This window comes from Micromonospora sp. MW-13 (assembly GCF_003434305.1).
Taxonomy (GTDB): domain Bacteria; phylum Actinomycetota; class Actinomycetes; order Mycobacteriales; family Micromonosporaceae; genus Micromonospora.
This window is the reverse complement of sequence record NZ_QKKX01000056.1, coordinates 1-57671: the sequence shown is the minus strand read 5'-3', so window position 1 is coordinate 57671 and position 57671 is coordinate 1. Positions and strand designations below refer to the sequence as shown.

Below are 57671 nucleotides of genomic sequence, written 5' to 3'. Positions count from 1 at the left end.
CCTTCTCCGGGTCATCGTCGTTGCCGAGCAACGGGACCACCACCAGCAGCCCGAGCAGCAGCACCGCGACCAACGCGCCGATCAGCAGGCTGCGCCGGTGGTGACCGGGCTTGGCGCCCGCGACGACGGCGGCCCGGCCCGACGAGACCGGCGGAGGGCTCACCGGGGCCGACAGCACCGACGTGGCCCGCTCACGGGGCGGCCTGGGCGGCGAGACCGGTGCGTCGGCAGCCGGCTCGACGCGCGTGTCGTCGACGGCACCGCGCGGGGCGCCACCGCCCCACGCGGTCTCCGGCCCGGCCAGCTTCGCGGTCGGCTCGGACAGCGCGGCCGTCGGGTCGGCGGCCGTCCCCGCCGCGTCGGCGATCTTCGCCGTCGGATCAGCGGTCGCCCCTCCCTCGCCGACAGCCGTCGCCGGCTGGTCGACGACCGGACCCGGTTCGGTGACCCTCGCGGTCGGATCCGCGTCGGTGGACCGCTCCGTCCGGTCGACCCTCGCGGTCGGATCGGCGTCCCCGCCGGCGGGGACCTTCGCGGTCGCGTCGCCGCCGCTCGCGCCGGCCGCCACCGAACCGGCCGCCGCGGCAGCGGCGAGCCCTGGGGTACGCGGCGCGGGCGGGGTGACCGTCCGCTCCGTGCCCTGCTCGGCCGGGCGCGGGGCCGGCACCACGGTCCGGCGCGGCTCGCGCGGGCCGTTCGGCCCCGGCCGGCGTACGCCGTCGAGCAGCGAGATGCCCTTCGCCCGGCGGCCGGCGGCACGGCGCAGCAGCCGCTCCGCCGCCGCCGCGTCGATCCGCTCGGCGGGGTCCTTGCGCAGCAGGCCGGTCAGCACCGCCTTGAGCGGGCCGGCGTTCTTCGGCGGCGGCATCGGCTCCGTGGCGAGCGCGGCCAGGGTCCCTATCGCCGACGGCCGGGCGTATGGCGACTTGCCCTCGACCGCCGCGTAGAGCGTCGCGCCCAGCGACCACAGGTCGGCCTCCGGCCCGGCGGTGCCGTCCCTCGCCCGCTCAGGGGCGATGTACGCCGGGGAGCCGAGCACCATGCCGGTCCGCGTCACGTTCGGATCGCCAGGGATGGTGGCCAGCCCGAAATCGGTGAGCACCACCCGGCCGTCGTCGCCGATCAGCACGTTGCCCGGCTTGACGTCGCGGTGCATGACGCCGGCCTTGTGCGCCGCGTTCAGCGCGCCGAGCACACCGAGGCCGACATCGATCGCCTTGGCCAACGACACCGGCCCGTCCTCGGCCAGAATGTCCTGAAGGGACTTCGACGGGACGTACTCCATGACGATCCACGGATCGCCGTCGGTACGCAGCACGTCGAAGATGCGGACCACGTTGACGTGGTTGAGCCGCGCGATCGCGCGGGCCTCCCGCAGCGAGCGTTCCCGCATCTCGCGGCGCTCGTCCGGGGTGAGGCTGGGCGGCGGCACCAGTTCCTTGATCGCCACGTCCCGGTGCAGCACCTCGTCGCGCGCCTTCCACACCCGACCCATGCCGCCCTGGCCGAGCGGCGAGATGAGCCGGTACCGATCGGCGACGAGTTGGGGAAGCGGGTTCGACATCGGGGGAGACGGTACCCGGCGGCGGCCCGCCGTACACCGCCGGCACGCCACTATGCGGCGAAGGTCAAGTTCGCGACGCGTACGCTGACTCCATGTCTGCCGACGAGCCGCTGTTGCGGGTGACCCGGGGCGCGCCGACCGCCGAGGAACTGGCCGCCCTGGTCGGCGCGATCGTCGCCCGGACCCGCCCCGTCGCCGCCGCCGCACCGGTCGCCGCTTCGGCCTGGGCCCGCAGCGGCCGGCCGGCCGGCGTGACACCCGCCGCCGGCCCCGGCGCCTGGCGCGCCGCCGGCCTGCCCCGCTGAGGCGAGGCGCGTACGGGGCTGCCGGACGTCGCCGACACCGGTTAACCTCACTCAGAGGAACGGTGTCGTAACAGGTAGGGAGGGTCGATGACCCCCGCGGAGGACCGCCCAGCGCCCTGGATGAGCGACTACGGAGGCATCGAGGCCGACATTCGCCAGCTGCGCGACTTCGCCGACAGCCTCCAGGCCGAGGTGGAGCGGAACTATGCGCCGCACCTGTCGTACATCGCGGACGACATGAAGGCGAAGATCCCCAACCCCGCCGACGCCTTCGTGGAACTGGTGCAGTTCCTCCAGGCCCACAACGAGACCCAGCAGGCAACGGCCACGATGGTCTGGTCCGTCGGCGGTGCCACCGGCCGCCTGGCCGCCGCGGCCGGCAGGATCGCCACGAAGTACGCCGACTCCGATGCCTTCTCCGCCGCCCGCGTCTCCGACGTGGAACGCGCCCTCGCCGACCCCGGCACCGCGGCGGCGGCCCGACCCACGCCGACCCTGCCCGACCCGACCAGCCCGGACAACGTGCCGGGGCGGGTGGTGCAGCCGTGATCGAGCGGGGCAGCGGCCAGACGTCCGGCCTCACCGAGTGGCGGCTGATGGACCTGCTCAGCATGTGGGCCTGCATCCAGGACCACGACACGGCCGGGCACTGGAAGCAGGTCGCCGGCTGGCGCAAGGTCTGCGACCTCTCACAGGCCCACCTCGGGCGGCTGAAGGAGTACCGGCGCGGCCTGGCCGAGGCGTGGCCACCGGCGACCAACGCCGCCGCCCAGGCGTACCTGGGCGAACTCGACGACCTCATCAAGAAGGTGCAACGCACCCACGACGCGGCCGCCGCGAACTACGACGCCCTCGCCGCAGCCACCCGCGCCATCAGCAGCGCCCGCGTCGAGCTGAAGCCGCTCCACGACGAGTACGTGACCAAGCTCCAGCAGAAGCGGACGTACGAGGCGACGCTGGCGGACCCGAAGGCGGCGATGGGCAGCCGGGTACCGGACAAGCCGGTGACCGACGCCGACCTGGAGCGACTCAACGCCCAGGCCCGGAGCCTGATGTACGGCCTCAGCGGCGAACTCCAACAGGCCCAGGTAATGCTCCGCCAACCCCCAACCGTCCGGCCACCTAGGGATCCTGGAACCTCAGATACCTATGGCGGTTCAACTACGGCACCAGCAATCCCACCAATCATTCCTGTTCCCTTGCCGTCATCACCATCAGCCTCCTCGGCAAGCCGGCCCTCGACCACAGCACGACCGATACCAGCACCGAAGGCACCAAACGCCGGGCCGGTGCTCGGAGGAACCAATGCCGGACTAATAAATCCCCCCAACAACTCTGACACGCCCACCACCACACCATCGAGACTCACTGCGACACCTCCAAATGTCACAACGCCGCCGACCTTGCCAACAATGTCTGGACCGAATAGCCCTAGCGCGGCCAAGCCTACGGATATGCCATCTTCGGCTACACAGCCGAAGTTCGGAGGTGAGCAACACCCCCAGCGGGTCTCGCCGTCATCTAGGTTCCTACCTCCTGGCGGCTTGATCGGCGGCGCGCCAGCCATGGGATTGGGCCAGCCGGGTGGCGCGACTTCGCCTCGCCGGGTCAATCCTGTGGGAGGTGTTATCGGAGGCGGCGCTGCAGGAACGGCACCAACCGGCGGGGCTGGTTCCCGTCCGGGTGGCGTTCGAGCAGGGCAACTTGGAGAAACAAACGGCATGCGGATATCGGGCGGAGCTCGCGCAATCGGCAGTCCTGGATTGACTGGCGGTGTACCGGGATGGCCCGGACGACGGATAGCTCCCGACAGCGCACCCCTCACCTGGGATCCAGACAATCCGTGGGAGACCAAAGAAGGCGTGGCCCCGGTGGTCCTGCCTCCGGATGACGACGACCCGATAAATCCCGGGCCGACTATCGGCCTCAACCGGTGAGCGCAAAATATCCCCCGCTTAGTGCTGCCATTTCTTTACTAGCTTTCCTCGCCTCGACGCTGCTAGCAACCATTCCTGAACACGCATTAGCCAAATCAGAGGGCGAAGGACGGATACGCAACGACCAGTGGCACCTACGATTCCTGAAGGCCAGCAGGGCACATAGCATCAGTCAGGGCGAAGGAACAATCGTCGCCATACCAGATACCGGCATAGCTCCTCACCCTGACCTGCGCAAAAACTTGCTCTCAGGAGTTGACATCATCCCGGGCGGCAGCGGTGACGGACGCCTCGACAGGGACAGCCATGGCACCGGCATGGCTGGGCTGGTCGCCGCTCACGGCCGTGGCGATGCCATCGGTGCACTCGGTATCGCCCCCCGATCGAAAATCTTGCCGATCTACGATTCACCCCCGGATGGCGACGGTGACCCGGATGCCTTAGCGCAAGGCATCGAGTACGCAATCTCGCGGGGGGCAGATGTCATCAGCATCTCTAGCGTCGGTGGGACCACCCGCCGTCTAGCAAACGCGATCGGAACAGCCGTTGCCTCAGACATCGTGGTCGTTGCAGCTGCGGGGAATCGGCCTGAGGATTCGGGAGTTGGTTACCCAGCATCCGAAAGAGGGGTTATTGCTGTAGGGGGAGTTGACCGTCAAGGCAAACACGCGGCTGTCTCTGTATCTGGCCCGGAAGTGGACGTCGTGGCACCTGCCGTCGATATCTACAGCACCAGTATCGATGGCAAGTACCGCAAGGGCACGGGCACCTCAGACGCCACCGCGATCGTTGCGGGTGCTGCCGCCCTGGTCCGGTCCAAGTACCCCGACCTCCCCGCCGCCGAGGTCGCGCACCGGCTCACCGCCACCGCCGTCGACAAGGGCCCGCCCGGCCGGGACGACGAGTACGGCTACGGCGTCCTCGACCTGGTCGCGGCGTTGACGGCAGACGTGCCCCCGGTGGGTTTCGGGTCAGCGACGGCGGGGGCCCCAGCGGGGTCCCGGCCGGTCACGACGGCGGTCGCGGAGCCGGCAGGCGATGACGGCGACGGTGGGGCGACGGCCCGAGGGTGGGCCACGTTGGGCGTGATCGTGGCCGCCGGGGGTGCCTGGGCGCTGGTCGCCCGACGGCGGCGCCATGGGGACGACCCGCCGCCACGGATCAGCCGGTGAGGTGGCCGGCCTCGGATCGGCCATCCGACGCGTTTGATCCACTCGATGTCAATGACGTGGCGGTATCCGGGGGGCTGGAACACCCGGTGTCATTGATACGGAGTTGATCAGAGGCGGCGCCAGAGCAGGCAGAGGCGACGTCAGAGCAGGCGGAGGCCGCCAGAGCTGGCAGAGGCGGCCCCCGGGTAGAAGAGGCAGGTGCCGTGACGTGTGGGAGCGGGGGTAGCCGGTAGCGTCGGCTCCGTGCCGAACTCGATGCCGCTCCGTCTCGTACTCGCCTCGGCGAGCCCCGCCCGCCGAAAGCTGCTCCACGCCGCCGGGATCGAGCCCGACGTGCTGGTGAGTGGGGTCGACGAGTCCCAGGTGGTCAGTGAGAGCGCCGAGGAGTTGTGCCTGGAGCTGGCCCGGCTCAAGGCGCAGGCGGTCGCCGGCCGGCTGCGGCCGTCCCCCGACGAACGGACCCTGGTCCTGGGCTGCGACTCGGTGCTCGCCTTCGACGGCGAGATCCTCGGGAAGCCGGCCGACGCGGCGGACGCCGTCGGGCGCTGGGAGCGGATGCGGGGGCGCAGCGGGGTGCTGCACACCGGGCACTGCCTGGTCGACGTGGTCCACGAGTCACGCGCCGAGGCGGTCGCCTCGACGACCGTCCGGTTCGCCGACGTCAGCGACGACGAGATCGCCGCGTACGTCGCGACGGGCGAGCCGCTCGCCGTGGCCGGGGCGTTCACCATCGACGGCCTGGGCGGGGCCTTCCTGGACGGGATCGACGGCGACCCGGGGACGGTGGTCGGGCTCTCCCTGCCGCTGCTGCGCGCGCTCCTCGCCGAACTGGACCTCCAGATCGTCGATCTGTGGACGAAGGTCGCGCCCGGCGGCCAGTCGGTCGAGCCGCTCGGCTAGTTTCCAGCCATGAGCAAGTCGCTGCCGCTGACCCCGGAACTGCACGCGTACGTCGTGGCGCACGGCTCGGCCCCGGACGAGGTGATGGGCGATCTGGTCGAGGAGACCCTCGCCGCGCTGCCGGCGCAGGCGAGGATGCAGGTGGCGCCGGAGCAGGCGGCCTTCCTGACCTTCCTGACCCGGCTGCTCGGGGCGCGGCGGGCGGTGGAGGTGGGCACCTTCACCGGGCTGTCGTCCCTGGCGATCGCCCGTGGGCTGGCCGAGGACGGGCGGCTGACCTGCTTCGACATCTCCGAGGAGTACACGGGCATCGCCCGGCGGTACTGGGCGCGGGCCGGTGTGGCCGACCGGATCGAGCTGCGCATCGGCCCGGCCGGGGAGACGCTGCGCGAGCTGCCGCACGACCGGCACCTGGACTTCGCGTTCATCGACGCGGACAAGGCGGGGTATCCGGTCTACTGGGCGGAGCTGGTGCCGCGGATGCGCCCGGGTGGCATCGTCGCGGTGGACAACACGCTGCGCGGGGGCCGGGTGCTCGCCCCGCAGAACGCCGACGACCGGGCGATCGCCGCGTTCAACGACGAGGTCATGGCCGACGTGCGGGTGGAGACGGTGCTGCTGCCGATCGCCGACGGGCTGACGCTCGCCCGGGTGCGCTGACCGGCCTCCGGACCGTCCTTGATCAGATCGAGGTGCGGGATGTCGCGGCCTCGGCCGGCGGGGAAACCGCGGCATGCCGTACGTCGGGTCGGTCAAGATCATGCGGGTGCAGCGCGCGGCCGAGCCGCAGGGTGAGCAGCGCGGCCGTCGCGATGAACCCGGGCAGCAGCAGGAAGGCCAGGTGCGGTCCCGCACCGTCGGCCACCCAGCCGAGCGCCACCGGCGCGATCCCGAAGCCCACCCCCATCGAGTACGACGACCAGCCGGCCGCCTTGTCGGCGGCCGGCCCGGCGACGGCCAGGGCGATCGAGATGGCCAGCGGGTAGTGCAGCGCGTTGCCGAGGCCGAGCACGGCGAGCCCGGTCACCGCCAGCCAGCCGACCGGGGCGACCCAGAACACGGCGAACCCGGTCAGCGAGACGGCCAGCGCGGCCAGCAGCAGCGGCACGGGCCGGTAGCGCAGCGCGGCCCGGCCGCCGGCCAGCCGGCCGAGGAACATCCCGCCGACGATCGCGGCGACGGCCGCCGAGGCCGCCCCGGCGCCCAGCCCCGCGTGCGAGCGGAGCACGTCGGCGGTCCAGAGCGAGAGGCAGACCTCGATCGAGCCGGTCACCGCCATCAGGACCCAGGCGATCCAGTACGACCGGGGCAGCCGGCCACCGTTCGCGCGCCCCGCCCGGGCCGGACTGACCGCCGGTTCGCCGACGTGCGACGCGGCGGCGGGAACCGGGTGAGCCGGCGGCGTGGCGGGCAGACGTACCCGGAAGGCCAGGGCGGCGAGGGCGAGCAGCGCGATCAGGCCGACCTCGACGGCCAGCACCGGCCGCCAGCCGAGCCCCGCGTCGACGGTCGCCCCGATGACCAGCGGGGCCAGGATGCCCATGCCGGCGCAGGCGGCGTTGGCCTCGGTGAGGGCGGCCGGCGCGGCGGGGCCGTGGTGGGCGGTGAGCACGACGTTGACCCCGCTGATCACCATCATGCCGAAGGTGGCGATCACCACGACGGCGGCGAGGGTCGCGGGCAGGGGCCGGAGGGTGCCGAACCCGGCGACGCCGACGGCCACCCCGGCGAGGCCGAGCCAGGCCGCCCGGCCCCGGCCGATCCGGCGGGCGACGGGGGCGAACAGCGCCCCGCCGAGGAGCGCGCCGACTGCGATCGCGGTGCTGTGCAGGCCGGCGACGGCCGCGGTGGTGCCCTGCTCGTCGCGCAGCAGCGGGACGACGGGGCCGAAGCCGTAGAGGAAGAAGCCCCACAACGCCAGTTGTGCGTAGGCCAGCCAGGTGGTTCGGTCATGGGTGAGGCGGGGCACGGCCCTTACGCTACGCGCGCCGGACCGGTGCCCCGCCCGCGGTGAGAGGCAACTCTCGGCGCGGGGCGAGACCCCCGGCCCTGACCCGTGCCGGGGGACGCCCGCGCGCTCACCGCACGCTGCGGGCGAACTGCCGGGCGGCCCAGACGACGCCGGCGGCGGCCAGCACGGCGATGATGGCCAGCCCCTGCCAGACCTTGTCGTTGCCGAGGTCCCCGGCGAACAGCGCGCGGGTGCCGTCGACCGCCCAGGAGAAGGGGTTCCACTCGGCGATGCCCTGCAACCAACCGGGGGCGAAGGTGAGCGGCAGCAGGATGCCGGAGAGCAGCAGCACCGGCTGGGCGACGGTGTTCATCAGCGGGGCGAGCGCGTCCTCGCTCTTGACCTTGAGCGCGACGCCGTACGAGACGGCCGAGGTCATCAGCGCGATCAGGGCGAGCATCAGGTACGCCAGCAGCAGATCACCGATGAACACCCGCAGGTCGAACAGGAGCGCGAGCAGGGTGATGATGACGGCCTGGAGGAGCAGCGACACCACGTCGCGCAGCGAGCGGCCGAGCAGCAGGGCGAGCCGGCTCACCGGGGTGACCCGGGACCGCTCGATGAGCCCGGCGCGCAGCTCGGCGATCAGGCCGAAGCCCTGGAACAGGCCGCCGAAGATGGCCAGCAGCACGAGCACGCCGGGCACGAAGATCTTGTACGCCTCGGCCTGGGTCGGCGCGTTCAGGGCCGGCTTGAGCAGCGGGGCGAAGAGGAGCAGGTACATCACCGGCTGGAAGACGCCGACGACGACCCAGACCGGGTTGCGCAGCAGCAGTTGCATCTGGCGCTGGAAGATCAACCACGTGTCGCGGGCGAGTTTCACGGGGGTTCTCCTGTCGGGGGCGGGTCAGGACTCGCGCAGCGAGCGGCCGGTCTTGGTGAGGAAGACGTCGTCGAGGCTGGGCCGGTGCAGCTCGATGGAGCTCAACGCGAGGCCGGCGTGGTCGATGCGGCGCAGGATCTGCGGGATGGCGGTCGCCCCCTCGTCGACGTGGAGGCGCACGCCGCCGCCGTCGACGGTCTCCAGCTTGCTGACGTACGGCTCGGAGTCGAGCAGTTGGGCGGCGTGCGGGGTGGCCGCGGCGTCCAGCCCGACGACCACCACCTCGCCGGAGATCTCGCGCTTCAGCTCGGCGGGGGTGCCCTCGGCGACCAGCTCGCCGTGGTCCATGATCGCGATCCGGTCGCAGAGCGCGTCGGCTTCGTCGAGGTAGTGCGTGGTGATGAAGACGGTCATCCCCTCGCTGCGCAGCCGGCGGATCTCGTCCCACATGTGGGCCCGGCTCTGCGGGTCGAGGCCGGTGGTCGGCTCGTCCAGGAAGACGATCCGCGGCTCGTGGATGATGCCGAGGGCGATGTCGACCCGCCGGCGCTGGCCGCCGGAGTAGGTCTTGCACATGCGGTCGGCGTAGTCGGTGAGCTGGAAGGCCGCCAGGGCGCGCTCCGCGCGGCGATGCGCGTCGGCCTTGCTGATGCCGTACATCCGGGCGTGCAGGACGAGTTCCTCACGGGCGGTGGAGTCGTCCCAGGTGCTGCCGCCCTGGGCGACGTAGCCGATCCTGCGGCGCACCTCGGCGGGCTGGCGGAGCAGGTCGGCTCCGGCGATGGTGGCCGCGCCGCCGTCGGGTTCGATGAGGGTGGCCAGCATCCGCAGCGTGGTGGTCTTGCCGGCCCCGTTCGGCCCGAGGAAGCCGAAGATCTCCCCCTCGGCGACGTTCAGGTCGACCCCGCGGACGGCGTCCACGGTCTTCTTGTCCCGACCGGCGCGGGAGCGGAACGACTTCCGCAGCCCTCTGGTCTCGATCATTTTCGCTCCTGGTCGTCCGTGGCCGGACGGAACCGGCCGTTCCGCAGGGGTGGCACGGGGCGTCACCCCGGACGTCCCGCCGAGGCTAACGCGATATAGCTTCACTAGTCAAATTTGATTAATACGCGTCCGTCTCCGCCTCCGTCTCCGTGTCCGCGTTCGGGGTTGGGGTTGGCTCGCGCTCCACCTCCGGGGCCGGCTCCACCGCGGTCCAGCCGTCGCGGCCGGCCAGGCTCTCCGGCAGGTACGGCACGCCGGCCTCGATCCGGTCGGCGACGCGGTCGCACCAGTCCGCCTCCGCCTCTCCCCGGGCTATCCACAACTCGTACATCCAGGTGACCCCGACCGGCTTGGAGTCCCGGATCCAGGACGACTCCATCGAGGCGCGCATGCTCTCCACGCCGGCCCGGATCACCTGCCCCCGGCTGCGCAGCGCGGCCACCGCCTCCGGGCGGGGCAGCGCCGGCAGGAACGCGAACGCGGCGACGAACGGGTCGGCGGCCTGCTGGTTTCCCCACCACAGGTCGCGCAGCAGGGTCTCGAACTCGTCGAGCCCCTTCGGGGTGATCTCGTACGTCGTCCGGGCCGGCCGGGCCCCGACCTGTTCGGTCGCCACCTCGCGGAGCTGCCCCTCCTGGGCCAGCTTGCGCAGCGCGTGGTAGATCGAGCCGGGCTGCACGTTGGCCCACTTGTCGGCGCCCCAGCTGAGCAGCTCACGACGGACGTCGTAGCCGTGCACCGGCTGCATCCACTTGACCAGCCCGAGGATCATCATGCGCGTGGCAGACACCGGAGAAGGGTATTAGACAAGTTTGACTATCGGCGTGCGGGCAGTGCCGCATGCCACACTGATCGATCGTTAGGGCGACGGCGACGGCCGATAAACTCCCGCTCAGTAACCTCCGGGGAGGAGCACCAAGGTGCGCAAGGTACTCATCGCCAACCGCGGCGAGATCGCCGTCCGCGTCATCCGCGCCTGCCGCGACGCCGGCCTGGGCAGCGTCGCCGTCTACGCGGACTCCGACCGGGACGCCCTGCACGCCACCCTGGCCGACGAGGCGTACGCCCTGGGCGGCGACACCGCCGCCGAGACCTACCTGCGGATCGACAAGCTGATCGGCGTCGCCGCGAAGGCCGACGCCGACGCGGTACACCCCGGGTACGGCTTCCTCGCCGAGAACGCCGACTTCGCACAGGCCGTCATCGACGCGGGGCTGACCTGGATCGGGCCGTCCCCGCAGGCGATCCGCGACCTCGGCGACAAGGTCACCGCCCGGCACATCGCCCAGCGGGCCGGCGCGCCGCTGGTCCCCGGCACCCCCGACCCGGTCGGCGGCCCGGACGAGGTCGTCGCCTTCGCCGTCGACCACGGACTGCCGGTGGCCATCAAGGCCGCCTTCGGCGGCGGCGGGCGTGGCCTCAAGGTGGCCCGCACGATGGAGGAGATCCCCCACCTGTTCGAGTCGGCCACCCGGGAGGCGGTCGCCGCGTTCGGCCGGGGCGAGTGCTTCGTCGAGCGGTACCTGGACCGGCCCCGGCACGTCGAGGCGCAGGTTCTCGCCGACCAGCACGGCAACGTGATCGTCGTCGGCACCCGCGACTGCTCGCTCCAGCGCCGGCACCAGAAGCTGGTCGAGGAGGCCCCCGCGCCGTTCCTCACCGACGCCCAGCGCGCCCAGATCCACGACAGCGCCAAGGCGATCTGCCGGGAGGCCGGCTACCACGGCGCCGGGACCGTGGAGTACCTGGTCGGCGCGGACGGCACCATCTCCTTCCTGGAGGTCAACACCCGGCTCCAGGTCGAGCACCCGGTCACCGAGGAGACCGCCGGCATCGACCTGGTCCGCGAGCAGTTCCGGATCGCCGACGGCGAGAAGCTGCGGCTGGCCGGGGACCCGACCCCGCGCGGGCACTCCTTCGAGTTCCGGATCAACGGCGAGGACCCGGGCCGCAACTTCCTGCCCGCCCCCGGCACGGTCACCGCGCTGCGGCTGCCGACCGGCCCGGGCGTGCGGGTGGACACCGGCATCTCGGCCGGCGACGTGATCGGCGGCAACTTCGACTCGCTGCTGGCCAAGGTGATCGTCACCGGCGAGACCCGCACCGAGGCCCTGGAGCGGGCCCGGCGGGTGCTGGACGAGATGGTCGTCGAGGGGATGGCCACCGCCCTGCCGTTCCACCGGCTCGTGGTGCGCGACGAGGCGTTCGCCGCCGAGCCCTTCATCGTGCACACCCGCTGGATCGAGACCGAGTTCGACAACACCGTCCCGCCGTTCACCGCCGCCGCCGGCCCCACCGAGGGCCCGGCCGGGCGGGAGACCGTCGTGGTCGAGGTGGGCGGCAAGCGGCTGGAGGTGAGCCTGCCCGCCGGCCTCGGCGCGGGTACGGCCGCCGCGCCCGCCGCACGGAAGCCGGCCCGCCGGGCCGGCGGGGCCGGCGCCAGCGCGGCGGTCAGCGGGGACGCACTCACCTCCCCGATGCAGGGCACCCTCGTGAAGATCGCCGTCGCGGACGGGGACGCCGTCGCCGAGGGGGACCTGGTCGTCGTCCTGGAGGCGATGAAGATGGAGCAGCCGCTGCACGCGCACAAGGCCGGCACGGTCAGCGGCCTCTCCGCCGAGGTCGGCGCGGTCATCACCGCCGGCGCCGCCATCTGCACCATCGCCTGAGGTGTACCGAGGGGTCCGGTCAGCGCGCCCCGGCACCCGCCCGAAGAGCCCCTCCTGACGACCGTGCGGTGGCTCAGCGCAGGGCCTCGGCCGACGCGGCGCGGACCGCGTCGGTCAGCGCGCCCAGCACCGCCGAGTCCAGCCGCCAGTGCTGCCAGTACAACGGCACGTCGACGTGCCGGCCGGGATCCAGGTCGACGTACGCCCCGGCGGCCAGGTCGGCGCGGGCCTGCTGCTCCGGGACCAGCCCCCAGCCCAGGCCGAGCCGGATGGCCTCGCCGAACGCCGGCACGGACGGCACATAGTGCACCGGCGGATCGAGGTCCCGCCCGGTCACCGCCCGCAGGAACCGGTGCTGCACCCGGTCCTTGCGGTCGAAGACGACCATCGGCGCGGCGGCCAGGGCCGACGCGGACAGCCCGTCGGCGAACCAGCGGCCGGCCAGGGCCGGGGTGGCCAGCGCGCGGTAGCGCATGGCGCCGAGCCGACGTACCCGGCAGCCCTGCACCGCCTCGCGCTGGGCGGTCACCGCAGCCGTCACGGTGCCGTCGCGGAGCAGGTCGGCGGTGTGGTCCTGGTCGTCCTGCCGGATGTCGAAGGAGAGCGCCAGCTCCGCCGGCAGCCGGGCCAGCGCGCCGACGAACCAGGTGGCGAGGGAGTCGGCGTTGACCACCACGGCCACCCGGGTCCGGGGACGCGCCCCGGCGAGCGGGCCGCGGGCGTCGGCCAGCGCCTCGCGTTCCAGCAGGACGAGCTGACCGGCGAGGCGGAGCAGCGGCCGGCCCGCCTCGGTCACCCCGCAGGGCCGGGTCCGGCGCACGAGGACCTGGCCGACGCTCTCCTCCAACGCCTTGATCCGCTGGCTCACCGCCGACTGCGTGACGTGCAGCAGCCGGGCCGCCGCCTCGAAGCTGCCCTCCCCGACCACGGCTGCGAGCGTACGGAGCTGGGTGGAGTCGAGCGCGTCCATCAGCGCAGCTTATCGACCGTCAGAAAGTTTAGTTGGACCGGCTGTGGGGCGGGATCGTAGCGTCGTCGCGTGCCAGACATGATCACCTCGGCGATCGCCGGGTTCGCCGTCTCCGTCGCCCTCATCGTCGCCATCGGGGCGCAGAACGCTTTCGTGCTCCGCCAGGGCCTGCGCCGGGAACACGTGGTCCCGGTCGTCGCGGCCTGCGCCGCCTCGGACGCGTTGCTGATCACGGCCGGCGTGGCCGGCGTCGGTTCGCTGGTCACCGGTCGGCCGATGCTGCTGACCGCGATCCGCTGGGGCGGTGCCGCGTTCCTGCTCTGCTACGCGGCGCTGGCGGCCCGCCGCGCGCTACGCCCCGACGTGCTCGTGCCGACCGACCGGCCGCCGGCCACGCTGCGGGCCACCCTGCTGGCCTGCCTCGCCTTCACCTACCTCAACCCGCACGTGTACCTGGACACCGTGCTGCTGCTCGGCGGGGTGGCGCAGCAGCACGAGCACCGGTGGGTCTTCGCGGCGGGCGCGGTCGCCGCCAGCGTCGCCTGGTTCACCGCGCTGGGGGCCGGGGCGCACCGGCTGGCGCCGCTGCTCGCGCGTACCGCGGCCTGGCGGATCCTCGACGGCGCGATCGCGGCCGTGATGGCCGGGGTGGCGGTGGCGTTGCTGGCCGGATCCTGAGCGCGGCGGAGGGTGTTTTCCGCGACCACCGGCGGCGGCGACGCCCGGGGGCGGGAATGATGGCCGGGTGCGCTTCCTTCATGGCGCGGTTCCCGCGCACGACCTGACCTACAACGACGTCTTCATGGCGCCGGCCCGCTCCGAGGTCGGCTCCCGGCTGGATGTCGACCTGGCCACCGCGGACGGCACGGGCAGCACGATCCCGCTGGTGGTGGCGAACATGACGGCGGTGGCCGGCCGGCGGATGGCCGAGACCGTCGCCCGACGTGGCGCCGTCGCGGTGATCCCGCAGGACATCCCCATCGAGGTCGTCGCCACCGTCGTCGCCTGGGTCAAGCGACGGCACCTGGTGCACGACACCGCGATCACGCTCGGCCCGACCGACACCGTCGGCGACGCCATCCACCTGCTGCCCAAGCGCTCGCACGGCGCGGTGGTCGTGGTCGACGAGGCCGGTCGCCCGCTGGGGGTGGTGACCGAGGCGGACACCGTGGGGGTGGACCGGTTCGCCCAGCTCCGGCACGTGATGTCGACCGAGCTGCACACGGTGCCGGCGGACGCGGACCCGCGGACCGGATTCGACCGGCTCTCGGCGGGCCGGCGGCGGCTCGCGCCGGTGGTGGACGGCGAGGGCCGGCTGGTCGGGGTGCTGACCCGCAAGGGCGCGTTGCGCGCCACCCTCTACCGGCCCGCGACGGACGACCGGGGCCGGCTGCGGGTCGCGGCGGCGGTCGGGATCAACGGCGACGTCACCGGCAAGGCCGCCGCGCTGCTGGAGGCGGGGGTGGACACCCTGGTGGTGGACACCGCGCACGGCCACCAGGAACGGATGATCTCCGCGCTGCGGGCGGTGCGCAAGTTGGACCCGGGCGTCCCGGTAGCGGCCGGCAACGTGGTCACCGCCGATGGGGTACGCGACCTGGTCGAGGCCGGCGCGGACATCGTGAAGGTGGGCGTCGGACCGGGCGCGATGTGCACCACCCGGATGATGACCGGGGTGGGTCGGCCGCAGTTCTCCGCCGTGCTCGACTGCGCGGCGGCGGCCCGGGACCTGGGCCGGCACGTCTGGGCCGACGGCGGGGTGCGGCACCCCCGGGACGTGGCGCTCGCGCTGGCGGCCGGCGCGTCGAACGTGATGATCGGGTCCTGGTTCGCCGGCACGTACGAGTCACCGGGCGACCTGTACACCGACGCGGACGGCCGGCGGTACAAGGAGAGCTTCGGGATGGCCTCGTCCCGGGCGGTCAGCGCCCGGACCGCCGACGACAGCCCGTTCGACCGGGCCCGCAAGGCGGTCTTCGAGGAGGGCATCTCCTCGGCCCGGATGTACCTGGATCCGACCCGGCCGGGCGTGGAGGACCTGATCGACGAGATCATCGCCGGGGTGCGCAGCGCGTTCACGTACGCGGGCGCGCGGAACCTGGCCGAGTTCCACGAGCGGGCGCTGGTCGGGGTGCAGAGCACGGCCGGCTACACCGAGGGCATGCCCCTGCCGACGAGCTGGTGACCCCCCTCTCCCCCTCTCCTCCTCTCCCCCGACCGAATCACGGTTGGTGAGGGGTGGGTGGGTGAGCGGTAACCCGGCTCGCCCCACGTGCGTTGCTCCAAGCGGTGTTCCTCGTCACCGCCGCCGCAATCTCGTTTGGGGCCTGACTATCAGGGAGCTAATCTGAGTGGCATGGACCTGACCGGGTTGGGGGACGTGCCGCTGGGCCGTCTGTTGGTCACCGCCGGCCACATCGTCGGCCAGCGGTGGAACCGCTACCTGGCCGAGGAGCACGGCCTCACCCAGGCCGGCATGGGCACCCTGATCACCCTCGCCCGGCACGGCGAACTGCCGCACCGGGTGGTCGCCGAGCGCTGTTTCGTCCGCCCTGCCACCCTCACCGGCATCGTCGACACCCTGGAACGCGACGGCCTGGTCGAGCGGCACCGCGACGACGCCGACCGGCGCAGCGTACGGCTTGCCCTCACCCCCGCCGGCCGGGAGCGGGTCGCCAAGCTCACCACCCTCATGCAGAACAGAGGACCGCTGACCTCCGTCGACGCCGACCCGGCGAAGGCAGCCGTGATCCGGCAGTTCCTGTACGAGGTCATCGGCAGTGGAGAGGAGCCACAGATGACGAGCCCCGACGCGAGACCCGAGGACCGGCCGTGCTGATCCGGCTACTCCGCACCCACCTGCGGCCCTACCACCGACCGCTGGCGGCGGTGGTGGCGTTCCAGTTCGTCGGCACGATGGCCTCGCTCTACCTGCCGAGCCTCAACGCCGACATCATCGACCAGGGCGTGGCCCTCGGCGACACCGGCTACATCATGCGCACCGGCGGCTGGATGCTGCTGGTCAGCCTGGTCCAGATCGCCTGCTCGACCGCCGCGGTCTACCTCGGCGCGCGCACGGCGATGGGCTTCGGCCGGGATGTCCGGGCGAAGGTCTTCGGCCACGTCAACCGCTTCTCCGCCCGCGAGGTCGCCCGGTTCGGCGCGCCCTCGCTGATCACCCGCAGCACCAACGACGTGCAACAGGTGCAGATGCTCGTGCTGATGAGCTGCACCATGCTCGTCGCCGCCCCGATCATGAGCGTGGGCGGGGTGGTGATGGCGCTGCGCGAGGACGTCGGGCTGTCCTGGCTGATGCTGGTCTGCGTCCCGGTGCTGGCGCTCGCGCTCGGGCTGATCATCTGGCGGATGGTGCCCGGGTTCCGGCTCATGCAGGTCCGGATCGACACGGTCAACCGGGTGCTGCGCGAGCAGATCACGGGCATCCGGGTGGTCCGGGCGTTCGTCCGCGAGCCGTACGAGACGGAACGTTTCGGCCGCGCGAACGTCCGCCTGACCGCGACCGCCCTGCGCACCGGCCGGCTGATGGCCCTCATCTTCCCGGTCGTGATGCTGGTGCTCAACGTCTCCAGCGTCGCGGTGCTGTGGTTCGGCGCGCAACGGGTGGACGCCGGCCAGATCCAGGTCGGCGCGCTCACCGCCTTCCTGGCGTACCTGATGCAGATCCTGATGGCCGTCATGATGGCCACCTTCATGCTGATGATGGTGCCGCGCGCCGCGGTCTGTGCCGAGCGGATCGTGGAGGTGCTGGACACCGACTCCTCGGTGGTGCCGCCGGCCGCGCCGGTCACCGAGGTGACCCGCCGGGGCGAGCTGGAGCTGCGCGACGTGCGGTTCCAGTACCCGGGGGCCAGCGAGCCGGTGCTGCACGGCATCTCCTTCCGGGTCGCGGCCGGCGGAACCACGGCGATCATCGGCAGCACCGGATCCGGCAAGAGCACCCTGCTCTCGCTGATCCCCCGGCTGGTCGACACCACTGCGGGCACGGTGCTGGTCGACGGGGTGGACGTCCGCGACCTGGCGCCCGACGAGCTGTGGCGGCGGATCGGGCTGGTGCCGCAGCGGCCGTACCTGTTCAGCGGGACGATCGCCAGCAACCTGCGGTACGGCAACCCGGACGCCACCGACGCGGAGCTGTGGGCGGCCCTGGAGATCGCCCAGGCGCGCGACTTCGTCGCCGAGCTGCCCGAGGGGCTGGACGCCCCGATCGCGCAGGGCGGCACCAACGTCTCCGGCGGGCAGCGGCAGCGCCTGGCCATCGCCCGGGCCCTGGTCCGGCGGCCGGAGATCTACCTGTTCGACGACTCGTTCTCGGCACTCGACCTCGGCACCGACGCCCGGCTCCGGGCGGCGCTGCGGCCGGTCACCGCGGACGCGGCGGTGGTGATCGTGGCCCAGCGGGTCTCCACGATCGTCGACGCCGACCAGATCATCGTGCTTGAGGACGGGGGCATCGTCGGGATGGGCCGACACGCCGAGCTACTGGAGAACTGCCCTACCTACGCGGAGATCGTCGCCTCCCAGCAGACCGCGGGGGTGCCGGCATGACCGCCGTACCGGGTCAGAAGCCCCCGCCGCAGGGACGGCCCGGCGCGGAGGCGCGGACGCCGCCGCGGCTGCCCCCGGGCGGCCACCGCGGCGGCCCGATGCCGGGCGCCGGCATGCCGGCCGAGAAGTCGATGAACTTCGGGCCGTCCGCCCGCCGGCTGCTGGGGCGGCTGCGGCCACACCGGCTCCCGCTCGTCGTCATCGTCGGGCTCGCCCTGATCAGCGTCGGGTTCAGCGTGTACGGACCGAAGGTCCTCGGTCACGCCACCGACCTGATCTTCAGCGGGGTGATCGCCCGGCAGCTCCCGGCCGGGACCACCGCCGAGCAGGCCGTGGCGGCGGCCCGGGCGGCCGGCAACGACAACTTCGCCGACATGCTCGCCCGGATGGACCTGGTGCCCGGGGTGGGCATCGACTTCACCGCGCTGGGCCGGGTGCTGCTGCTGGCGCTCGGCCTCTACCTGGCGGCCAGCCTGCTGATGTGGTGGCAGGGCTGGCTGCTCAACGGCGTGGTGCAGCGCACCGTGCTGCGGCTGCGCGCCGAGGTGGAGGAGAAGCTGAACCGGCTGCCGCTGCCCTACTTCGACCGGCAGCCGCGCGGCGAGCTGCTCAGCCGGGTCACCAACGACATCGACAACATCTCGCAGACCCTCCAGCAGACCCTGAGCCAGCTACTCACCTCGCTGCTCACCCTGGTCGGCGTGCTGGCCATGATGTTCTGGATCTCGCCGCTGCTGGCGCTGGTCGCCCTGGTCGCGGTGCCGCTGTCGGTGGTGGTGACCGGCCAGATCGCCAAGCGCTCGCAGCCGAAGTTCATCGCCCAGTGGAAGCACACCGGCGAGCTGAACGGCCAGATCGAGGAGGCGTTCACCGGCCACGAGCTGGTCAAGGTCTTCGGCCGGCAGCGCGAGGTGGAGGCGGCCTTCACCGCCAAGAACGAGGAGCTGTTCCGGGCCAGCTTCGGCGCCCAGTTCATCTCCGGGATCATCATGCCGGCGATGATGTTCGTCGGGAACCTCAGCTACGTGGCGATCGCCGTGGTCGGCGGCCTGCGGGTGGCCTCGGGCTCGATGAGCCTCGGTGACGTGCAGGCGTTCATCCAGTACTCGCGCCAGTTCACCCAGCCGCTCACCCAGGTCGCCTCGATGGCGAACCTGCTCCAGTCCGGGGTGGCCTCCGCCGAGCGGGTGTTCGCCGTCCTCGACGCCGACGAGCAGAGCCCCGACCCGGCCGCGCCGGCCCGGGTGACCGACCCGCACGGCCGGGTCGAGTTCGAGCACGTCTCCTTCCGGTACGAGCCGGACAAGCCGCTGATCGAGGACCTGTCGCTGGTCGCCGAGCCGGGGCACACGGTGGCGATCGTCGGGCCGACCGGGGCGGGAAAGACCACCCTGGTCAACCTGATCATGCGGTTCTACGAGCTGGACGCCGGCCGGATCACCCTGGACGGGGTGGACGTCAGCACCCTGCGCCGGGACTACCTGCGCGGCCGGATCGGCATGGTGCTCCAGGACACCTGGCTGTTCGGCGGCACCATCCGGGACAACATCGCCTACGGCCGGCCGACCGCCAGCGAGGAGGAGATCGTCGCCGCCGCCCGGGCCACCTTCGTGGACCGGTTCGTCCGCAGCCTCCCCGACGGCTACGACACCGTCATCGACGAGGAGGGCAGCAACGTCAGCGCCGGCGAGAAGCAGCTCATCACCATCGCCCGGGCGTTCCTGGCCGAGCCTTCGCTGCTGATCCTCGACGAGGCGACCAGCTCGGTGGACACCCGCACCGAGGTGCTGCTCCAGCGGGCGATGGCGGCGCTGCGCTCGGACCGGACCAGCTTCGTCATCGCCCACCGCCTCTCCACCATCCGGGACGCCGACCTGATCCTGATGATGGAGAACGGCAGCATCGTCGAGCAGGGCACCCACGAGCGGCTGCTGGCCGCCCGGGGCGCGTACCACCGGCTCTACCAGTCCCAGTTCACCCAGCCCGACCCGGTCGTCCTCCCCGAGCCCGTGACGCGAACCGCCGCCTCGGTCCAGGGCTGATCGTCGTGGCCGGAGATCCAGCGACAGCGACCGACCCCGGGCCGGGGTCAGGGCAGCAACGCCGCCGACCGGGTGGCGACCACCGACGCGACCAGGGCCAGGGCGTCGGCGGCGGGCCGCGGGTCCAGGCGACGACCGTCGCGCAGGCGCAGGGCGACCGCGCCATCGGCCGCCTCCCGGGCGCCGAGCACCGCGACGTACGGCACCCGGCGGCGGGCGGTGTCGCGGATCCGGGAGCCCAGCGACCCGCCCCCGTCGACCTCGGCCCGCAGGCCGAGCGCGATGGCGTCCCGGGCGAGCCGGTCGGCCGCCGCGGCCTGGCCCGGATCGTCGGGGTCGACCGGGAGCACGGTCACCTGCACAGGGGCGTACCAGGGTGGGAAGGCGCCGTCGTGCGCCTCGATCAGGTGGGCGAACAGCCGCTCCATGCTGCCGACCAGGCTGCGGTGCACCATCACCGGACGCCGCCGGACGCCGTCGGAGCCGGTGTACGACAGGTCGAACTTCTCGGGCTTGTCGAAGTCGAGCTGGACGGTGGCGAGGCTGGACTCCCGGCCGGTCGGGTCGGCGACCTGGATGTCGATCTTCGGGCCGTAGAACGCGGCGTCGCCGGGGGCCTCGACGACGTCCACCCCGTTCAATGCCTCCCGGAGCAGGTCCTCGGCCCGGCGCCACTGCTCGTCGGTGCCGACGTACCGCTGGCCCGGACCGCGCAGCGACAGCCGGAACCCCGCCGGGCGGACGCCGAGCGCGGCGTGCGCCTCGCGGATCAGCGCCAGGATCGCCGCGACCTCCTCACCCACCTGGTCCAGGGCGCAGAAGTTGTGCGCGTCGTTGAGCGAGATGGCGCGCACCCGGGACAGCCCGCCGAGCACCCCCGAGCGCTCCGCCCGGTACATCCCGCCCAGCTCGCCGACCCGCAGCGGCAGCTCCCGGTAGGACCGGCCCCGGGCCCGGAAGACCAAGGCGTGGTGCGGGCAGAGCGCCGGGCGGAGCACGAACTCGTCGTCCGGGCTCAGCCGCATCGGCGGGAACATGTCGTCGGCGAAGTAGCCGAGGTGGCCGGAGAGCTCGAACAGCTCCCGCTTGCCCAGCGGCGGCGAGTAGACGTGCTGGTAGCCCGCCCGTCGCTCCAGCTCGTGGACGTACGCCTCGACGGCGTGCCGGGCGGCAGCGCCCGCCGGCAGCCAGATGGGCAGGCCGGCGCCGGCCAGCGGGTCGGAGACGAACAGCTCCAGCTCCCGGCCGAGCCTGCGGTGGTCGGTCATGTCGCTCTCCCTCGGGTACGACCCGGAGGCGACCTGGCCCGGAACGCCGCGAGGCCCCGGGGCGGTTCGCCCCGGGGCCTCGATGACGGTGACGTCAGTGCGGCGCGCCGGGGTTCCCCGGCGTCGTGGTCCGTACCGCGCTGCGCATGCGCAGACGGTAGACCGGCGGCGGGCTGGCACGCATCCGATTTCGGGCCCCGCCGGCTGCGCGGGCCGCATGACGTGGTGCCCAGCCGGGTCAACACCCGCACTCCGGGCGGGCCGGCGGGCGCGCGGCGCAGGAGCGGGCCGCCGGCACGGGACCTGCCGGCGGCCCGCGGCGGCCCGGTCGTCGGAAACGGGGGGCCCGACGCGCCCGGGGCCGCGCGCCGACAACGGTACGCCGCCCGCCGCCGATCCGCCGCCCGGCTCGGCCCGCACGCCGAGGCCGCGCCGGGCCGGCGGCGCCGCCGGGTCGGTGGTCACCACCGGCCGGGGTGGGTGCCGGTGACGCCCGCCACACCGGCAGGCTCGGGGCACCCGATCAGCCGGGCCCGGCGAGGTGGCAGTCGTGCTTGAGCTACTCACCCACGTGACATCACCGCTGTGGGCGTACCTGGCGCTGCTCGGGCTGCTGGCGGTCGACGCGTTCGTGCCGGTCATCCCCACCCAGGCCGTGATGATCACCGGTGGGGCGCTCACCGTGTACGGCGGGCTGAGCCTCCCGCTGACCATCGGGGTCGGCGCGCTCGGCGTCTTCGCCGGCGATCTGGCCTGCTACCTGCTCGGCCGGGGAGCACCGGACCGCCGGCCGGCCCGGAACGCCGAGCCGAGCCGGGCCCGCCGGATGGCCGGCCGGATGACCCGGGGACTGCGCCGGCCCGGCCCGCTGGTGATCCTGCTCTGCCGGTTCGTGCCGGGCGGCCGGATGGCCGCCTGCTTCGCCGCCGGCCGCAGCCGGTACCCGTACCGGCTCTTCCTGGCCTACGAGGCGGTGGCGGCGGCCGGCTGGGCCACGTACGGTGCGCTGGTCGGGCACCTGGGCGGCACGGCGCTGACCGAGTCGGCGTGGCAACTGTTGGTGATCGCCGGCGCGGCGGCGGCCGGCTTCGCCGCCGCCGGCTGGGCGATGACGGCCCTCACCGCCCGCCACGAGACACCGACGGACTGACCCCCTACTCCAGCTCGTGCAGCATGAGCTGGCGGGCCGCCTCCGTGATGGAGCCCGACAGACTCGGGTAGATCGTGATGGTCTGGGCCAGCTCGTTGACCGTGAGGTTGTTCTCCACCGCCAGGGTGATCGGCAGGATCAGCTCGCTGGCCTTGGGGGCGACCACCACGCCGCCGATCACCTGGCCGCTGGCCGGGCGGCAGAACAGCTTGACGAAGCCGTCGGCCAGGTCGTCCATCTTCGCCCGGGCGTTGCCCGACAGCGGGAGCATCACCTGGCGGGCGGGCGTCTTGCCGGCGTCCACCTCGTCCTGGGAGACGCCGACGGTGGCCAGCTCCGGGTCGGTGAAGACGTTCGCCGCGACCGTACGCAGCCGCAGCGGCCGGACCGCCTCGCCGAGCGTGTGCCACATCGCGATCCGGCCCTGCATGGCGGCCACGCTGGCCAGCGGCAGCACCCCGGTGCAGTCGCCGGCGGCGTAGATGCCGGGGACGTTGGTCCGGGACACCCGGTCGACGGTGACGTAGCCGCCCCGGGCCAGCTCGACGCCGTACTCGCCAAGGCCCAGGCCGGCCGTGTTGGGGATCGACCCGACGGCGATCAGCGCGTGCGAGCCCTGCACCAGCCGGCCGTCGGCCAGCTCCACCTCCACCCCGTCGGCGGTCCGCCGGACACCCTCGGCGCGGGAGTTGTTGAGGATGGTCATCCCCCGAGAGCGGAAGACCCGCTCGATCGCCATCGCGGCGTCGGCGTCCTCGTGCGGCATCACCCGGTCCCGGCTGGAGACCAGGGTGACCTCCACCCCCATGGCCAGGTACGCGCTGGCGAACTCGGCGCCGGTGACGCCCGAGCCGACCACGATCAGGTGCTCGGGCAGCTCGGGCAGGTCGTACACCTGCCGCCAGGTGAGGATCCGCTCGCCGTCGGGCACGGCGGTGGGGAGCTGGCGCGGGGTGGCGCCCGTGGCGACCAGCACGGTCGACGCGGCGATCGAGTACTCCTCGGCCCCGTCGGCCGGGGTGACGACGACCCGGTGGGTGTGACCGAGCGTGTCCTCGCCGAGCCGGGCGGTGCCGGCCACGAAGGTGACGCCGGCCTTCAACAGCTTGGCGTGGATGTCGGCGGACTGGTGAAGGGCGAGCCGCTTGACCCGCTCGTGCACCGTCTGGGCGTCGACGGTGACCGCCTCCAGCCCGTCGGAGTGCACCCCGAACTCCTCGGTGTCCCGGTACCCGGTGACCACCTCCGAGCTGGCGATGAAGGTCTTGGACGGGACGCAGTCGGACAGCACGCAGGCGCCGCCGGCCCCGTCGGCCTCCACCACGGTGACATCAGCGTCCAGCTGGGCGGCGACCAGGGCCGCCTCGTACCCGGCCGGCCCCCCGCCGATGATCACGATCTGGCTCACAGCTATCGCCCCTCGTCCATGCTCACAGTGACTTTCTTCTCCCCGACGCGTCCGACACGCACCGTCGTATTCTCCCCCACCCGTCCGTCGGGCTATCGTCATCGCCGTGCGTCATTACGCCGCCTACGGCTCAAACCTGGACCCCGCCCGGATGCGTGCCTACTGTCCGCACTCGCCGATGGTGGGCATCGGCTGGCTGGAAGGCTGGCGGCTCACCTTCGCGGGCGAGGGCGTCATCGGCTGGGAGGGCGCGGTCAGCACCGTCGTCGAGTCCCCCGGCGACCGGGTGTTCGTGGCGCTCTACGACATCAACCCCTACGACGCCGCCCAGCTCGACGAGATCGAGGGGGTGACCTCCGGGACGTACCGCAAGCTGCACGTCCGGGTCTCGACCCTCGACGGGGACGTGACCGCCTGGGTCTACGTCTTCGACGGGTACGAGGGCGGCCTGCCGACGGCGTGGTACCTGTCGGAGATCGCCAACGCCGCCGAGAAGGCGGGCGCGCCCGACGACTACGTCAGCGAGCTGCGGTCCCGCCCCACCGGCACCGCGTCGGCGTAGCGCGTCTACCACGCCCCCAGTCTGCTCCGGGTGGGTGGCGGCGCGCGGAGCGCCCCCCGGCGGGCGGCTCCGGTCACACACCGACCGCCGGAACCACCCGCTCGTACATGTCGGTCCACCGCACCTCGTCCAGCCCCACGGAGCGGTAGAGCGTCGCCGGAGAGGTCGGGTTGGCCAGGTCGACGCCCAGGCCGGCGGACCGCCTGCCCTTGGCGGCGTAGACCGTGAAGGCCCGCCGCAGCAGCGCGGCGCCCACCCCGTGTCGCCGGTACGCCGGCAGCACCGACAGGGTGCGGACCCACCCCTGGTCCTGCTCCAACGCCTGGTCGGACGACTGCAACGCGCCGGCCGGCACCCCGTCGACCTCGGCGACGAACCACTCGTCCCAGGTCCTGACGTACGGGGGCAGGTGCTCCCGCCACTGCTCGTACCCGACCGGCTCGTAGTCCGAGGTGTCCCGGAACGCCGTGTCGAAGATCCGGTGGAACAGGCGCAGGTCGGCCTCGTCCCCGACGTGCAGCGGGCGGATCGTCACCCCGGGCGGGCACGGCGGCTCGGCGGGCAGGCCCGTCAGTGTCCGGCTCATCCGCACGTACCGTTTCGCCCGGGTGAAGCCGGCCTCGGCCAGCTCCGCCACCCACCGGGTCTCCGGCGCGAAGGCGGCGGTGCGGACGGTCAGCGCGGACAGGCCCCGCTCGGCGGCCCGCTCGGCGACCCGGCCCAGCATCCGGGTGAGCAGTGGGACGCGCGCGGCCTCGGCGCGCACCGGGTCGACGTAGACGTCGACGAACTCCCGGCCCACCCCGCTCGGGTTGTCCACCACGGTCCACCCGACGACCCTCCCGTCGTGGTCACCGACCAGCCAGGAGTCGAGCGCCGGGTCGACGAAGGGGGCGGTCAGCGCGGCCTCGACGTCCTCGGCGTCGAAGTCGGGGTGGCCGATCGCGAAGGTGTCGGCGGCGTGCACCACCGCAAGGATCGCCGGCACGTCGTCGAGGGTGGGGCGGCGGGCGCTCCAGCCAACGGGAAGGGTCATCCGGCGATCCTGGCAGCAGCCCACCGCCCGCCGCCGCCCATTTATCCCCGCCCCGGCCGGTCGGGATCTCGCTGGGTGGGCCGTCCCTGCACCTGCGCACGGGCGGTGGCCAGCAGGTCCAGCAGTTCGGCGCCCTCGCCGGGGGCGAGGACGCGGAAGCCCGTGGCGACCAGCCGGTCGGTCATCGCCTCCGCCCACAACCGCCGCCGCACCAGGGGACCGACCCGGGGGTACGGCGGCGGCCAGCCGCAGGCCAGCGCGCCGGCCTCGCCCTCCGGCCCGGCCAGCACCGCCTCCAGCGGGGTCATCCCGCCGGCCCGCACCGCCATCAGGTACGCCCCGGCGAAGTGCTCGCGCAGCAGCAGCAGCCCGACGGCGGCCCGGGCGGCCGGGGAGTCCTCCGGTGGCGGCATGGCCCGCCAGGCGGCGAACAGCGGCATGCCGCTGGCGTCCGCCGCGTCGACCACCCGGCGCAGCAACCCGCCCAGCCGGTGCACCCCGGGCAGGGCGGCGAGGTGCTCGTCGCCCCAGCGGCAGCACTCGGCGAGGTTCGCGGCGGCCACCTCCAGCGGGCGGATCACCCGGGCGGCGCCGTCCCAGCCGTCGGCGACGGCGTCCGGGGCGATGAAGCCGAGGGCGGCGGCCACCGTCGGGGCCCGGACGTCGCCCAGCGCCCCGGCCCGGCCGGTGATGTAGAACGCCCAGCCGGAAATGCCCAGCAGGCGGGCCCGGCGCAGGGTGCCGGGGCAGCGGGTGAACGCTTCGCCGAGCTCCAGCACGAACGGCTTGCTCGCGGCGGCGACCTGCTCCGGCGTCATCGGAATCAGTCTCCCCCGCCGTCGCTTCCGGCGGCAGTCCCCTCTTCGGCGTCGATCGCCTCGATCGCCCCCTCGACCTCGCCGGTGCGCCGGCGGGCGGCGGTGGCGGCCCGTTCCGCCGCCCGCCGGGCCAGCCTCCGCCGGCTCAGCTCCTGCTCGGCCTCGGCCCGCCGCCGTTCCAGCTCGGCCAGCGACCGCTCGATGTCGGCCAGTTCCTCGGCACCGCCGTGCTCGGCGTCCGCCGCGCCGGCCAGTTCCGCCTCGGCCCGGCCCTGGTCGGTACGCGCCTTCGCCAGTTCCCGTTCCAGCGCCCGGCGCTGCCGGACCCGCTCGGCCCGGGCGGCGCGGTCCGCCGCCCGCTCGTCACGTTCCCGCCGCGTCCGGTCCCGGCCGGCGGCCCGGTCCGGGGCGGCCGGTGCGGGCTCCTCGTCACCGGTGACCAGCCGCAGTTGGGGGCGGGGCACCTCGCCGAAGCCGGCGTAGCTGGCGGCGCGCAGCAGCCGGCCGGTACGCACCTGTTCGGCGACCTCGGTGTCGGACAGCGCGGCGTTGAGCGTCGCCTCCACCTCGGCCAGGGGCAGTTTCCCGCCCGGCGGGCCGCCCTCGGCGTCGGCCGCCAGCCGGCGCACCTCGGCCACCAGCGCCGCGACCACCGCCCGCCGCTGGGCGGAGAGTTCCCGCAGCCGGGGGCCGCGCAGGTCGCGCTGGGCCACGCGCAGCGCCTCGGCGAGCTGGCCCAGGTCGGCGACGAGTTCGGGGCACCGGATGGCGAGCAGGTTGACCAGCCAGGCGGCCACGGTCGGGCGGCGCAGCCGGGCGATCTCCCGGGCCGTGGCCGGGTCGCCGGCCCGCCGGGCCTCGGCGACGGCCGCGTCGCGGGTGGCGACGAACCGGTCCGGCGGCTCCTCGTAGAGCCGTCGGACCAGGTCCCGAGGGGGTGGCACCGGGTCAGACGTCGAGCCGGCTGCCCGGCTCGAGGCGCTGGTAGTCGGTCTTGGACAGCGCCGTGAACTGGCGGTTCAGCACCGCCAGGCCGTTGTCGTTGAGCAGCCCGTCGTGCGCGGCGAAGGCGCGGCGCGGGGCGACCGCGCGGATGAAGTCGACCACCTCGGAGAACTTCGACCAGGGGGCGTGGATCGGCGCGAACAGGGTGTCCACCTGGACATCCTCCGGCACCACCAGCGAGTCGCCGGGGTGGTAGACCACATCGTTGAGCAGGTACCCCAGATTGTCCACCACGGGGATGTCCGGGTGGATGACGGCGTGCCGCCCGCCGTACGCCCGGACCGGCACGCCGGCCGCGGTGAACGACTGCCCGGGGGCGACCGGCTCCAGCACCTCGGCCGCGTCGCCGAGGACGCCGGACAGCGAGGCCGGGCCGTGGAGGCGGAACGGCCGGCGGTCGAGCTGCCGGGTGACCGCCGCGACGTCCAGGTGGTCGGGGTGCTCGTGGGTGATCAGCACCGCGTCCGCCCCGTCCAGCGCCGCCGGGTCGCTGAACCCGCCCGGGTCGACGACCAGCACCCCGCCGTCGTGCTCGACCCGCACGCAGGAGTGGGCGTACTTGGTGAGCTGCATCATGACCCCCTGATTATCGAATCGTGACATCCCTGAGCGCAGTCTGCCGGAACCCGAGGGCCGCCGCGCCACGTCTGACGTATCGCCCGATGGCCAGAAGAAGGGGAGCGGGAATGGACAGACGCGCAAGAGGTGGACTGCTGACCGCGGTGGGGCTGGCGGCTCTGCTGGCGGTGGGCGGATGCAGCGGTCTCCGCGGCGGGCAGGCCTCGGAGGACTCGGCCGCCTCCGCGCCGGACAAGGCGGCGCCGGCCGGCGTGCCCCTGGCGGAGGCGGGAGCGGCAGGGGCGAAGGCCGGCACCGGGGGCGGGTCGCCGGACCTGCGGGTGGACCAGCGGTCCATCGTCTACACCGGAGACATCCGGGTCCGGGTGGACGATGTGGACGGCGCCGCCCGGTCCGCCGTCACGGCCGCCACCTCGGCCGGCGGGTTCGTCGGCGGCGACGAGCGCAACAGCACCGGCCGGACCGCGCGGGCGGAGTTGGAGCTGCGGGTCCCGGCGGAGCGGTTCACCCCCGTGGTGGAGGAGCTGGCGAAACTGGGGCAGCAGGAGCACCGGTCGATCCGTACCGAGGACAAGACCGAGGAGACCGTCGACCTGGACGCCCGGATCACCACCCAGCGGGCCCGGGTGGAGAGCGGCCGAAAGCTGCTGGCCCGGGCCAGCTCGCTCGACGACCTGGTCAGGCTGGAGAGCGAGGTGGCCCGGCGGGAGGCCGACCTCGCCTCGCTGGAGGCGAAGAAGCGCCGGCTGGCCGACCTGACCGCGCTCTCCACCATCACCCTCACCCTGGTCGGGGCGGACGCCGAAACCTCCTCCGAGAAGGAGGAGGCCGAGACCGGCTTCCTGGTGGGGCTGCGCGGCGGCTGGAACGCGTTCGTCGCCTCGCTGGGCGTGCTGCTCACCGTGCTGGGCGCGCTGCTGCCGTTCGTGGTGGCGCTGGGCGTGCCCGTGGCGCTGCTGGTGGCGGTGCTGCGCCAGCGCCGGCGCAGGCCGGCGCCGGCGCTCAGCGAGTCGCCGCCAGTGCCCGTAGCGCGGTCTGCACCATGAGCCGGACGCCGAACGGGATGGCCCGCTCGTCGACGTCGAACGAGGCCCGGTGCAGGTCGACGTTCGGGCCGGACCGGCCGACGCCGAGGCGGGCGAGCGCGCCGGGGACGTACTCCAGGTACCAGGAGAAGTCCTCGCCGCCCATGCTCTGCGGGGTCTCCGCCACGCCTTCCGGGCCGAGCGCGGCCACGGTGGCGGCGGTGAGCACCTGGATCGCCTTGGCGTCGTTGCTGACCGGCGGCCGGCCGCGCAGGTACTCCAGGTCGACCGTGGCGCCGGTCGGGGCGATGACGTCCCGGACCACCTGAGCGACGATCTTGGGGGCCTCCCCCCAGGTGTCGCGGTCCATCACCCGCAGGGTGCCGGAGGCACTCGCCTCGGAGGGGATGACGTTGTACCGGGTGCCGGCCGAGGCGTGGCCGAACACCAGCAGCAACCCGCTGTTGGCCGGCACCCGGCGGCTGACCAGGGCGGGCACCTCGGTGACCAGCCGGCCGAGCGCGTCGACCAGGTCGACGGTCAGGTGCGGGCGGGCGGTGTGCCCGCCCGGCCCGCTGAGCTTGACGGTGACGTTGTCGGCGGCGGCGGTGATCGGGCCGACCCGCAGGCCGACCTTGCCGACCGGCTGGTTGGGGTCGCAGTGCAGGGCGAAGATCTGCACCACGTCGTCCAGCCCGCCGGCCTCGATGACCTCCAGCGAGCCGCAGGGCAGGATCTCCTCGGCCGGCTGGAAGATCAGCCGGACCCGGCCGTCCAGCTCGCCCAGTTCGGCGAGCTGGGCCAGCAGCATGCCGACGCCGAGCAGCACGGTGGTGTGCACGTCGTGGCCGCAGGCGTGGCAGACGCCGTCCTTGGTGGACCGGTACGGCACGTCCTTGATGTCGGTGAGCGGCAGCGCGTCGATGTCGGCGCGGAGCGCGACCACCGGGCCGTCGGGGCGGCCGTCGATGTCGCAGATCACCCCGTTGCCCTTCGGCAGCAGGCGCGGGTTCAGCCCGGCCAGGGACAGCTCGCGGGCGATCAGGGCGGCGGTATCGAACTCCTCGCCGGAGAGCTCCGGATGGGAGTGGATGTGTCGGCGGGTGGCGACGAGCCGGGGCACCCGCAGGGCCAGCAGTCGGTCCAGCTCGAAGGGCAGGGGCTGGGACCCGGACGGCGCCTCCGGCGAGTCCGACGACGCCAGCTGGCTGCCGTTCGGCAGCGTCAACGCACTCGTCACGGCGAAATCTCGATCACTAGAAATGGATGGATCATCGGGGATGACAGCAGACAGCCTAGACCTCCGATGGTGACGCTGTGCAACTTCATTCCCGTAGCGGTCGGATGGCGCAGCGTCACGAAAGCCCTGGTGGAAGGGCTCGACAATCTGCGGGACAGCAGGTAGATCGCGGTTGAACGCCGTCATCTGCCCCACACCTCCTACAACCCGTAACCGAGTCGGCGGTCGCGAAATCACCCTCGATCCGGGGCCGTCGTTTCCCGAATTGTCGCATTGGTCGCTTCGGTCAACCGCCGCTCGGACAATTAGCCGACCGCACCCGGGCGGCCGGGCGTCTCCAGACGGTGACACGACGGGACGGGACGCGCGCGCACACGCTGTCCGTCCCGTTCACCCGGACGGGTTACCCAACGCCCCGGGGTGCACACACGTGCCGGGCCGCGCCGGATCCGGCGCCGCGACTGCCCGGGGCCGGCCGAACCCGGCGGGCCCGGGGCGCCACCCGCCGACAGTAGACCCGGGTGCGACGGCCCGCGACCCCGCTTCCGCGGGGCGGGAAGCGGGGTCGCGGGGCAGCCGGTAGGGGTGGTCAGAACCGGTCGCTCGGGCGGTAGGTCCCCCAGACCTGGCGCAGGGTGCCGCAGACCTCGCCCACCGTGGCCCGGGCCCGCAGCGCCTCCTTCATCGGGAAGAGCACGTTCTCCGTGCCCTCGGCGGCGGCGCGCAGCTCGGCGAGGGCCCGCTCGACGGCGCCACCGTCGCGCTCCGCGCGCAGCCTGGCCAGCCGCCCGGCCTGGGCCGCCTCGATCTCCGGGTCGACCCGCAGCGGCTCGTACGGCTCGTCGGCGTCGATCGTGAACCGGTTGAGCCCGACCACCACCCGCTCACCCGAGTCGATCTCCTGGGCGATCCGGTACGCGGACTGCTCGATCTCCCGCTTCTGGAAGCCCGCCTCGATGGCGTCCACCACCGAGCCGTGGTCGGCCACCCGGTCCATCAGCTCCACCACCGCCGACTCGATCTCGGCGGTCATGGCCTCCACCACGTACGAGCCGGCGAACGGGTCGACGGTGGCGGTCAGGTCCGTCTCGTACGCCAGCACCTGCTGGGTGCGCAGGGCCAGCCGGGCGGCCTTCTCGGTGGGCAGCGCGATGGCCTCGTCGAAGCTGTTGGTGTGCAGCGACTGGGTGCCGCCCAGCACGGCGGCGAGCCCCTGCACCGCCACCCGGACCAGGTTGACCTCGGGCTGCTGGGCGGTGAGCTGCACGCCCGCCGTCTGGGTGTGGAAGCGCAGCATCATCGACTTCGGGTTCTTCGCCCCGAACTCGTCGCGCATCAGCCGGGCCCAGATGCGCCGGGCGGCACGGAACTTCGCGACCTCCTCCAGCAGGGTGGTCCGGGCCACGAAGAAGAACGACAGCCGGGGCGCGAAGTCGTCCACGGCCAGCCCGGCCGCCAGCGCGGCCCGGACGTACTCGACGCCGTTGGCCAGGGTGAACGCGATCTCCTGCGCGGGCGTCGCGCCGGCCTCGGCCATGTGGTAGCCGGAGATGGAGATGGTGTTCCACTTCGGCACCTCCTTGCGGCAGTAGCCGAACGTGTCGGCGACCAGCCGCAGCGAGGGCTTCGGCGGGAAGATGTACGTCCCCCGGGCGATGTACTCCTTGAGGATGTCGTTCTGGATGGTGCCGTTGAGCGCCGACCCGGCGACCCCGGACTCCTCGGCGACGAGCTGGTAGAGCAGCAGCAGCACCGAGCCCGGCGCGTTGATCGTCATCGAGGTGGAGACCTTGTCCAGCGGGATGCCGGCGAAGAGCAGCCGCATGTCCTCGATGGAGTCGATGGCCACCCCGACCTTGCCGACCTCGCCGTGCGCGATCGGGTCGTCGGAGTCGTACCCCATCTGGGTGGGCAGGTCGAAGGCGACCGAGAGACCCATCGTGCCGGCCCGCAGGAGCTGGTGGTAGCGCGCGTTCGACTCCGTGGCGGTGCCGAAGCCGGCGTACTGGCGCATCGTCCACGGGCGCGAGGTGTACATGGTGGGGTAGACCCCACGGGCGTACGGGAACTCGCCGGGCGCGCCCAGCCGGGCGTCCAGGCCCTCGGGCAGGTCGTCCGCCCCGTAGAGGTCCTTGATCGGGAAGCCGGACTCGCTTGACCGCCGTTCGCTCATCCCCGGATGGTAGGACGCGCCGGCGCATCGACGGGTGAGGGATTGCGCACAGCCGACCCCCGACTTCCGGCGACCGCAGGGTGAACAACCGGGCACGTACTGTCGAGTTCGGTAAACGTCCGTCGCGTCGGGTTTCGCATCGGGCGTCGGAACCCGCAAGATAGGGGGGTTGTGTCCCAGCCCCCTCGATTTCCCCCGGTGGCTTTTCTGTGACTCAGATCCCGACGTGGAGCGGCGGACCAGTCAGTCCACCCCACGGACGCGCGGCGCCCGGCACCACCATCGGTGGTCGCTACTCGCTCCGGTCCGCGGTGGGCAACGGCGGCATGGGCACGGTCTGGCGTGCCACAGACACCCTGTTGCGGCGCGACGTGGCGGTGAAGGAGGTCGTCCTTCCGCCGGGCCTCGCCCCCACCGACCGCGACGCGATGTACGAGCGGACGCTGCGCGAGGCCCGCGCCGCCGCGGCCATCCAGCACCCGGCCGTGGTCCAGGTGTACGACGTGGTCACCGAGGGTGGCCGCCCCTGGATCGTGATGGAGCTGCTGGACGCCCGCAGCCTGGCCGACATGGTGATCGAGGACGGGCCGGTCGCGCCCCGCGCGGTCGCCAAGATCGGTATCGCCCTGCTCGGCGCGCTGGAGGTGGCGCACGCGATCGGGGTGCTGCACCGCGACGTGAAGCCGGCCAACGTGCTGATCTGCACCGACGGCCGGTGCGTGCTGACCGACTTCGGGGTGGCCAAGCTCCCCACCGACGTGCAGCTCACCACCCCCGGGATGGTGCTCGGCTCGCCGCACTTCATCTCCCCCGAACGGGCGATGGGCCAGGAGTTCGGCCCGCCCAGCGACCTGTTCTCCCTCGGCGTGACGCTGTACACGGCGGTCGAGGGGCGGCCCCCCTTCGACAAGGGCGACCCGATCGAGACCATGCACGCCGTGGTCGAGGACCCGCCCGCCGCCCCGCAGCGCAGCGGCCCGCTGACCCGGGTGCTGATGGGCCTGCTGGAGAAGGACCCGGCCCGCCGGCTCGACGTGCACACCTCCCGGGCGATGCTGCGCGAGCTACTGGCCGGCCCGTTGACCAGCAACGCCACCGCCGTCAACTCGGTCACCGACCCGTACGCGGTGGTGCCGGTGCAGCAGCGCCCGGTCGTCGTACCGCCGCCGCCCGCCCCCGAGCCGAAGCCGAGCGGGCAGATCGGCGGTCGGGCGATGCTCGCCGCCGGCGAGTCGCTCACCGACCGGCTGGCCAAGCTGCGCCGGGGCGAGAAGGCGGGCAAGACCGCCGCCGCCGCGAGTGCCGCCGCGCTCGACGACACCAGCGCCGACGCGCTCGCCGGTCCGCTGCACACCCCCACCGGGGCGATGCCCGCGCCGACGCCGACGCCCCCGGCCGGCCGGACGTACGGCGGTTCGTCGGAGGCCACCCAGCGGGTCGACGCGGGCGCCGCGCCGGAGGCCACCCAGCGGGTGACGTACGGCCCGTCGCCCGACGCCACCCAGCAGGTCCCGTTCGGGCCCCGGCCGGACGCCACCCAGCGGGTCCCGTTCGGCGTCGGGGCGGACGCCGCCCAGCGGGTCGGCCAGCCCGACGCCACCCAGGCGGTGCCCGGCTTCGGCGCCCCGCCCGAGGCGACCCAGCGGATGGGCGGGACGTACGGCGGCGGCCAGTGGTCGGTGCCCGGCACCGGCCAGCCGTGGGCCACCCCGGCCACCGCGCCCGCCCCGGCCGGCGGCGGTGTGACCGGCGGGGCCGGCCGGCTCGTCGCCACCGTCCAGGGCTGGCCCCGCAAGGTGCAGCTCGCGGCGGCCGGCGCCCTCGTCGTGCTGCTGCTGGTCGGCGCGATCGTCCTGTTCGGCGGCGGCGACCCGGACCAGCCGACCACCCCCTCGGCGCAGCCCACCGCCCCCGCCGCGAGGCCGGTGGAGATGCAGGAGCAGTCGGCCCGGGGGGTCACGGTGCAGGTGCCCAAGGGCTGGGAGCGCAACAGCTCCGGCGTGTGGGTCGACTTCGTCGACCCGGAGGACAGCGGCCGCAAGGTGCGCATCCTCTCCGAGGACTGGGGCGGCACATCGTCGATGCGCTGGGCCGAGGTCGCCGAGAAGGGCCTGCGGAACAGGTCCACCTCCTGCCCGAAGCCGTACAACCAGGTGTCGATGACCGAGCAGAAGCTGGACGGCCAGGCGGCGGCCGAGTTCGAGTACACCTGCGGCGAGGGCGACGGCATGCGGCACGGCGTGTGGCGCGGGGTGGTGCACGAGGGCAAGGTCTACTCGTTCTACCTCTCCTCCACCGACGCCCGGTTCGCCGAGAGCAAGCCGATCTTCGACCAGATGGTGGAGTCGTTCAAGCTCGGCGGGACGGGCTGAGGGTCGTCGGGGCCGACGACCCGGCGAGGCCGACGGGACGCGGTGATCCGCCGCCTGCTATCAAGAGGCATGGCGGCGGAACCCATTGACCTTGACGACATTCGCGACCGGGCCCGGCGGTGGCTCGACGACGACCCCGACCCGGCCACCCGCGAGGAGCTGCGGGCCGTGCTCGACCGGCTGCCGGCGAGCGCGCCCGACCTGGCCGACCGGTTCGCCGGGCCGCTGACCTTCGGCACCGCCGGGCTGCGGGGACCGCTGCGGGCCGGCCCGAACGGGATGAACCTCGCGGTGGTCACCCAGGCCGCCGCCGGGCTGGTCGGCTGGCTCGCGGCCCAGGGCGCGACCGGCCCGCTGGTGATCGGGTACGACGCGCGGCACGGTTCCCGGGAGTTCGCCGAGCGCACCGCCCAGGTCGCCACCGGCGCGGGCCGGCCGGCGCTGCTGCTGCCCCGCCCACTGCCCACCCCGGTGCTGGCGTACGCGGTGCGGCAGCTCGACGGGGCGGCCGGGGTGATGGTCACCGCCAGCCACAATCCCCCGCAGGACAACGGCTACAAGGTGTACCTGGGTGCCGGGCTCGGCGGCGAGCTGGGCGCGGGGGCGCAGATCGTGCCGCCCGCCGACGCCGGGATCGAGGCGGCCATCCGGGCGGTCGGCCCGCTCGCCCGGGTGCCGCTCGGCCCGGCCGGCCAGGTGCTCGGCGACGACCTGGTCGCCTCGTACGTGGAGCGGGCCGCCGCCGTGGTCGACCCGGCCGGGTCGCGGGACCTGAAGGTGGCGTACACGCCGCTGCACGGGGTGGGTGCGGCGGTGCTGACCGCCGCCTTCGCCCGCGCCGGGTTCGGCGTTCCCGGCGTGGTGCCCGACCAGGCGGAGCCCGACCCGGACTTCCCGACCGTGAGCTTTCCCAACCCGGAGGAGCCGGGGGCGGTGGATCGCCTCGTCGAACTCGCCGAGCGCACCGGCGCGGACCTGGCGATCGCCAACGACCCGGACGCGGACCGCTGCGCGGTGGCCGTCCGCGACGCGAGGACGGGCTGGCGGATGCTGCGCGGCGACGAGGTGGGCGTCCTGCTCGCCGACCACCTGATGCGCCGGGGCGTACGGGGCCTGTACGCCACCACGATCGTGTCGTCGTCCCTGCTGCGGGCCATGTGCGCCGCCCGTGGCCTGCCGTACGACGAGACGCTGACCGGGTTCAAGTGGATCGTCCGGGCCGGCGGCGGGTCCGCGCCGCTGGTGTTCGGCTACGAGGAGGCGCTGGGCTACTGCGTCGCCCCGGAGCACGTACGCGACAAGGACGGCATCACCGCCGCGCTGACCGTCGCCGAGCTGGCCGCCGGCCTCAAGGCGGAGGGGCGCACGCTGACCGACCGGCTGGACGAGCTGGCCGCCGAGTTCGGCGTGCACCACACCGACCAGCTCTCCGTCCGGGTGGACGACCTGCGGGTGATCGCCGACGCGATGGCCCGGGTCCGGGCGGCCACCCCGACCGCGCTGCTCGGGCACCCGGTCACCGAGGCGCGGGACCTGCTGCCCGAGGCGGACGTGGTCATCCTGCGCACCGACGCGGCCCGGGTGGTGATCCGCCCGTCGGGCACCGAGCCGAAGCTCAAGGCGTACCTGGAGGTGGTGGAGCCGGTCGCGAACGGCGACGTGCCAGCGGCCCGCGCCCGCGCGACCACGGCCATCGCCGCCCTCCGCACCGAAATCGCCACTACCCTGAACCTCTAACCCCCAGCCCCACCCCACCCACCGCCAGCCGAGTTGATCAAGAAGTTTGCGTCGGGAATCCTGCCGTCGCCGACGCAAACTTCTTGATCACCGCGTGCACACCCGGGGGCGGGGGGAGGGTTAGGGGCGTTTGCCTAGGGCGGCGTCTACCGCGGTGCCCAGGGCGGTGACGACCAGGGCTACCGAGGGGCGGACGACTGAGTCGTCCAGGCCGACGGTGCCGGAGAAGCCGGCGCCGCCGGCGATCTCCTCCAGCCGCACCCGGGCGTCCCGGGCGGCGTCGCCGGTCAGGCCGAGCGCCGGCTCCATCCGGAGCACCGCGACCAGGGTGGCCAGCGCGGCGGTCCGCTCGTCGGGAAGGTGCCCGCCGGCCAGCGCCTCGGCGAGCCGACGCCGGATGTCCTGCTCCACCGAGGCGTCCGTCGTCGGGTAGCGGTGCACGTGGATGAAGCCCAGCTCGGTCTCGTCGACGTCACGCACCACGCCCCGGCCGACCAGGTCGCCGAGGATCCGGTCGCGCAGGCCGTGACGCAGCCGCTGGACCCAGGAGGAGGGGGTGTGCGGGGTGTCGGCGGCGACCCGGGCGAGCACCTCGTCGAGGGTCGACTCACCCGTCGGGGTGGGGTCGGTGACCGTCAGGTTCCCGTCGGCGTAAGCGATCCGGCCGGCCAGGGCCAGTTCGATCAGGACCGCGGCGGCCATTCCCAGGTCGAGGCTGATCCGCGGCATCGTCGCCTTGCCGGATTCGTCGTCGTAGGCGAGGAGCAGCAGCTCTTCGGCAAGCGCAACACCAGTCATGGCCCGAGACGGTAGCGCCTGCGCGCACCCGGCGCGCACCCAACTCGCCAACGGCGTTGGGGCTGCCTCCGGTCGATGCCTGAAGGCGGGAAGAGGCTCCTTCCCCCGCCGCTGTCGAACGGCAGCGGCCCGCCGGGGGCACCGGCGGGCCGGGCGACCGTCAGAAGCGGGGCATGCCGCCGAACTGGCGGTCGCCGGCGTCGCCGAGGCCCGGGACGATGAACATCTTGTCGTTGAGGCCCTCGTCGATGGAGGCGGTGACCAGCCGCAGCGGCAGGCCGGACTGCTCCAGCCGCCGGATGCCGACCGGCGCGGCCAGCACGCAGAGCACGGTGATGTCGGTGCAGCCCCGGTCGGCGAGCAGCCGGCAGCAGTGTTCGAGGGATCCGCCGGTGGCCAGCATCGGGTCCAGGACGAGCACCGGCAGGCCGGCCAGGTCGCGGGGCAGCGACTCCATGTACGCCCGCGGCTCGTACGTCTCCTCGTCGCGGGCCAGGCCGACGAAGCCCATCGAGGACTCCGGCAGCAGGCCGAGCGCGGCGTCGGCCATGCCCAGGCCGGCCCGCAGCACCGGCACCAGCAACGGCGGGTTGGCCAGCCGGGTGCCCTCGGTGCCCGTCACCGGGGTCTGTACGGGGTACTTCTCGACGGGGAAGGAGCGCGCGGCCTCGTACACGAGCATGGTGGTGAGCTCGTGCAGCGCGGCCCGGAACGAGGAGGAGTCGGTGCGCGCGTCCCGCATGGCGGTCAGCCGCGACTGGGCGAGCGGGTGGTCAATGACGTGTACGTCCACGATCGCTCAACCTACCGAACGGTCGGCTCCCGCAGCGCGGTTGCGGGCGCGGCAGCGACCCCGCTCACCCCGGCGGCACCCCGACGACGCTGCGGCGGCGCGGCGCCGCCCGCGACGGCCACCCGTGACCAGGATCACAACATGAGTGGATGCGTAGAATTCCCGGCATGACGGCGACAGCGACGTCGGCCCGGTCGGACCTTTCCGAGCTGGGGCGATCCGAGACCGCTCTGCGGACCTTCCTGCACGGCCTGCCCGGCGTGGACCAGGTGGGCGCGGAGCAGCGGGCGGCACAGCTCGGCACCCGCTCCATCAAGACCACGGCCAAGGCGCAGGCGATCGACCTGGCCATCCGGATGGTCGACCTGACCACCCTGGAGGGGGCGGACACCCCCGGCAAGGTCCGGGCGCTCGCGGCCAAGGCGCTGCGTCCCGATCCGGCCGACCCGTCCTGCCCGCACGTCGGCGCGGTCTGCGTCTACCCGGCGATGGTCCCGCACGTGGCCGAGGTGCTGGCCGGCAGCGGCGTGCACCTGGCCAGCGTGGCGACGGCGTTCCCGTCCGGGCAGGCGCCGCTGGAGGTCAAGCTCGCCGACACCCGGGCCGCCGTGGCGGCCGGCGCGGACGAGATCGACATGGTGATCAACCGGGGCGCGTTCCTGGCCGGGCGGTACTCCGAGGTCTACGACGAGATCGTGGCCACCAAGTCCGCCTGCGGGGACGCCCACCTCAAGGTGATCCTGGAGACCGGCGAGCTGGCCACGTACGACAACGTGCGGCGGGCCTCCTGGCTGGCCATGCTGGCCGGCGGCGACTTCATCAAGACCTCCACCGGCAAGGTCCCGGTCGCCGCCACCCTGCCGGTGACCCTGGTGATGCTGGAGGCGGTCCGCGACTTCCGCGCCGCCACCGGGCGGCAGGTCGGCGTGAAGCCGGCCGGCGGGATCAAGACCACGAAGGACGCGATCAAGTACCTGGTGATGGTCAACGAGACCGTCGGCGCGGACTGGCTCGACCCGGACTGGTTCCGGTTCGGCGCGTCCAGCCTGCTCAACGACCTGCTCATGCAGCGCACCAAACTGACGACCGGCGTCTACTCCGGTCCCGACTACTTCACCCTGGACTGAGCGTGAACTTCGAATACGCGCCCGCCCCCGAGTCCCGCTCGGTGGTGGACCTCAAGCCCTCGTACGGGCTCTTCGTCGACGGAAAGTTCGTCGACCCGACCGACGGTGGCAGCTTCAAGTCGGTCAACCCCGCCTCCGAGGAGGTCCTCGCCGAGGTCGCCGAGGCCGGGAGCCAGGACGTGGACCGCGCGGTCCACGCCGCCCGCAAGGCGTACGAGAAGGTGTGGGGCCCGATGCCGGGCCGGGACCGGGCCAAGTACCTGTTCCGGATCGCCCGGATCATCCAGGAGCGCTCCCGCGAGCTGGCCGTGCTGGAGTCGCTGGACAACGGCAAGCCGATCAAGGAGTCCCGGGACGTCGACCTGCCGCTGGTCGCCGCGCACTTCTTCTACTACGCCGGCTGGGCCGACAAGCTGCCGCACGCCGGCTTCGGGCCCGACCCGCAGCCGCTGGGCGTGGCCGCGCAGGTCATCCCCTGGAACTTCCCGCTGCTCATGCTGGCCTGGAAGATCGCCCCGGCGTTGGCCGCCGGCAACACGGTGGTACTCAAGCCCGCCGAGACCACCCCGCTGACCGCGCTGCTGTTCGCCGAGATCTGCCAGCAGGCCGACCTGCCGGCCGGCGTGGTCAACATCGTCACCGGCGCGGGCGACACCGGCCGGGCGCTGGTCGAGCACCCGGGCGTGGACAAGGTTGCCTTCACCGGCTCCACCGAGGTCGGCCGGGCCATCGCCCGGTCGGTCGCCGGCACCCGCAAGAAGCTCACCCTGGAGCTGGGCGGCAAGGCCGCGAACATCGTCTTCGACGACGCCCCGGTCGACCAGGCGGTCGAGGGGATCGTCAACGGCATCTTCTTCAACCAGGGGCACGTCTGCTGCGCCGGCTCCCGGCTGCTGGTCCAGGAGTCCGTCGCCGAGCAGGTGCTGGAGTCGCTGAAGCGGCGGATGGCCCGGCTGCGGGTCGGCGACCCGCTGGACAAGAACACCGACATCGGGGCGATCAACTCGGCCGCCCAGCTCGCCCGCATCCGCGAGCTGTCCGACGCCGGCTCGGCCGAGGGGGCCGAACGCTGGTCGCCGCCGTGCGAGCTGCCCGAGCGCGGCTTCTGGTTCGCGCCGACGATCTTCACCGGGGTCACCCAGGCGCACCGGATCGCCCGGGAGGAGATCTTCGGCCCGGTGCTGTCCGTGCTGACCTTCCGCACCCCGGCCGAGGCCGTCGAGAAGGCCAACAACACGCCGTACGGGCTGTCGGCCGGGATCTGGACCGACAAGGGCTCCCGGATCCTGTGGTTGGCCGACCGGCTGCGCGCCGGGGTGGTGTGGGCCAACACGTTCAACAAGTTCGACCCCACCTCACCGTTCGGCGGGTACAAGGAGTCGGGCTACGGTCGCGAGGGCGGCCGGCACGGGCTGGAGGGCTACCTCAATGTCTGAGCGGGTCGCGGTACGCAAGACGTACAAGCTCTTCATCGGCGGGAAGTTCCCGCGCAGCGAGTCGGGACGGTCGTATCTCGTGCAATCCGCGAACGTGTCGTTGGCCTCCCGCAAGGACGCGCGGGACGCGGTGGTCGCCGCCCGTGCGGCGGTGAAGGGCTGGGCCGGGGCGACCGCGTACAACCGGGGGCAGATCCTCTACCGGGTCGCCGAGATGCTGGAGGGCCGCCGCGAGCAGTTCGTCGGGCTCGGCGTGCCGGCCGACGAGGTCGACGCGGCCGTCGACCGCTGGGTCTGGTACGCCGGCTGGTCCGACAAGCTCCCCCAGGTGTACGGCGGCGCGAACCCGGTCGCCGGCCCGTACTTCAACCTGTCCGCGCCCGAGCCGACCGGCGTGGTGGCGGTGGTGGCCCCCGAGCAGCCGGCGCTGCTCGGCCTGGTCAGCGTGATCGCCCCGGCGATCGTCACCGGCAACACGGTGGTGGTGGCGGCCTCCCCGGCGCAGCCGCTGGCGGCGGTGACCCTGGCCGAGGTGCTGGCCACCTCCGACCTGCCCGGCGGGGTGGTCAACGTCCTGACCGGTCGGCTGGCGGAGACGGTGCCGACGCTGGCCGCGCACATGGACGTCAACGCGATCGACCTGACCGGCGTGGCCGACGCCGAGCTGGCGGCGGACCTGGAGGTCCGGGCCGCGGAGAACCTGAAGCGGGTGCTCCGGCCGGCCCCGGCCGGCCACGACTGGTCCGCCGACCCCGGCATCACCCGGATGACCGCGCTGCTGGAGACGAAGACGGTCTGGCACCCCAAGGGCGTCTGAACCCCACCCACCCACCGCTGGCCGGCGCCCCCTCGGGGCACGGGGCGGGCGCGGGGGGCGGGGTGGGCTGGGGGCGAGGAGGTTCTACTACGGGAGGTAGGATTGACGGGTGACGCGGCTTGGGGATCTTGAACGTGCGGTGATGGACGTGCTGTGGGACACCGTCCCGGGCACGTCGGACGGGGTGACCGTGCGCGAGGTCGCCGACGCGCTCGACGGGCGCGAGCTGGCCTACACGACGGTGATGACCGTGCTGGACCGGCTCGCCGGCAAGGGCATGGTGCGGCGGCAGCGGGAGGGGCGGGCCTGGCGGTACCGGGCCGCGGCCAGCCGCGAGGCGCACATCGCCCAGCTCATGCTCGACGCGCTGGACCTCGGTGGCAGCCGGGACGCCGCGCTGGTGCGCTTCGCCCACTCGGTCACCGGGACCGAGGCCGACGTGCTGCGCGCCGCCCTGGGCGCCGAGGCGGCCGGGGCGCTGACCGACCGGGTCGAGGATCCGCGTACGGACCGGGCCGGGCAGCCCGCCCTGGCCGACGAGGCGACGGACCGGTAGGGCCGCCGTCATGGCGTACGCCGCGCACTTCGCCGCGACGGTCCTGGCCTGCTACCTGACCGCCCAGGTCCTGGCGGCCTCCACCTGGACGTGGCGCAGCCCCCGGGTGGCGATCGTCTGCTGGCAGGCGGTCGGGCTCGCGCTCGGCCTCTCCGCGATGGGCCTGCCCATGGCGCTCGGGCTGGCCGCGTACGACCGGCCGACGGGCGGCGCGCTGCTCGCCCTCGGCACCGACCTGGCCCACGGCACCCTCCCCGCCGGGACGGGCGCGATCCACCTCGGGCTGGTCGGCGTCGGCTTCGGCATCGGGGCGGTGCTGCTCACCACGACGGTACGCAGCCTGCACGCGGCCGTCCGGGCCCAGCGCCGGCACCGGGACCTGCTGACCCTGGTCGCCCGCCGGGACCCCGAGGTGCCGGGGGCGTTGGTGCTGGACCATCCGAGCGCGGCGGCGTACTGCCTGCCGGGTGTGCGTCCCCGGGTGGTGGTCAGCGCCGGGGCGCTCAGCATGCTCGACCGGGCCGAGCTGGAGGCGGTGCTCACCCACGAGCGGGCGCACGCGCAGGAGCGGCACGACCTGGTGCTGCTGCCGTTCACGGCGCTGCGCCGGGCGCTGCCCTGGTTCCGTTGGGTACGCCACGCGCACGAGCGGGTCTCGCTGCTGGTCGAGATGCGTGCCGACGACAAGGCCCGGGAGCTGCACGCCGAGGCGCCACTCGCGGGCGCGCTGCGGCGGTTCGCGGCGGCCGGCCACCGGGTCACCCCGGCCGGCGCGCTCGGCCTGGGCGAGGGGGACCTGGACGTCCGGGTCCAGCGGCTGCTGGTCGCCGACCGGCCGCCCCGGCTGATCGGGGCCACCGCGCTGGCGGTGGCGGTCACCCTGGTCGCGCTGCCGATCTCGCTCTTCCTGAGCTGACAGCCACGGGCCTGACGACTCCCGATCCTGGCCGCCACCGCACGCCCTCCTATAGGTAGCCAGTCTACGTGTAGGCTCTCTACCAAAAGCGAGCCTACCTCCGGAGAGCGGCCATGGACCCCCTGCTCCTCGCCCGTCTGCAGTTCGCCACGACCACCTCCCTGCACTTCCTCTTCGTTGCCGTCACGCTCGGGCTGGTCACCCTGCTGGTCGGGCTTCAGACCGCCTGGGTGCTGACCGGCAACCCGGCGTACGAGCGACTGACCCGGTTCTGGGGCCAGCTCTACGTGATCAACTATGCGCTCGGCATCGCCACCGGAATCGTGATGGAGTTCCAGTTCGGGCTGAACTGGAGCGGCCTGTCGCGCTACGTCGGCAACGTGTTCGGCGCGCCGCTGGCGATCGAGACCCTGGTGGCGTTCTTCCTGGAGTCCACGTTCCTCGGCATGTGGATCTTCGGGTGGCACCGGCTTCGCCGGGGCGTCCACCTCGCGCTGCTGTGGGGCGTGGCGCTGACCGCGTACGCCTCGGCGTTCTGGGTCATGGTGGCGAACTCCTGGCTCCAGCACCCCGTCGGCTACGAGGTGCGCGACGGGGTGGCCCACCTGACCGACTTCGGCGCCCTGCTCACCAACCCCACCCTCGGGATGGCGTTCGGGCACGTGGTGGCCGCCGCCCTGCTCACCGGCGGGATGCTGATGGCCGCGGTGAGCGCCTGGCACCTGATCCGGCACACCGCCGACTTCACGCTGTTCCGCACCTCGCTGCGGATCGGGCTGGTCACCGCGGCGCTCGCGGTCAGCCTGGTGGTGGGCTTCGGCTTCGCCCAGTTCGGTCCGGTCGGGCAGGTGCAGCCGACCAAGTTCGGCGGCGGCGCGGACCAGGGCGCCCTGGTCGCCGAGTGGACGGCCCGGTTCGGGCCCGGCGACTACGCCCCACCCGTGCTGGCCGACGTCGGGCTCGGCTTCATGATCATGATCGGCATGCTGCTCGGCTGCGTCTGGCTGCTGCTCCCGCTGCTCTGGCGGGACTGGATCATCCGGCTCCGCGTCCCGCTCTGGATCACCCTGCTGGCGCTGCCGCTGCCCTTCGCGGCGGTGCTGCTCGGCTGGATCGCCCGCGAGGTGGGCCGCCAGCCCTGGGTCGTGTACGGCCTGTTGCCCACCGGGCAGGCGGTCTCCCCCGTCGGGCCGGGCGTGATGCTCGCCTCGCTGATCGGCTTCACCCTGCTGCTCGGCGCGCTCGCCGTCGCCAACGGGATGCTGTTCGCCCGGTACGCCGCCAGGGGCGCCGCCGACCCGGCGCTCGGCCGCCCGCCCGCCCCGGCCCCCGAGCCGGCCCGCCCCATGTCCGTCCTCGCCTGAGGGAGCCGCCCCGTGGAACTCGCCTGGTACGCCCTGCTCGGCCTCTTCTTCGCCGTCTACCTGGTGCTCGGCGGCTACGACTACGGCGTCGGGCTGCTGCTCGCCCGGGGCGGCGGCCCGGACCGCCGCCGGGCGGCGCTCACCGCCGTCGGCCCGTTCTTCCTCGGCAACGAGGTCTGGCTGGTGGCCGCGGCCGGCATCCTGTTCGGGGCGTTCCCCACCCTGGAGGGGGAACTGCTCTCCGGGTTCTACCCGGTCGTCGCCGCCGCGCTGGCCGGGGTGGTCGCGGTGGCCGTCGGCGTGCAGTTGCGCAGCCGCCCGGCCGACGGTCGGGCCCGGGCCGCCTGGGACCGGGTGGTGGTCGCCGGCAGCCTGCTCGCCGCGCTCGGCTGGGGCGGGCTGCTCGCCGGCCTGCTCCAGGGCGTGCCGCTGACCGCCGCCGGGCACGTGGCGGGGCTCGGGCACGTGGTCACCCCGTTCGTGGCCGCCGCCGGCATCGCGATGGTGGCCCTGGTCACCGTGCACGGTGCGACCTTCCTCACGCTCCGGCTCCCGGCCGCCGACGCCGCGCCGCTGGCGCGGACCGCCCGCCGGCTGGTCGCGGTGGCGCTCGCCGCGGTCGCCCTGGCCACCGTCGCCGGCGGCCTCTCCGATCGGGTACGCGCCGCGGCGCAGCGCCCGCTGTTCGCCGTACTGCTGCCGTTCGTGCTGTTCGCGGCGCTGCTGGTGGCCCGGGCGGCGCTCGCCCGGCGGCGGCCCGGGGTGGCCTTCGCCGCCACCTCGGCGGCGCTGGCGCTGCCGGTGGCGCTGGTCGGAGCGGCGCTCTGGCCCCACGTGCTGGTCTCCACGGTCGATCCGGCGGCGTCGCTGAGCGTCGCCGGCGCGGCGGCCAGCGGGCCGACCCTGGCGCTGCTGGGCTGGCTGACGGTGCCGCTCCTGCCAGCCCTACTAGGCTTTCAGGCGATGTGCTGGTGGGTGTTCCGGGGACGGACCGACGGCAGGGCACCGGTGTACTGGTGAACCGCCGTCCCTTCGACCCGCGTCTGCTGCGCCGGGTCCCCGCGGCCCGGCGCGACCTCGCCGTGCTCGCGCTGCTCGGCGGACTGACGGCGCTACTGGTCGTGGCGCAGGCGACCGCGCTGGCCACGCTGCTGGCCACCGCGATCGACGGGCGGCTGGACCGGCCGGCGTTGGCCGGTCTCCTCGCCGCCGTGGCCGGGCGATCGGTGGTCACCTGGGCCCAGGGCACGGTGGCGGCGCGGGCCGCCGCGACGGTCAAGGCCACGCTCCGGGGGGACCTGCTCGCGGCCGTCGGCCGGCACGGCCCCGGCTGGGTCGCCGGCCAGCGGGCCGGCCAGCTCGCCACCCTGGCCGGGCGCGGGCTCGACGCGCTGGACGCGTACTTCACCGGGTACCTTCCGCAGCTCGTGCTCAGCGTCACCGTGCCGGTGGCCGTGCTGGCCCGGATCGTCCTCGCCGACTGGGGCTCGGCGGTGATCATCGCGCTGACGCTGCCGCTGATCCCGGTCTTCGGCGCGCTGCTCGGCTGGCAGGCGCAGGCCGCCACCGAACGCCAGTGGCGGCGGCTGTCGCTGCTCGGCGGGCACTTCCTCGACATGGTCGCCGGGCTGCCCACCCTGCGCGCGTTCGGCCGGGTGCGCGGACAGGTCGAGGTGGTACGCCGGATGGCCGACGGGCACCGGACCGCGACGATGAAGACGCTACGGATCGCGTTCCTGTCCGCCCTGGTGCTGGAGCTGGTCGCCACCCTGTCGGTGGCGCTGGTCGCGGTGCCGGTGGGCATCCGGCTGCTCGGCGGCGGGCTCACCCTCTCCACCGCGCTGCTGGTGCTGCTGCTCACCCCGGAGGCGTACCTGCCGCTGCGGGCGGCCGGCAGCCGGTTCCACGCCAGCATGGAGGGGCTGACCGCGCTGGACGAGGCGCTCACCCTCTCCGCGGTCGAGCCGGCCGCCGGCCGGCCGGAGCCGTCGCCGGCCCCCGACGGGCGGGGCGAGATCCGGTTCGAGGGCGTCACGGTCGAGTACGAGCGGACGGTCGCGCTGCGGGACGTCACGCTGACCATCCGGCCCGGCGAGCGGATCGCCGTCGTCGGGCCCAGCGGCGCGGGCAAGAGCACCCTGCTCAACCTGCTGCTCGGCTTCGTCGCCCCGACGCGGGGCCGGGTCACCGTGGGCGGGGTCGACCTCGCCGGCGTCGACCCGGACGGCTGGCGGAGCCGGCTCGCCTGGGTGCCGCAGCGCGCCCACCTGTTCGCCGCGACCCTGGCCGACAACATCCGGCTCGGCGCGCCCGACACCGACGACGACGCGCTCGCCGCCGCGGTCACCGCCGCCGCGCTGGACGAGGTGGTCGCCGCCCTGCCTGACGGGCTCGGCACCGCGCTCGGCGAGCGCGGCCACGGCCTGTCCAGCGGCCAGCGACAGCGGGTGGCGCTGGCCCGGGCGTTCCTCCGGGACGCCCCGGTGGTGCTGCTCGACGAGCCCACCGCGCGGCTCGACACCGCCAGCGAGGCCGTGGTGCTGGCGGCCACCCGCCGGCTCGTCGCCGGCCGGACCGCCCTGCTGGTGGCCCACCGGCCGGCGCTGCTGGAGGACGCCGACCGGATCCTGCGGGTCGAGGACGGCCGGGTCACCGAGCTGGTCCCCGCGAGGGTCACGGAGGCGGCCCGATGAGCACCGGTCCCGCCGACGCCACCTCCCCCACGCCGGACCCGGGCCCGGGCGCGGGCGCCGCCACGGCCCCGCCGCCGGGCCCGGGTGCGGGGACCGCCACGGCCCCGCCGGACGGCGGGAGCGTCCGGGCCGCCGAACGGGCCGTGCTCCGGCTGGCCCGGCCGTACCTGGGGCGGCTGGCCGGGGCGGGGCTGCTCGCCGCCGCCACCGAGTTCGCCGGGCTGGCCCTGATGGCCACCGCCACCTGGCTGTTGATGAGCGCCGCCGGCCGGCCGCCGCTGGACCGGCTCACCGTGGCGATCGTCGCGGTCCGGGCACTGGCGATCGGCCGGGGGGTGTTCCGCTACACCGAGCGGCTGGCCGGCCACGACGCCGTGCTGCGGATGATCACCGATGTACGGGCCCGGGTGTTCGCCACGCTGGCGGCCCGGGGCGACGCCGCCCGGGGACGCACCGGCGACGCGCTGAGCCGGCTGGTCTCCGACGTGGAGGCGGTCCAGGACCTGCTGCTGCGGGTGATCGTGCCCGGGTCGGCCGCGGCGGGGGTCAGCGTGCTGGCCGTGGCCGGAGCCGGCCTCGTCTCGCTCCCGGCGGCCGGGGTGCTGGCGCTGGGCCTGCTCGTCGCCGGCGTCGCGCTGCCGCTGGCGGCCACGGCGCTGACCCGCCGGGCGGCCGACGAGGTGGCCCCGCTGCGCGGCGCGCTCGCCACGGACGCGGTCGACCTGACCCAGGGCGCGGCCGACCTGGCCGCCTTCGGCGCCACCCGGCAGGCGCTGGACGCCGCCGCGGGACGGTCCCGGCGGCTGGCCCGGCTGGAACGGCGGCTCGCCGCGACCGGTTTCGCCGTGGACGCGGCCGGGGTGCTGGTCGCCGGGGCGACCGCCGCCGGGGTGGTGGTCGCCGCGCTGCGCGCCGGGGTCGGCGGGGTGCTGGTCGGAGTGCTGGCGGTCGGCTCCCTGGCCGCCGTCGAGGTGGCGCTCGCCCTGGTCGGGGCCGCCCGGCAGCGCACCCAGCTCCGGGCCGGCCTGGTCCGGGTCGCCGCCCTGCTGACCGCCCCGGAGGTCGCCCCCGAGCCCGGCCCCGCCCCGGTGACCGCCGCGGCCCCGCACGACGTGCGCCTGGACGAGGTGACCGTGCGGTACCGGGCGGGCGTCGCGCCGGCGCTGGACCGGGTCACCCTGGACCTCCCGGCCGGCCGCCGGGTCGCCGTGGTCGGTCCGAGCGGCGCCGGCAAGAGCACGCTCGCGGCCGTCCTCACCGGCACGGTGCGCCCCGAGGGCGGCCGGGCCACCCTGGACGGGGTGGACCTGTCGGCGTACCCGGCGCAGGAGCTGCCCCGGGCGGTCGGCGGGCTGCTCGCCGAGGCGTACGTCTTCCACACCACGGTCCGGGAGAACCTGCTGCTCGGCCGGCCCACCGCCGACACCGACGCGCTGGCCGCCGCGACCCGGGCCGCCGGCCTGCTCGACTGGGTGCGCGCCCAGCCCGCCGGCTGGGACACCGTGGTCGGCGAGGAGGGCGGGCAGCTCTCCGGCGGCCAGCGGCAGCGCCTGGCGTTGGCCCGGGCGCTGCTCGCGGCACCCGGGGTGCTGGTGCTCGACGAACCGACCGAGGGCCTCGACCCGGCCGCGGCCGACGCGGTGCTCGCCTCGACGCTGGCCGCCACCCCGGCGGGGCACTCGGTGCTGCTGATCAGCCACCGGCTCAGCGGGCTGGCCGGCCTCGACGAGATCATGGTGCTCGACGCCGGCCGGGTGGCGCAGCGCGGCCGGCACGCCGAGCTGGTGGCCGCGCCGGGCTGGTACCGGGACCAGTGGCTGCTCCAGGAGGCGGCGGAACGCGGCTACCTGGCCCTGACCCGGCACCCCTGAGCCGGGTTCCGGGAATCCCCCGACGCGCGCCTGGGCTCCGCCGTGGCAGGCTCGGCCCCATGGGCCGCTGGGACGACGTACGTGTGGAGGACCGGCTGCGCGAGCTGGCCGACCGGCTGCACGGTCCGCCACGGCTCAAGGCCGACCTGCTGGCCGAGGCCCGGCACGGGTTGCAGGACGCCGTCGAGGCGTACCGGAACGGAGGGCTGTCGGCGGCGCAGGCCGAGCGGCGGGCGGTGGCCGAGTTCGGCGACGCCGCCCGGCTCGCCCCGGCCTACCAGGCGGAGCTGGCGGCCGGTTCCCTCCGCGGTCTGGCCATGCGGGTGCTCGCGGTGGCCGGGATCCTGATCGTGGCCGGCGACCTGACCTGGCGCGGGTCCAGCTGGAGCGACGGGCCCGGCCCGCCGGCCGGCTACCGTCTGCTGTCCGCGTCGCTGAACGGTATCTGGGTCACCACCGCGCTGCTGGCGGCGGCCGGGTTGCTGCTGGTGGCCGCCTCGGCCCGGTCGACCCACCCGGTCCTGCCCCGGCTCGCCCGGCTGACCGGCTTCGGGCTCACCGCGACGCTCGCCCTCGGCGTGCTGGGCGGCGCGGCGCTGTACGGCTGGTCGGTGGGGCTGTGGGCGCCGGCCCGCACCTGGCCGCCGATGATCGTGGGCGCGCTGCTGACGAGCGCCGGGTTCCTCTGGACCGCCCGGGCCGCCCGGGCCTGGCTGCTCGCGGCCCGCTGACCCAGGCCGACCGGCGGGCGGCCCCGCCGGGCGGGGCTGCCGCAGCCGGTCGCGCCCGGCGGGGCGGGGCGGGGCGGCCGGCGCGGCCTTCGCTGGCCGGCTCCGGGACCCCGACCCGGGGGGCCTGACGTCGTGGTCAGGCCGGGGTGGCGGGGCTGTCGTCGAGGAACCGGCCGACGGTGATGCTGAACTCCCGCCAGCCCGCCCGCTCACCGGCGAGCGCCCGACGCCCGGAGTCGGTGAGCTCGTAGGTCCGGCGCTCCCGGCCGTTGACGGTGCTCCAGGTGCTGGCCACGTGCCCGGCCCGCTCCAGCCGGCGCAGCGCGGGATAGATGGTGCCGGTCGGCAGGTCGAGGCTGCCGTCGCTGCGCGCCCGAAGCGCCTCGATGATCGCGTACCCGTGCAGCGCGCCCCGCTCCAGCACCGCGAGCAGCAGCGCGTCGAGGTGTCCGTGCAGCGCCTGGGCCTTCATAAGTAGCAACGCTACTTGTCAGCCCGCCGGACCGCCAGCGGGGTGCGGGCACCGGCCCCCGAGCCGCCCACTAGGGTATGTGCCCAGAGTCACTCGGCGGCCGGAGACGCCGCCGGGTGGGCAACCCGAAGCACACGGAGGTCAGCGTGGCCCGCCAGTCGCCCCAACGGCCCGACGCCGACGAGCCCGAGCTCGACGAGACCGACGGCACCGCCGAAGAGGTCGAGGAGGAGGTCGAGCGCCCGGCTGCGCGGGACATTGACCGCTCGCTCTGGGACGAGGTGCGCATCGACCCGGTGGAGATCGCCCTGCCCGCCGGCACCGGCTACACGCTGCGGGCGTACCGGCCGGCGCGGGAGTTGGCCCCCACCGACGTCGCCGACCGCGACGCCGACGACCCGTTCCTGGCCCGCCGCCAGGCGATCGAGGCCGACGAGGACGACGACGAGGTCGTGATCCTCGACGAGGAGGTCGCCGCGGAGTTCGCCGAGGCCGAGGCGGAGGAGAACGGCGGAAAGTCCCGGCGGCGGGGCGCCGGAGACTCCTCGACGAAGGCCGACGGGGACGAGACCGCCGAGGCCGCCGAGGACAGCGAAGGCGACGACGAGGCCGACGAGGACGAGGCCGACGAGGCGGGCGACGAGGAGGTCCCGGTCTTCCTCAGCCACCGGGGCAAGCTGCTGCTGTTCAAGACGCCGGAGTCGCTGGTCAGCTTCGTCCAGTCCGGAGCGCCCACCGACATGTCCCAGCTGGACAGCTGGGACGAACTGTCCGATCGGTTGACCCCGGCCGACATCGCGCCCCTCGACGAGGACACCTACGAGCTCGACCTGGTCGTGGAGAACCTGCGCGGCGGGCACGACACCTGGGACGCTCCCCTGCTCATCGAGGCCGGCGAGGCGGCCCGGGACATCGCGTACGGGCTGCGCCTGCCCGCCGTGCTGGACATGCTCTCCCCCGGCTCCAGCCTGGACGACCTGGACGAGGCGCTGCGGGCCACGGCCAACGGCGGGATCGGCGGCTTCCTCGGCCGGCGGCGGCTCAAGAAGATCGGGGCGCAGACGGCAAGTCTCGGTTGGCGCACCATTGTCGGCAAGATCTCTGCGGTCGTGGACTGGCGCGACTGACGCGTTCCAGGGAGCATCAGTCTCTGGCAGAGAAAGACCTCAGTCCCGGGAGGAGGACGACGCCGTGGCGCTCGTGCGCGTGTACTGCGGTCTGGCCTCAGCGGATCCGGCCGACCGACCGGCTTCGGCCGGTTCGACGCTGACGTCCGCTGTCGTCGACGACGCAGGCCGGCTGCTCCATGTCTGCGAGATCGGCGACGACCCGGCCGGCTACGCTGAGCTGGTCGTGCTGCTCGTGGAGCGGTCGGGCGGGCCGAGTGGCGCCGCAATCGCGTCCGACAGCGACGACCACACAGTCACCTCGCTGCTCAGCGCCGCCGGGCGGCCACTGGCCATCGCCGACGACGACTCTGTGGACGACTTCGCCGAGCGGTTCGCCGACGACGACTCGCTGGAGGAGATGCAGTCCCCGCCGGCCGAGCGGCGGGCGGTCGGGCTGGCCCGGGCCCTCCAGGCCGGGGCGCTGTCCGCGGTCACCCTGCCGGCCCCCCGGGACCTCGCCGGCTACAAGCAGGTCCTCGCGGCCCACGCCGCGCTCGCCAGCGGCCGGCACTCCGCCGCGGTGGCGCTGCGCGAGGTGCTGCGCGAGCTCTACCCGGCCGCGCTGCGCGCGTACCCGGATCCGGCCGAGCCGGTCGCGCTGGCCGTGCTCGACGCCCTGCCCGAGCCCGGCATGCTGGGCGGCACGATCGCTCCGGGACGGGAGATGTCGGTGGCGGCGGACGCCATCGCCGCCCACCTCGCGACCGACGGGGTGGCCGACGCCGACGAGATCAACGAAGCGGTGACCGCCCTGCGGGTCGCCATCTCCGAGACCCCGCGCCGCGCGGCGGTCAGCCGGGCGCTCACCTCGGCCGTGGCGGAGACGGTCCGTCAGGCGGTCGCCTCGGTGCGGGCCTGCGACGCGGGCTGCGAGGCGCTGGTCAGCGCACTCGGCGCCCGGGTCACCACCCCGGTCCCCGGCCGGCGGGCCGCCGCCCGCCGGGGCGAGCCGGTCGCCGAACTGTCCGGCCTCGGCGGCACCGGCACCGGGCTGCGCGCGTTGCGGCCCACCGAACCCGAGCCGGTCGGCCGCCGCAGCCGCCCCGAGCCGGTCCCCGGCAGCGGAATGCCGGCCTCGCCCCGGCCCCTCGGGCCACCGCCGGTCGCGCCGGAGCCGATCGCCCCGCCGCCGATCGCCCCGCGCCCGATGAGCCCGGCCGCCACGGCCACCCCGCCCGTCTCCGCACCGCCGTCGGCCGGCGAGCCGCGCCGGATGGTGGACGGGCCGACCAACCGGCCGGTGTCCGCGCCGCCGCCCCCGCCGCCGGGGATGACCCCGTTCGCGCCGGCCCAGCGCGAGCGCGGCTCGGTGCCGCCGGCCGAGGCCGGCGAGCCGTTCCGGCCCACGCTGACCACCGCCGCGATCCAGCACGCCCGGGCGGAACGGCAACGCACCGTCATCCCGCCCCGGCCGAAGACCACCGGCGAGTCCGCCCCGCCCACCGGCGGGTTCAGCGCCACCGACCTGAGCGTGCCGGTCCCGGCCCCACGACCCGGCCAGGAGTCCGCTCCCCCGGGTTCCCGGGCGAACTGGCCGCTGGTCAACAACCCCGAGGACCCGCCCGAGAGCGCCGCCGACAACCCGGTCGTCCGGTCCTTCGAGGACCGGCAGCCGCGACAGATCGACGGGCCGACGGAGCTGGTCCCGACCGACGGGCGGGTCACCCCGCCCTGGCTCGCCGACGACCTGCCCCAGGAGCCGCCGATGCTGCGGCTGGTCGAGCCGCCGCCGCTGGCGGACCGGGCCCTGCGCGAGGGTCCGGCCCCGGCCGGCGACCCGCACCTGGAGACGCCACCACTGCGGCTGGTCGACCGCGGGGAGCCCACCCGCCCGGGCCGGCCCGCCGCACAGCCCCGCCCGGACCGGCCCGCGATGGAACACCGTCCCGACCGGCCCGCCATGGAGCACCGTCCCGACCGGCCCGCGATGGAACACCGCCCCGAGCGGCCCGCGATGGAACACCGCCCCGACCGGCCCGCCATGGAACACCGACCGGCCCCGGTCCAGCCGCCGCGTGCCGCGCCGATGGAGCGGCGCACGCCGCCGATCTCGGACGAGGGCGACGGCGACCTGCTGATCTTCGCCGCCGCCAAGTCGGCCTGGTTCGTGGGTCACGCCGACGAGGCCGAACTCGACTGGTCGAGCACCGCGGACACCGGATGGCAGGCCGCCGAGCAGGCCGCCCGGCCGGCCGTGGGCGCCGAGACGAAGGCCGGGCTGCCGAAGCGGGTGCCACAGGCCAACCTGGTCCCGGGTTCCCCGCTCCGCGAGGAGCGTCCGCTGCGGATCGTCCGCGACGCGGCCAGCCTGGCCGAGAACACCACCGGCTACTTCCGGGGCTGGCGCCGCGGGCAGGAGATCGGCGGCTTCGCGGTCGGCGGGCGTCCGGGCCGGGAAGCGGCCGGCGGCTGGGACTTCACCCGGGACACCGGGGACCGCGACGACGACCGGGAGTACGAGTACCGGTCCGCCGGATACCGGTCCTGAGACCGGGCACGCCCGATCCGGGCGGCCCGGCGTGCCGACGCCACGCCGGTGGGCCGCCGCCCCGGACCCGCCGCACCCCGTGGCGGGTCCGCCGGGACGCCGGGACGACACCGGCCGGGCCGGGTCCGCACCCACCACCGTCGATCCCCCGGAAACCGCCTCCCACCTGCGTGTTCCTGCCCACACCCGGATGAGTTGACGCCGGGTCGCGGCGGCCGGGAGCATACCCGGCGTAGCGGCCGGCGGCAGGTGTCGCCGGGGTGGGAAGGCGACTGCAACATGGCGACACCGGCAAGCGACCCGGCCACACCCCACCGGCGGGGGGTGCTCGCGGCGGCGGCGGGCGTCCTGTTGCTCGCCGCCTGCGGGCGGACCGGGGCGGAGGACGGTCCCACCGCTGGCGCCGGTCGGACCGGCGGCCAGGAGCTGGTGCTCGGCGTCAGCCTGGAGCTGACCGGCGCTGGCGCGGCGCTCGGCGTGCTCCAGGAGCGGGCCCTGCGGATCAGCCTGGAGTCGCTCAACGCCGACGGTGTGCCCGTCGGCAACCTGCGCCGGACCGTCCGGCTGGAGGTGCGCGACAACGCCAGCGACCCGGAGCTGGCCGCCCGGCACGCCACCGACCTGATCCGGCGGGACGGGGCGCACGCCCTGCTCGGCGGGACCCTCACCGAGACCTCGGCCGCCATCGTCGGCGTCGCCCAGCAGCTCCAGACCCCGTTCGTCTCGCTGGCGTACGGGGACGGGATCGTGCTGCCGCTGGCCCAGCGGACGTACGTCTACAAGCTCACCCCGGACGCCTCCGACGTGGCCCGCCGGCTGGCCCGCCTCATCGCCTCGCAGGGGCGGAAACGGGTCGTGGTGCTGGCGGCGGACGGGCTGCACGGCAACTCCGGCGTACGGGCGATGTCAGCGGCCCTGCGGGCCGTCGAGCTGACCCCCGGCGCGGTCGTCCGGCTGCCCCGGGCGGGCGAGAGCTTCCTACCGGCCGCGCGACGGGTGGTGGCGGCGAAGCCGGACGCCGTGGTGGTCTGGGGCACCGCCCCCGACACCGGCGGGGCGGCCCGCGCGTTGCGCCAGGCCGGCCACCGTGGGCCGCTCTACCTGGACGCCGGTGGCGTCGCCGAGGAGACCCTGGCCGACGGCAACGTGGCAGCCCTGGAGGGCGCGTACGCGGTGCACCCGATCTGCCTCGGCGGATCCACCCTCACCAACACCACCACGACGGCCCTGGCCCGGCGGGACTTCGTGTACCGCTACATCCAGCGGCACGGCGGCTTCAGCGGCTTCGCCCCGTACGCCTCGGACGCGCTGCAACTGCTCGCCAACGCGGCCCGGTCGGCGGCCAGCGTGGACCGGGGGCGGCTGCGGGCGTACCTGCAGAACCAGGTCACCGAGGGCCTCGCCGGGGCGTACGCGTTCGCGCCGATCCGGCACGGCGGCATGGACCGCAACTCCCTCGGCGTCTACCGGGTCGACCACGGCGGCTGGGTCCGGCTGTCCTGACCGATCCGCCCCGTCGGCCCCGCACCGCCGGCTCGCCGCGGAACGGGCGGCGGGCGGATCGGGCGGCTGAGGGCGGACGACGCCCTCGGACAGCCTGCGGAGTCGCCCCGATGCGGGCTGCGGGCGCGACCGGATCTCCGGACAGCCGGAAGCGCCCGGTGACCCGGCGGCGTGCCGGTCACCGGGCGCTTCCCGGGGCGAATCTCAGGCCGGCGTGACGGCGCGCGAGCGGCGCATCGTCAGCACGTACTCGACCAGCGAGATCAGCACGTGCTTCGTCGACTCCCGGTTCCGGGCGTCGCAGGCCACCACCGGCACGTCCCGGGAGATCGCCAGCGCATCCCGGACATCCTGCGGGTCGTGGTACTGCATCCCGTCGAAGCAGTTGATGGCCACCAGGTACGGCAGCCGCCGGTGCTCGAAGAAGTCGATGGCCGCGAAGCAGTCGGCCAGTCGTCGGGTGTCGACCAGGACCACCGCGCCGATGGCACCCCGGACCAGTTCGTCCCACATGAACCAGAACCGGGTCTGGCCTGGGGTACCGAACAGGTACAGGATCAGGTCCCGGTCGATCGAGATACGACCGAAGTCCATCGCCACCGTGGTCGTCGTCTTGCCCGGCACCTGCCGGGTGTCGTCGACGCCCACGCCGGCCGAGGTCATGATGGCCTCTGTGGTCAGCGGCGTGATCTCCGAGACCGAGCCGACCAGCGTCGTCTTGCCGACGCCGAACCCACCGGCGATAACGATCTTCGCCGACGTCACCCGACCGCTCGGCGCGGGCGGGCGGTGCGACATGTCAGAGCCTGCGAAGTCCACTCAGCACCCTCTCCAGCAGTTCAGTGCCCACCGCGTCGTCGGAGTCGTCCAGGATGGTCGGCTCGTGGACCGCGACTAGGCCGTCCGTCGCCATGTCGGCGATGAGCACCCTAGCCACGCCGAGCGGGAGTTGCAGTCGCGCCGCGATCTCGGCGAGCGACTGCACACGTCCGTCACACAGCGCGGCGATGTACTGGTGTTCACGACCCTGGCTGCCGTTGCCACTGGCAGCGGTACGGCCGCGCACCGTCGTCTCGACGAGCGCCTCCAGGGCGATGTCCAGCCGGGGACGGGTACGACCGCGGGTCACGGCGTACGGACGGACCAACGCTCCGGTCGGCTCGTCACGATCGACCATCTCGCCGCTCACCTCCTTCGTCCCCGACACCGGTTGGCCCTGGAACGGAACCCGCCGTCGATGTCCTTGCCACCCCACCTGACCCACCGGTCAGCGCGTGGTCAGCCCATCATCCCCACAGCCGCACGCGGCTGTGGGGTCAACGCGTCGCCCACCCGGTCGACCAGGAGGGCCATCTCGTAGCCGACCTGCCCGACGTCGCAGCTACGGGCGGCGAGCACGGCGAAGGACGACCCGTCCGAGATGGACATCAGGAACAGGAAGCCGTTGTCCATCTCGACCACCGTCTGCAACACCGCACCGCCCTCGAAGCAGCGCGCCGCTCCCTGGGTCAGGCTCACCAGCCCGGACGCGATCGCGGCCAACTGGTCGGCCCGGTCACGCGGAAGGTCTCGTGACGACGCGAGGAGCAGGCCGTCCGCGGAGACGGCGACCGCATGCGCGACACCGGGCACCCGGTCGGCGAAGTTGGCCAGCAGCCAACCGAGATCCTGCGTAGTTGTCATCCTTGTTGCTCCTTCTGCCCGCTCCCGGCCACCGGGCCTGAGCCAGACTGCGAGGACTGCTGCCCTCCCGGAGTCACCTCCGGGCTGGTCGGGTTGCCGTCGGGCTGGGTACGCCCGCGCTGCACACCTCGATGGTAGGCGGAGAGTAGACCGCGGACCCCCTCCGGCGTACGGCGCTGGGCGGAGGCGACCGGCTTCTCCACCGCGCCGGGCACCAACTGGGCCATCGGCACCCGCTTCGGCAGACCCTTGCGGGTGGTCTCCGCGACCGGGACCTCGGTGGCCGCCGAGGCGGCCCGCCAGCCGTCGTCGGCCGCGGTCTGCCAGGGGCTGCCGGGCCGACGGGCCGTCAGCGGGCCGTCAGCGCGGCCGGGTTGGCCGGCACCGTTGGTTGTCAGCCCGTTGTCGCGGGGCACTCCTCCGGCCATCGGAATGTCTGCCATCGGTGCGTTACCTGTCGTCCCGGGTGCTGGTGTCTGAACGGCCCGGCCGGCGACGTCGACCGCGGAGAACTGCTGGGTCGCTGCGCCGTTCGTCGGGGCCGCGGCTCCGTTGGCGGGCGCGGGCTGGGCGGCGCCCTCCTCAGCGCCCGCCCGGCGGGTGCGGAACCACGCCGACTCGAGCTCCCGGAAGATCGGCAGCTCCATCGTCTCGTCGGCGTAGCGCTGCCGGTTCTGGGCCGGTGCGGGCACCGGCCGGAGCGGTGCCGGCGGGGCCGGCTGGGCGGACGGCACGTCGGTGCGCGGCACCCGCGGCAGCTCCGTGGTCATGTCCAGGGCGGCGGCGAGGCGCTCGGGCACCGGCGGGGTGGCCGGCTCCCGCTCCGGCGCGGCCACCGGCGGCCAGGCCGGCGGCGCGCCCGGCACCTGGGCCGACGGCGCCGGGCGGCTCGGCAGCGGCGGCGCGGAGAACGGCTGGCCGGAAACCGGCGGCGCCGA

Annotated in this window: 50 protein-coding genes and 3 pseudogenes (1 of these 53 running past the window's edge); 30 read left to right on the top strand and 23 right to left on the bottom strand. The window is 74.1% G+C overall.

Annotated features, from left to right (window positions below; translation table 11 throughout):
• Window positions 1-1564: the 5' portion of a serine/threonine-protein kinase gene (locus C5N14_RS24700; protein ID WP_117671145.1), read on the bottom strand. 554 nt of this gene lie to the left of the window's left edge; only the first 1564 of its 2118 coding nucleotides appear in the window; it begins with the start codon at window positions 1562-1564; its stop codon lies off the left edge, out of view.
• Between the two features lie 92 nt (window positions 1565-1656).
• Between C5N14_RS24700 and C5N14_RS24695 the strand changes: the two genes are divergently transcribed.
• The gene (locus tag C5N14_RS24695; protein ID WP_117671143.1) at window positions 1657-1869 is read left to right on the top strand and encodes an acyl-CoA carboxylase epsilon subunit; all 213 of its coding nucleotides are present in this window, start codon (window positions 1657-1659) and stop codon (window positions 1867-1869) included.
• A gap of 87 nt (window positions 1870-1956) precedes the next feature.
• Window positions 1957-2418 carry a hypothetical protein gene (locus C5N14_RS24690; protein ID WP_117671141.1) on the top strand — a complete coding sequence of 154 codons (462 nt, stop codon included), beginning with the start codon at window positions 1957-1959 and terminating at the stop codon, window positions 2416-2418.
• A 140-nt stretch (window positions 2419-2558) separates the two neighbouring features.
• Here C5N14_RS24690 and C5N14_RS34275 read toward each other — a convergent pair whose 3' ends face one another.
• The gene (locus C5N14_RS34275) at window positions 2559-2972 is read right to left on the bottom strand and encodes a hypothetical protein (protein ID WP_165878216.1); all 414 of its coding nucleotides are present in this window, start codon (window positions 2970-2972) and stop codon (window positions 2559-2561) included.
• 44 nt (window positions 2973-3016) lie between these two features.
• Entirely contained in the window at window positions 3017-3238 is a 222-nt protein-coding gene (locus C5N14_RS34270) for a hypothetical protein (RefSeq protein WP_165878215.1), read from the bottom strand.
• Window positions 3239-3865: 627 nt separating this feature from the next.
• On the opposite strand from C5N14_RS34270, the gene C5N14_RS24680 reads away from it, so the two are divergent.
• The 3 genes from C5N14_RS24680 to C5N14_RS24670 all read left to right on the top strand — a co-directional run bounded on the left by C5N14_RS24680 (window position 3866) and on the right by C5N14_RS24670 (window position 6538).
• A complete protein-coding gene (locus C5N14_RS24680) occupies window positions 3866-4978 on the top strand; it encodes a S8 family serine peptidase (protein ID WP_371685899.1) in 1113 nt (370 codons plus the stop codon).
• A 243-nt stretch (window positions 4979-5221) separates the two neighbouring features.
• Window positions 5222-5878: a nucleoside triphosphate pyrophosphatase gene (locus tag C5N14_RS24675; protein ID WP_117671137.1), complete on the top strand. Its 657-nt coding sequence runs from the start codon at window positions 5222-5224 to the stop codon at window positions 5876-5878.
• 9 nt (window positions 5879-5887) lie between these two features.
• Entirely contained in the window at window positions 5888-6538 is a 651-nt protein-coding gene (locus tag C5N14_RS24670) for an O-methyltransferase (RefSeq protein ID WP_117671135.1), read from the top strand.
• Window positions 6539-6560: 22 nt separating this feature from the next.
• Here C5N14_RS24670 and C5N14_RS24665 read toward each other — a convergent pair whose 3' ends face one another.
• From C5N14_RS24665 to C5N14_RS24650, 4 genes are all read right to left on the bottom strand, one after another.
• Complete coding sequence (locus C5N14_RS24665) at window positions 6561-7847, bottom strand: sugar MFS transporter (RefSeq protein ID WP_117671133.1); 1287 nt, start codon at window positions 7845-7847, stop codon at window positions 6561-6563.
• A 109-nt stretch (window positions 7848-7956) separates the two neighbouring features.
• Window positions 7957-8712 (bottom strand): ABC transporter permease, encoded by a 756-nt coding sequence (locus C5N14_RS24660; protein ID WP_117671131.1) that lies wholly within the window; start codon window positions 8710-8712, stop codon window positions 7957-7959.
• Window positions 8713-8736: 24 nt separating this feature from the next.
• Window positions 8737-9696 (bottom strand): ATP-binding cassette domain-containing protein, encoded by a 960-nt coding sequence (locus tag C5N14_RS24655; RefSeq protein WP_117671129.1) that lies wholly within the window; start codon window positions 9694-9696, stop codon window positions 8737-8739.
• A gap of 118 nt (window positions 9697-9814) precedes the next feature.
• Window positions 9815-10486, bottom strand: coding sequence for a PadR family transcriptional regulator (locus C5N14_RS24650; protein ID WP_243640004.1), 672 nt, complete (start codon window positions 10484-10486; stop codon window positions 9815-9817).
• Between the two features lie 130 nt (window positions 10487-10616).
• Between C5N14_RS24650 and C5N14_RS24645 the strand changes: the two genes are divergently transcribed.
• Complete coding sequence (locus C5N14_RS24645; RefSeq protein ID WP_117671126.1) at window positions 10617-12365, top strand: biotin carboxylase N-terminal domain-containing protein; 1749 nt, start codon at window positions 10617-10619, stop codon at window positions 12363-12365.
• A gap of 73 nt (window positions 12366-12438) precedes the next feature.
• On the opposite strand, the gene C5N14_RS24640 is transcribed toward C5N14_RS24645, so the two are convergent.
• Window positions 12439-13335, bottom strand: coding sequence for a LysR family transcriptional regulator ArgP (locus C5N14_RS24640; protein WP_117671124.1), 897 nt, complete (start codon window positions 13333-13335; stop codon window positions 12439-12441).
• 78 nt (window positions 13336-13413) lie between these two features.
• Here C5N14_RS24640 and C5N14_RS24635 point away from each other — a divergent pair, with 78 nt between their 5' ends.
• The 5 genes from C5N14_RS24635 (at window position 13414) to C5N14_RS24615 (ending at window position 19943) form a co-directional block, all read left to right on the top strand.
• The gene (locus tag C5N14_RS24635; RefSeq protein WP_117671122.1) at window positions 13414-14013 is read left to right on the top strand and encodes a LysE/ArgO family amino acid transporter; all 600 of its coding nucleotides are present in this window, start codon (window positions 13414-13416) and stop codon (window positions 14011-14013) included.
• A 67-nt stretch (window positions 14014-14080) separates the two neighbouring features.
• Window positions 14081-15520: a GuaB1 family IMP dehydrogenase-related protein gene (locus tag C5N14_RS24630; protein ID WP_117671120.1), complete on the top strand. Its 1440-nt coding sequence runs from the start codon at window positions 14081-14083 to the stop codon at window positions 15518-15520.
• A gap of 171 nt (window positions 15521-15691) precedes the next feature.
• On the top strand, window positions 15692-16174 hold the full coding sequence (locus tag C5N14_RS24625) for a MarR family winged helix-turn-helix transcriptional regulator (RefSeq protein WP_117671118.1): 483 nt from the start codon (window positions 15692-15694) through the stop codon (window positions 16172-16174).
• Window positions 16168-17901 (top strand): ABC transporter ATP-binding protein, encoded by a 1734-nt coding sequence (locus C5N14_RS24620; protein ID WP_117671116.1) that lies wholly within the window; start codon window positions 16168-16170, stop codon window positions 17899-17901. The genes C5N14_RS24625 and C5N14_RS24620 overlap by 7 nt, the downstream gene beginning before the upstream one ends.
• Window positions 17898-19943 carry an ABC transporter ATP-binding protein gene (locus C5N14_RS24615; RefSeq protein ID WP_117671114.1) on the top strand — a complete coding sequence of 682 codons (2046 nt, stop codon included), beginning with the start codon at window positions 17898-17900 and terminating at the stop codon, window positions 19941-19943. Before C5N14_RS24620 ends, C5N14_RS24615 begins: the two co-directional genes overlap by 4 nt.
• Window positions 19944-19990: 47 nt before the next feature.
• On the opposite strand, the gene thrS is transcribed toward C5N14_RS24615, so the two are convergent.
• Window positions 19991-21211: a threonine--tRNA ligase gene (gene thrS / locus C5N14_RS24610; protein ID WP_117671112.1), complete on the bottom strand. Its 1221-nt coding sequence runs from the start codon at window positions 21209-21211 to the stop codon at window positions 19991-19993.
• A gap of 550 nt (window positions 21212-21761) precedes the next feature.
• On the opposite strand from thrS, the gene C5N14_RS24605 reads away from it, so the two are divergent.
• Window positions 21762-22361 (top strand): DedA family protein, encoded by a 600-nt coding sequence (locus tag C5N14_RS24605; RefSeq protein ID WP_117671110.1) that lies wholly within the window; start codon window positions 21762-21764, stop codon window positions 22359-22361.
• Window positions 22362-22365: 4 nt separating this feature from the next.
• Here C5N14_RS24605 and C5N14_RS24600 read toward each other — a convergent pair whose 3' ends face one another.
• On the bottom strand, window positions 22366-23769 hold the full coding sequence (locus C5N14_RS24600; protein ID WP_117671108.1) for an NAD(P)H-quinone dehydrogenase: 1404 nt from the start codon (window positions 23767-23769) through the stop codon (window positions 22366-22368).
• Window positions 23770-23875: 106 nt separating this feature from the next.
• On the opposite strand from C5N14_RS24600, the gene C5N14_RS24595 reads away from it, so the two are divergent.
• A complete protein-coding gene (locus tag C5N14_RS24595) occupies window positions 23876-24331 on the top strand; it encodes a gamma-glutamylcyclotransferase (protein ID WP_117671106.1) in 456 nt (151 codons plus the stop codon).
• 73 nt (window positions 24332-24404) lie between these two features.
• On the opposite strand, the gene C5N14_RS24590 is transcribed toward C5N14_RS24595, so the two are convergent.
• From C5N14_RS24590 to C5N14_RS24575, 4 genes are read right to left on the bottom strand one after another with little or no spacing between them, the layout of a single operon-like run.
• Window positions 24405-25367, bottom strand: coding sequence for a GNAT family N-acetyltransferase (locus C5N14_RS24590; protein ID WP_117671104.1), 963 nt, complete (start codon window positions 25365-25367; stop codon window positions 24405-24407).
• A 41-nt stretch (window positions 25368-25408) separates the two neighbouring features.
• Window positions 25409-26185, bottom strand: a complete 777-nt coding sequence (locus C5N14_RS24585; RefSeq protein WP_117671102.1) for a hypothetical protein — start codon at window positions 26183-26185, stop codon at window positions 25409-25411.
• Between the two features lie 5 nt (window positions 26186-26190).
• The gene (locus C5N14_RS24580) at window positions 26191-27129 is read right to left on the bottom strand and encodes a hypothetical protein (protein ID WP_117671100.1); all 939 of its coding nucleotides are present in this window, start codon (window positions 27127-27129) and stop codon (window positions 26191-26193) included.
• A gap of 4 nt (window positions 27130-27133) precedes the next feature.
• Complete coding sequence (locus C5N14_RS24575; RefSeq protein ID WP_117671198.1) at window positions 27134-27763, bottom strand: MBL fold metallo-hydrolase; 630 nt, start codon at window positions 27761-27763, stop codon at window positions 27134-27136.
• 113 nt (window positions 27764-27876) lie between these two features.
• Between C5N14_RS24575 and C5N14_RS24570 the strand changes: the two genes are divergently transcribed.
• Window positions 27877-28815, top strand: a complete 939-nt coding sequence (locus C5N14_RS24570) for a DUF4349 domain-containing protein (RefSeq protein ID WP_117671098.1) — start codon at window positions 27877-27879, stop codon at window positions 28813-28815.
• On the opposite strand, the gene C5N14_RS24565 is transcribed toward C5N14_RS24570, so the two are convergent.
• Complete coding sequence (locus C5N14_RS24565) at window positions 28772-30034, bottom strand: amidohydrolase (RefSeq protein WP_117671096.1); 1263 nt, start codon at window positions 30032-30034, stop codon at window positions 28772-28774. The genes C5N14_RS24570 and C5N14_RS24565 overlap by 44 nt on opposite strands.
• 589 nt (window positions 30035-30623) lie before the next feature.
• Window positions 30624-32207, bottom strand: coding sequence for a methylmalonyl-CoA mutase (locus tag C5N14_RS24560; RefSeq protein WP_117671094.1), 1584 nt, complete (start codon window positions 32205-32207; stop codon window positions 30624-30626).
• Between the two features lie 209 nt (window positions 32208-32416).
• Here C5N14_RS24560 and C5N14_RS24555 point away from each other — a divergent pair, with 209 nt between their 5' ends.
• On the top strand, window positions 32417-34579 hold the full coding sequence (locus C5N14_RS24555) for a serine/threonine-protein kinase (RefSeq protein WP_117671092.1): 2163 nt from the start codon (window positions 32417-32419) through the stop codon (window positions 34577-34579).
• Window positions 34580-34648: 69 nt separating this feature from the next.
• The gene (locus tag C5N14_RS24550; protein WP_117671090.1) at window positions 34649-36316 is read left to right on the top strand and encodes a phospho-sugar mutase; all 1668 of its coding nucleotides are present in this window, start codon (window positions 34649-34651) and stop codon (window positions 36314-36316) included.
• A gap of 120 nt (window positions 36317-36436) precedes the next feature.
• Here the strand turns inward: C5N14_RS24550 and C5N14_RS24545 are convergent, their stop codons facing one another.
• Window positions 36437-37114, bottom strand: a complete 678-nt coding sequence (locus C5N14_RS24545) for a GPP34 family phosphoprotein (protein ID WP_117671088.1) — start codon at window positions 37112-37114, stop codon at window positions 36437-36439.
• A 160-nt stretch (window positions 37115-37274) separates the two neighbouring features.
• Window positions 37275-37907, bottom strand: coding sequence for a uracil phosphoribosyltransferase (upp, locus tag C5N14_RS24540; protein WP_117671086.1), 633 nt, complete (start codon window positions 37905-37907; stop codon window positions 37275-37277).
• Window positions 37908-38074: 167 nt separating this feature from the next.
• On the opposite strand from upp, the gene deoC reads away from it, so the two are divergent.
• From deoC to C5N14_RS24490, 10 genes are all read left to right on the top strand, one after another.
• Window positions 38075-39034 (top strand): deoxyribose-phosphate aldolase, encoded by a 960-nt coding sequence (gene deoC, locus C5N14_RS24535; RefSeq protein WP_117671084.1) that lies wholly within the window; start codon window positions 38075-38077, stop codon window positions 39032-39034.
• Complete coding sequence (locus C5N14_RS24530) at window positions 39031-40470, top strand: aldehyde dehydrogenase family protein (protein ID WP_207892860.1); 1440 nt, start codon at window positions 39031-39033, stop codon at window positions 40468-40470. Before deoC ends, C5N14_RS24530 begins: the two co-directional genes overlap by 4 nt.
• Entirely contained in the window at window positions 40463-41287 is an 825-nt protein-coding gene (locus C5N14_RS24525) for an aldehyde dehydrogenase family protein (RefSeq protein ID WP_117671080.1), read from the top strand. The genes C5N14_RS24530 and C5N14_RS24525 overlap by 8 nt, the downstream gene beginning before the upstream one ends.
• Before the next feature lie 109 nt (window positions 41288-41396).
• Entirely contained in the window at window positions 41397-41843 is a 447-nt protein-coding gene (locus tag C5N14_RS24520; protein ID WP_117671078.1) for a BlaI/MecI/CopY family transcriptional regulator, read from the top strand.
• Between the two features lie 10 nt (window positions 41844-41853).
• Window positions 41854-42759, top strand: coding sequence for a M56 family metallopeptidase (locus C5N14_RS24515; protein WP_117671076.1), 906 nt, complete (start codon window positions 41854-41856; stop codon window positions 42757-42759).
• 113 nt (window positions 42760-42872) lie between these two features.
• Window positions 42873-44123, top strand: coding sequence for a cytochrome ubiquinol oxidase subunit I (locus C5N14_RS24510; RefSeq protein ID WP_117671074.1), 1251 nt, complete (start codon window positions 42873-42875; stop codon window positions 44121-44123).
• A 12-nt stretch (window positions 44124-44135) separates the two neighbouring features.
• Window positions 44136-45143, top strand: a complete 1008-nt coding sequence (locus C5N14_RS24505) for a cytochrome d ubiquinol oxidase subunit II (protein WP_117671072.1) — start codon at window positions 44136-44138, stop codon at window positions 45141-45143.
• Complete coding sequence (cydD, locus tag C5N14_RS24500; protein WP_117671070.1) at window positions 45140-46816, top strand: thiol reductant ABC exporter subunit CydD; 1677 nt, start codon at window positions 45140-45142, stop codon at window positions 46814-46816. Before C5N14_RS24505 ends, cydD begins: the two co-directional genes overlap by 4 nt.
• The gene (cydC, locus tag C5N14_RS24495; protein WP_117671069.1) at window positions 46813-48687 is read left to right on the top strand and encodes a thiol reductant ABC exporter subunit CydC; all 1875 of its coding nucleotides are present in this window, start codon (window positions 46813-46815) and stop codon (window positions 48685-48687) included. Before cydD ends, cydC begins: the two co-directional genes overlap by 4 nt.
• A gap of 59 nt (window positions 48688-48746) precedes the next feature.
• The gene (locus C5N14_RS24490; protein WP_117671067.1) at window positions 48747-49418 is read left to right on the top strand and encodes a permease prefix domain 1-containing protein; all 672 of its coding nucleotides are present in this window, start codon (window positions 48747-48749) and stop codon (window positions 49416-49418) included.
• Between the two features lie 136 nt (window positions 49419-49554).
• On the opposite strand, the gene C5N14_RS24485 is transcribed toward C5N14_RS24490, so the two are convergent.
• Complete coding sequence (locus tag C5N14_RS24485; protein ID WP_117671065.1) at window positions 49555-49890, bottom strand: PadR family transcriptional regulator; 336 nt, start codon at window positions 49888-49890, stop codon at window positions 49555-49557.
• Between the two features lie 116 nt (window positions 49891-50006).
• Here C5N14_RS24485 and C5N14_RS24480 point away from each other — a divergent pair, with 116 nt between their 5' ends.
• The 4 genes and pseudogenes from C5N14_RS24480 (at window position 50007) to C5N14_RS24470 (ending at window position 55050) form a co-directional block, all read left to right on the top strand.
• Window positions 50007-51017, top strand: coding sequence for a DNA primase (locus tag C5N14_RS24480; RefSeq protein WP_117671063.1), 1011 nt, complete (start codon window positions 50007-50009; stop codon window positions 51015-51017).
• 64 nt (window positions 51018-51081) lie between these two features.
• Window positions 51082-52630: pseudogene (locus C5N14_RS34265) on the top strand (transposase); the annotation flags it as partial.
• A gap of 86 nt (window positions 52631-52716) precedes the next feature.
• Window positions 52717-53547: pseudogene (locus C5N14_RS34260) on the top strand (hypothetical protein); the annotation flags it as partial.
• A gap of 279 nt (window positions 53548-53826) precedes the next feature.
• Window positions 53827-55050: an ABC transporter substrate-binding protein gene (locus tag C5N14_RS24470; RefSeq protein ID WP_117671059.1), complete on the top strand. Its 1224-nt coding sequence runs from the start codon at window positions 53827-53829 to the stop codon at window positions 55048-55050.
• A 204-nt stretch (window positions 55051-55254) separates the two neighbouring features.
• On the opposite strand, the gene C5N14_RS24465 is transcribed toward C5N14_RS24470, so the two are convergent.
• From C5N14_RS24465 to C5N14_RS24450, 4 genes and pseudogenes are all read right to left on the bottom strand, one after another.
• On the bottom strand, window positions 55255-55848 hold the full coding sequence (locus C5N14_RS24465) for an ATP/GTP-binding protein (RefSeq protein WP_117671057.1): 594 nt from the start codon (window positions 55846-55848) through the stop codon (window positions 55255-55257).
• A 1-nt stretch (window position 55849) separates the two neighbouring features.
• Entirely contained in the window at window positions 55850-56227 is a 378-nt protein-coding gene (locus C5N14_RS24460) for a DUF742 domain-containing protein (protein WP_117671196.1), read from the bottom strand.
• 101 nt (window positions 56228-56328) lie between these two features.
• Window positions 56329-56733, bottom strand: coding sequence for a roadblock/LC7 domain-containing protein (locus C5N14_RS24455; protein WP_117671056.1), 405 nt, complete (start codon window positions 56731-56733; stop codon window positions 56329-56331).
• Window positions 56730-57671, bottom strand: a pseudogene (locus tag C5N14_RS24450) (ATPase); the annotation flags it as partial. The pseudogene C5N14_RS24450 and the gene C5N14_RS24455, both read right to left, overlap by 4 nt.

Excerpts from the sequence above, each read along its gene's own strand:
- C5N14_RS24695 (WP_117671143.1), top strand. The coding sequence starts at position 1,657 with ATGTCTGCCGACGAGCCGCTGTTGCGGGTGACCCGGGGCGCGCCGACC.
- C5N14_RS24690 (WP_117671141.1), top strand. The coding sequence starts at position 1,957 with ATGACCCCCGCGGAGGACCGCCCAGCGCCCTGGATGAGCGACTACGGA.
- C5N14_RS24670 (WP_117671135.1), top strand. The coding sequence starts at position 5,888 with ATGAGCAAGTCGCTGCCGCTGACCCCGGAACTGCACGCGTACGTCGTG.
- C5N14_RS24655 (WP_117671129.1), bottom strand. The coding sequence starts at position 9,696 with ATGATCGAGACCAGAGGGCTGCGGAAGTCGTTCCGCTCCCGCGCCGGT.
- C5N14_RS24640 (WP_117671124.1), bottom strand. The coding sequence starts at position 13,335 with ATGGACGCGCTCGACTCCACCCAGCTCCGTACGCTCGCAGCCGTGGTC.
- C5N14_RS24635 (WP_117671122.1), top strand. The coding sequence starts at position 13,414 with ATGATCACCTCGGCGATCGCCGGGTTCGCCGTCTCCGTCGCCCTCATC.
- C5N14_RS24625 (WP_117671118.1), top strand. The coding sequence starts at position 15,692 with ATGGACCTGACCGGGTTGGGGGACGTGCCGCTGGGCCGTCTGTTGGTC.
- C5N14_RS24615 (WP_117671114.1), top strand. The coding sequence starts at position 17,898 with ATGACCGCCGTACCGGGTCAGAAGCCCCCGCCGCAGGGACGGCCCGGC.
- thrS (WP_117671112.1), bottom strand. The coding sequence starts at position 21,211 with ATGACCGACCACCGCAGGCTCGGCCGGGAGCTGGAGCTGTTCGTCTCC.
- C5N14_RS24590 (WP_117671104.1), bottom strand. The coding sequence starts at position 25,367 with ATGACCCTTCCCGTTGGCTGGAGCGCCCGCCGCCCCACCCTCGACGAC.
- C5N14_RS24585 (WP_117671102.1), bottom strand. The coding sequence starts at position 26,185 with ATGACGCCGGAGCAGGTCGCCGCCGCGAGCAAGCCGTTCGTGCTGGAG.
- C5N14_RS24575 (WP_117671198.1), bottom strand. The coding sequence starts at position 27,763 with ATGCAGCTCACCAAGTACGCCCACTCCTGCGTGCGGGTCGAGCACGAC.
- C5N14_RS24570 (WP_117671098.1), top strand. The coding sequence starts at position 27,877 with ATGGACAGACGCGCAAGAGGTGGACTGCTGACCGCGGTGGGGCTGGCG.
- C5N14_RS24560 (WP_117671094.1), bottom strand. The coding sequence starts at position 32,207 with ATGAGCGAACGGCGGTCAAGCGAGTCCGGCTTCCCGATCAAGGACCTC.
- C5N14_RS24550 (WP_117671090.1), top strand. The coding sequence starts at position 34,649 with ATGGCGGCGGAACCCATTGACCTTGACGACATTCGCGACCGGGCCCGG.
- C5N14_RS24545 (WP_117671088.1), bottom strand. The coding sequence starts at position 37,114 with ATGACTGGTGTTGCGCTTGCCGAAGAGCTGCTGCTCCTCGCCTACGAC.
- deoC (WP_117671084.1), top strand. The coding sequence starts at position 38,075 with ATGACGGCGACAGCGACGTCGGCCCGGTCGGACCTTTCCGAGCTGGGG.
- C5N14_RS24525 (WP_117671080.1), top strand. The coding sequence starts at position 40,463 with ATGTCTGAGCGGGTCGCGGTACGCAAGACGTACAAGCTCTTCATCGGC.
- C5N14_RS24515 (WP_117671076.1), top strand. The coding sequence starts at position 41,854 with ATGGCGTACGCCGCGCACTTCGCCGCGACGGTCCTGGCCTGCTACCTG.
- C5N14_RS24510 (WP_117671074.1), top strand. The coding sequence starts at position 42,873 with ATGGACCCCCTGCTCCTCGCCCGTCTGCAGTTCGCCACGACCACCTCC.
- cydC (WP_117671069.1), top strand. The coding sequence starts at position 46,813 with ATGAGCACCGGTCCCGCCGACGCCACCTCCCCCACGCCGGACCCGGGC.
- C5N14_RS24490 (WP_117671067.1), top strand. The coding sequence starts at position 48,747 with ATGGGCCGCTGGGACGACGTACGTGTGGAGGACCGGCTGCGCGAGCTG.
- C5N14_RS24485 (WP_117671065.1), bottom strand. The coding sequence starts at position 49,890 with ATGAAGGCCCAGGCGCTGCACGGACACCTCGACGCGCTGCTGCTCGCG.
- C5N14_RS24470 (WP_117671059.1), top strand. The coding sequence starts at position 53,827 with ATGGCGACACCGGCAAGCGACCCGGCCACACCCCACCGGCGGGGGGTG.
- C5N14_RS24465 (WP_117671057.1), bottom strand. The coding sequence starts at position 55,848 with ATGTCGCACCGCCCGCCCGCGCCGAGCGGTCGGGTGACGTCGGCGAAG.
- C5N14_RS24460 (WP_117671196.1), bottom strand. The coding sequence starts at position 56,227 with ATGGTCGATCGTGACGAGCCGACCGGAGCGTTGGTCCGTCCGTACGCC.
- C5N14_RS24455 (WP_117671056.1), bottom strand. The coding sequence starts at position 56,733 with ATGACAACTACGCAGGATCTCGGTTGGCTGCTGGCCAACTTCGCCGAC.